Source organism: Streptomyces sp. NPDC086519, from assembly GCF_040686075.1.
GTDB classification, from domain to species: Bacteria; Actinomycetota; Actinomycetes; order Streptomycetales; family Streptomycetaceae; genus Streptomyces; species Streptomyces shenzhenensis.
In genome coordinates this window covers 113,772-170,143 of record NZ_JBFBJL010000019.1, presented here as the reverse complement: position 1 = coordinate 170,143, position 56,372 = coordinate 113,772, and the positions used below count along the sequence as shown (strand labels likewise).

Below are 56,372 nucleotides of genomic sequence, written 5' to 3'. Positions count from 1 at the left end.
CTGCTGGTGGCGGGTCTGGGCGCCCTCGGCACCTGGAGCGGGGTGGCCGGCCGGGACGCGCCCCGTACCACCAGCGCGGCCGACCTCGACCTGGCCCTGAACGACATGGACGCCCAGGCCGCCAACATCCTGTTGTCCGGCGGTGACGCGGGGAAGGGGCGCCTGGAGACGCCGTACACGAAGGCCGTCGGCTTCTACGGCGACGCCCGCAAGGAGATCGGGCATGATCTGCGCACCCTCGCCGTCGCCGCCCAGGGCAGCGCGGTCGACGAGAGGACCGTGGAGTCGCTGACCGACGGCTTCGCGGAGTACCAGGAGCTGATCGGCCGCGCCCTGGAGAACGACGGCCGTCGCGGCGGCAGAGCGGCCGCCCTCGCCGACTACCGCCGCGCGACCGACCTGCTGCGCACCCAACTCCTGCCCGCGGCAGGCACCTTGGTGTCCTCGAACGACGCGGCCTTCGAAGTCGAGTACACCTCGGCCCGCTCCAACCTCTCCGCGCAGCTCGCTGCCGTGCTGGCCCTCGGCGTACTGCTGCTGACCGTGCTGGGTGTGCTTCAGTGGTATCTGGCCCGCAGCTTTCGGCGCGTCCTCAACCCCGGGGTGCTGGCCGCGACGGTCTGCGCGCTGCTCGCCGTGATCCTCGGCGGTCAGCTGCTCTCCGCCTCCGCCGGCCACCTGCGCGTGGCCCGGCACGACGCCTTCGACTCCGTCGTCGCCCTTTCCCGCGCCCGTGCGATCGCCTACGACGCCAACGCCGACGAGAGTCGCTACCTGCTGGACCCGCAACGCCGTGAGCAGTACGCGGCGGCGTTCCTCGCCAAGTCCCAGCAGTTGTACGGCCTGAAGGGCGTGACCCTGTCGACGTACGACTCCGAGCTCGCCACCACCTGGCAGGCGTACGAGTCCGACCACCGCGACCTGCGTTTCACCGGCGAGTTCCGGCGCGAGCTGGCCAACATCACCTTCCCCGGTGAGCGGGCCGCGGCGGAGCAGACGGTGCGGGCGTACGCCGTCTACCAGCGTGATGACCGCAGGGTCCGTGCGCTGCTGGTGGCGGGGAGGGAGCAGGAAGCGGTCGAGTTCTGCATGGGCTGGGAGCCGGGCACGTCCAACGCGCACTTCGGGGCGTGGATGACCGCCCTGGACAGGGTGACGGCCATCAACCGCGCCCATTTCACGTCGTCCGTCGGCGCGGGACGGTCGGCGGTGGGCGGCCTGCTGCCGTGGGCGGGTGGGCTGCTGTGCGCGGCGATGGTCTTTGCCGGGCTGGGGCTGCGGCCACGGCTGGCGGAGTTCCGCTGACAAACGCAGGACACCGCACCCCCTGGGCGCGGCAAACTGCGCGAGTAAGCCCAGCGGACCCGCCGACGGCGGACGACCCGCAGGGACCGGGCTTGCCCCAGCGGAGCGCTACGCGTCCGACAGCCGCGCCTCCTCCAGGTCCAGCCACCGCTGCAGCCTGCGGCGGGTGGTGTCGCTGATGGTGTGGGCGTCGTAGAGGCGCTTGAGTTCGGTGGTCTCGACGGTGATGAGGTCGCGGCGGAGCTGACGGTAGACCAGGTCGGCGGACTCGGTTGTGGCCGGCGTGCCGTTCTGGTCCGTGAGCCGGTCGCGGGCGTCGTCGAGGCGGGCGGCCAGGCCGCGGCGGAGCCGGTCGAGGACGACGTCCGGGACGACCTCCAGCTCCGCGAGCTCCTCCAGGCGGGCCAGTCCGGCGTGGGCGAGGTGGGAGCGGGCCTCGGCCTCCTCGCGGGCGGTGTGGGCGGGTTCCAGGGCGATGCCGGAGGCGCGGACGGCCGGGGCGAGGGTGAAGCCCTGGACGACGAGGGTGACGACCACGACCGAGGTGGTCAGGACCAGGACCAGGGGCCGGTCGGCGAGCGGGGTGCCGTCCTTCATGACCTCGGGGACGGACAGGGCGGCGGCCAGCGGCATCACCCCGCGGGTGCCCGCCCAGGTCAGCACCATGGGCACCCGCCAGTTGACCCGGCCGATACCGCCCTTGCGCTGGACGACCGCGGACAGGGGCGCGAGCCAGAGCAGGCGGACGGCGATGAGGGTGGCGGCGACCGCGAGCGCGTACAGCGGCCAGGCCCGGTCGCCGTCGGCCAGCGCTCGCACCTGGGTGGGGAGGGCGAGCCCGATCAGGCTGAAGACGACGCTTTCCAGGAGGAAGACGACCGTGCCGTACACGGCGTGCAGCTGGAGTCGTATGCGGGCGTTGGTGAGCCGGTCGCCCCGGCCGCCGAGGACCACACCGGCGACGACGCACGAGGTCACGCCAGAGGTGTGTGCGGCCTCCGCCAGCAGGTAGGCGGCGTACGGGGTGACCAGGGCTGTCACCGTCTCCAGCACCGGGTCCTCGGTGCGGCGGCGGATCAGGGCGATCACGCCGGCCACCGCGGCGCCGATCAGCGTGCCGCCGCCCGCGAGCACCAGGAACTCCCCGCCCGCCGCCCCCCAGTTCGCGGCGGCGGAGGCCACGGCGATGCCGGCCGCCACCCGGACGAGTACCAGCGAGGTCGCGTCGTTGAAGAGGCTCTCGGCCTGGACGAGGACCTGGACCCTGGGCGGCAGCGCGAGCCGGCGGCCGAGCGCGGTGACCGCGACCGGGTCGGTGCTGGCCAGCACCGCGCCCAGCACGAACGCCATCTGCCAGGACAGGGGCGTCACCAGCGCCGCCACCGCGCCGACGGCGGCAGCGGAGGCGAGCACCAGCCCTATGGCGAGGATGCCGACCGGCTTCCATACCGCGTGGAGCTCACGCCAGGGCATCTCCTCGGCGGAGGCGTACAGCAGCGGCGGGAGGACGACGAGGCCGATGACATCCGGGCTGATCTCGATCTGCGGGGTGCCCGGCAGCAGCGCCACCGCGAGACCGGCGACCACGAGCAGGGAGGGGGCGGGGATGCGCCAGCGGCGTGCGAAGGTGGCGACCACCGTGGCGAGGACCACGAGGGCGAGAACCGTACCGACGCTGCGCATGCCGTCCCCTTGGAACCTGAACGGGAACCACCGTGACTCCCGGCCGACCAGACTTCCCGGCACACCAGGCATCACCCTATCGGGCCAGGTCACGTCAAGACAGTGTCAAGGTCCCCGGGGCCGGCGCCAAGGAAGCGCTAACAACCGCGCCGACCGGCCCGCGAAGCGGCTTCCTTGGGAGGAGGGACCCCTGTGCGCGGGGGAGTTGAACCAGTGAGCGGAGCGCGTCGGCGGCGATGAGTGACGTACGGCCCGGACGACTGAAGGTGTACCTCGGGGCGGCTCCGGGGGTCGGCAAGACCTACCGGATGCTCGACGAGGGGCGGCGCCGCGCCTCGCGCGGGGCGGATGTGGTGGTGGGGTTCGCGGAGTGCCACGGGCGCCCGAGCACCGAGGCGATGCTCGACGGCCTGGAGGCCGTCCCCCGAACCTCCTGCTCCTACCGCGGTGGCCACTTCCAGGAGATGGACCTGGCCGCGCTGCTCACGCGTCGGCCGCAGGTCGCGATCGTGGACGAGTTCGCCCACACCAACGTCCCAGGTGAGAGCCGCAACCCCAAGCGATGGCAGGACATCGAGGCGCTGCTGGGCGCCGGTATCGACGTGATCACCGCGGTGAACATCCAGCACCTGGAGTCCCTCAACGACGTGGTCGAGAAGATCACCGGGGTGCCCCAGCACGAGACCGTCCCGGATGAGGTCGTACGGCGTGCCTGGCAGATCGAGCTGGTGGACATTCCACCCGAGGGACTGCGCCGCCGGATGGCACACGGCAACATCTACGCGCCCGAGAAGGTCGACGCGGCCCTCGCCAACTACTTCCGGGCCGGCAATCTGACCGCGCTACGGCAGCTGGCGCTGCTGTGGACGGCGGACCGGGTCGACGAGGCGCTGCACGAGTACCGCGCGCAGCACGGCATCGGCCGGGTGTGGGAGACGCGCGAACGGGTGGTCGTCGCCCTGACCGGAGGCCAGGAGGGGGACACGCTGATCCGGCGGGCCGCCCGTATCGCGGACCGGTCGGCGGGCGGCGACCTGCTCGCCGTCCACGTGGCCCGCAGCGACGGCCTCGCGGCCGGGGTCTCGCACGCTTCGCTGGCCCGGCAGCGCCGGCTGGCCGAAGATCTCGGCGGTAGCTACCACTCGGTGGTCGGCGACGACGTGGCCGCCGCCCTCGTCGAGTTCGCGCGGGCCGAGAACGCCACCCAGCTCGTCCTGGGCACCAGCCGCCGCGGCCGGCTCGCCCGGTTCCTGACCGGGCCCGGCACCGGGGAGACGGTCACCGAGCTGTCCGGCGACATCGACGTGCACCGGGTCACCCATGAACGGGCCGGGCGCGGCACACTCCTGCCGTCGAGGCGCCGCACGCTGTCGACGGCCCGGCTGATCGCCGGTCCGGTGGCCGGGCTGGTGCTTCCGGTGCTGCTGACGGTCGTGCTCGCCCAGCTACGGGGCACGCTGAACCTGACCAGTGAGGCCCTGCTGTTCCTGCTCGCCGTGGTGGGCGTGGCCTGCATAGGCGGGGTCGTCTCGGCGGTGATCGCCTCGGTGACCGCGTCCCTGCTGCTCAACTACTGGTTCATCCCGCCCATCGGCGCCTTCACCCTCGACGACCCGAACGCTCTGCTGGCCCTTGCCGTGTTCGCGGTCGTGGCCGCGACCGTGGCCGCCGTGGTGGACCGGTCGCTGCGCCTGTCACGCCGCTCGGCACGGGCGACGGCCGAGGCGGAGACCATGTCGTCGCTGGCCGGCAGCATCGTGCGCGGCGAAGCGACCATCCCCGCCCTGCTGGAGCGGACCCGGGAGACCTTCGGGATGGAGTCGGCCGACCTGCTGGACGAGCCGCCGACCGCGCCCGGGGTGACAGCTGTCCCCGCGGGCCCCGGCGCCTGCCTCGCGCTGCGGGGCCGCACCCTGTCGTCGTCCGAACGCCGGGTCCTGGCCGCGTTCGCCGCACACGTGGGCTCCGCCGTCGAACGGGCCCGGCTCGCCGAGGCTGCCGCCGAGGTGGAGCCGGTGAAGGCCGCCGACCGGCTGCGCACGGCCCTGCTGCGGGCCGTCGGCCACGACCTGCGCACCCCGCTCGCTGCGGGCTGGGCCGCGGTCACCTCCCTGCGCAGCCGGGACGTGGACTTCTCCGCCGAGGACCGCGACGAACTCCTCGCCACCGCCGACGAATCCATGGCCAAGCTCAACCGGCTGGTGGAGAACCTCCTCGACCTCAGCCGTCTGGAAGCGGGCGCGCTTTCCCTGAACCTGAGGGCCACCTCGCTGGAGGAGGTGCTGCCCATGGCACTGGCGGACGTCCCCGGAGTGGACGTGGCGGACGTGGCGGAGATTCCGGCGGTGCTGGCTGATCCGCCCCTGCTGGAACGGGTGATCGCCAACCTGGTCGGCAACGCCGCCCGCCACACGCCACCAGGAAAGAAGGTACTGGTCACCGCGAGTGCCCTGGCGGGCCGGGTGGAGCTGCGGGTCGTGGACCGCGGGCCAGGTCTGCCCGTCGACGGCCGGGAGAGGCTCTTCGAGCCCTTCCAGCGGCTCGGCGACACCGACAACACCACCGGCCTCGGCCTCGGACTGGCCCTGGCCCGAGGACTGACGGAAGCCATGAACGGCACCCTCACCCCCGAGGACACCCCCGGCGGCGGCCTCACGATGGTCGTGTCAATGCCGTTCGCCGCGCAGGCCCTGAGTGCCGTACCGACCGAGCGCAGTGCAGGAGGCATGTGATGAGCACAGTGTCCGGCAGTTGGAAACTGCACCGTGGGGGAGGGACCCGTGTCACGCCCCGGTCCTGGCCGCTGCGGGACCGCCTTGCCCTGACGGCGGGCCTGGCCGCCCCCTTCCTGGTGGCCCTCGCGCTCGTCCCGTTCCGTACGGGCCTGTCGCACACGAACGCCGCACTCGTCCTCGTCGTCGTGGTCGTCGCGGTGGCCGCCCTCGGCAGCCGTACCGCAGGAGTGGTCGCGGCCCTGTCTGCGGCGGCCTGGTTCGACTTCTTCCTCACCCGGCCTTACGAGACGTTCGACATCACCGCATCCGCCGACATCGAGACGGCGGTACTGCTCCTGGCGGTCGGTCTGACCGTGTCTCAACTGGCCGCCCGCGCGCGGCGTCTGGAGGTCATCACGGTGACCGACGCGGGGTACCTCGCGCGGATCCACACCACGGCCGACCTCGCGCGGTCCGCCCGCTCCACGGACACCGTCGTCGACCACGTACGGCACGAACTCACCGACATCCTCGGCCTGCGCGCCTGCCGCTTCGAGTACGGCACGCTCCTGGGGCAGCCGCCACGCCTGCGGAGCAACGGCAGCCTGACGGTGGGCAAACGCCCCTGGGACGTGGACGCCGCCGGCTGGCCCGAGGGCGAGATCGAACTGCGCACCTACGGCAACGGGCACTACCTCGGCCGCTTCATGCTCACCCCCGGCCCGGGACAGGTACCCCCGCTCCAGGCCCGGCTCGTGGCGGTGACGCTCGCCGACCAGACCGGGTCGGCGCTGGACACCGCCGGGCCGGTCAGGAACGGCTGAGGCTCATTCCAGGCCGGAGGCTCTGAACACGGCGTGGGCGGTCTCCTCGTCCACGCGCAGGGCGACGCGATGCAGGGCGGTCGTGCCGCACAGCAGCGAGCCCTCGGCGGCGGCCTTCCGCGCGCCCGCGTCAAGGCGCGCCCACAGTTGCGGATTGCGCACCAGGACCTCGGGGTCGATCTCGACGCGGCCACCCAGGGCGTCCCGCAGCAGAAGCCGTTGGGAGATGCCGTCCAGGCAGCGGACCGACACCAGCCGGTCCGTGCGCACCCGGCGCTCGCGCACCAGTCCGCGTGCCACCAGCCAGTTCCCGCCTGCGGACACCCGGGCGGGACACAGGAGGACGAAGAGCAGCCCGGCGAGAAAGAGCCACAGCGCGGAGCGCCACGCGGTGATCCGGCCGGAGCCCCAGTCGAGCAGCAGCAGGAGCGCCAGCAGTACGCCGGCACAGCGGGCGGCGGCCCACAACTCCCGTCTCCACTCGACGTCGTTCGCCGCCTCGTCGGGTCCGTCCGCAGGTGCGTCGAGCGGTCCTCCGTACTCGTCCTCATGGGTTCCCACGGTGTCGACGATAGTGACCGGAAGAATCCGACCGGCACCCCTTTGATGCGTTACTGACGCCTCTCCGGCGGTTCCTTGCGCTTGGCCGCGGGGCGCGTCACCTGTGCCGCGGCATACGGCAGTCGCGCAGATCACATGACCGTCAAGGTCCCGTCAAGGTCGACGGTTCCGGCGCGAAGATGCCGCAAGGAACAGTCGGACGCGGCGGGAGCCGGACAGAACCTGGGTGCAGCCGTGCGTACTTCAAGCCTTGTGCGCGGCCGGAGAAAGAAGGAGCACGCGCCCATGTCCGTCCTGACCGTCGAGCCGGATGCCGTACCCGCCGGCAACGAGCCGCCTGATACCGGCGAGCGCCATCGCCTGACCGCCGTCACGGGGCTCGCGGCCCTGTCGCTGGACGCGATGGCGTCGGTGGCCTACGGGCCCGAGGCGATCGTCCTCGTGCTGGCCGTCGCCGGCGCGCACGGTCTCGGCTTCACGCTGCCGGTCACGCTGGCCATCGCCGCGTTGCTGGCGGTGCTGGTGGCGTCGTACCGGCAGGTGATCGCGGCCTTCCCGGACGGCGGTGGCTCCTACGCCGTGGCGAAGACCCACCTGGGCGCACGCACCAGCCTGGTGGCGGCGGCCTCCCTGGTGCTGGACTACGTGCTCAACGTCGCCGTCGCCGTCACGGCCGGCGTGGCCGCCCTGACTTCCGCCTTCCCGGCTCTCTACGGCGACCGGTTGTGGCTGTGCCTGGCAGTGCTCGCCCTGATCACGGGCGTCAACCTGCGGGGCATCGTGGAGTCCGCCAAGGCGTTCATCGTGCCGACGGTCGTGTTCGTCGGCTCGATCTTCGTGCTCATCGCCGTCGGACTGTTCCGCTCCCACCCTGTCAGCACCGCCACCGCGGCCGGTCACGCCTCCGTGCTGGCCGACAACGCCTCCAGCGTGGGCGCACTGCTTCTGCTGAAAGCTTTCGCCTCAGGTTGTGCCGCGCTGACGGGTGTGGAGGCCATCGCCAACGCCGTCCCTTCCTTCCGCGTCCCGCGCGTCAGGCGGGCCCAGCGAGCGGAGGTCGGCCTCGGGGCCGTCCTCGGTGTGATGCTGATCGGTCTGTCGGTGCTGATCGGCCGCTTCCACCTCCAACCGGTCGAGGGCGTCACTGTCCTCGCCCAGTTGGCGGACGCCTCGCTCGGCCACAACTGGGCTTTCTACGTCATCCAGTTCGCGACGATGATCCTGCTGGCGCTGTCCGCGAACACGTCCTTCGGCGGGCTGCCGGTGCTGCTGAAGCTGCTGGCCCGGGACAACTACGCCCCGCACGTCTTCGCCCTGAAGGCCGACCGTCAGGTGCACCGGCACGGCGTGCTGGCCCTGGCGGTCGTCTCGGCGGCGCTGCTCGTGTTCTCCGGCGGCGACACCAACACGCTCGTGCCGATGTTCGCGATCGGCGTCTTCGTCGGCTTCACCATCGCCCAGATCGGCATGGTCCGGCACTGGCGGCGGGAACGCAGGGCGGACGGGCGGGAGGTGCACAGTCCCGGATGGCGCGGCAAGGCCCTGCTCAACGGCTTCGGCGCGCTGCTCACCGGTGTCGCGACCGTCGTCGTCACAGCGAGCAAGTTCGAGGAGGGCGCCTGGCTGATCGTGATCGCCCTGCCGCTGCTCGTGGTCGCCTTCGAGACCGTGCACCGCGCCTACGGCCGCATCGGTGAACGGCTGGGCCTCGGCCGCATACCGGAGCCACCGCACCGCGAGCGCTCCCTGGTGATCGTCCCCGTCTCGTCCCTGTCCCGGCTGACGTCGGAGGCTCTCACGGCGGCCACCTCCCTCGGCGACGAGGTCCGCGCGGTGACCGTGTGCTACACGGACCCCGAGGACCGCGCCGCCCTGCACGCCCTGGAGCGTGCCTGGGCGGAATGGGACCCTGGGGTGCCGCTGGTCCGGCTGGCCTGCGAGCGGCGCGGCCTGGGCCGTCCCATCGCCGCATACGTCCGGGAGACGGCCGCCGCCGAGGCGGGCGCGCGGGTCACCGTGCTGATCCCGGAGTCCGAGCCGGAGCGCTTGTGGCAGCGGCTGCTCCAGAACCAGCGGGGGACCGTGGTCGCGCATGCCGTACGGCGTGAGTCGGACGCGGTGATCTGCCGGCTGCGCTTCAGGCTGTGAACCGGGTCACCGCCGGTCACAGCGGCCTTACTGGTCGGTACGAGTCAGGGCCGTAAGAGTCCCGTCAAGGCCGTGCGCACTGCCGTAAGAGAGCCGTCAACGGGTGGCCGAAACCGGCCGGAGAGGCGCTTTCCTCTAAGCGTCCGTTCCAACCGAACCTCACTTCAGGAGTTCGCGATGGCCGATCTGGCCTTCGTCGTCGCCACGGTCGCGGCCTTTGCGCTGGTGGCTCTCGTCGCCAAGGGGGTGACGAAGCTGTGACCGCCGAGAACATCGTCGGCCTGGTCGTGGCCGTCGCCCTGCTGGGTTATCTCGTCCTCGCCCTGATCTTCCCGGAGAGGTTCTGAGCCACGACATGAGTCCCGTACTCGCAGGCTTCCTCCAGCTGCTCGCACTCATAGGCGCGCTGGCCCTCGCCTACATCCCGCTCGGCACCTACATGGCCAAGGTGTACTCCTCCGACAAGCACTGGCGGGTGGAGAAGTGGATCTACAAGGCCATCGGTGCCAACCCCGACACCGAGATGCGCTGGCCCGCCTATCTGCGCGGGGTCCTCGCCTTCTCGGCCGTCAGCGTTCTCTTCCTGTACCTGCTGCAGCGGCTCCAGGGCATCCTGCCCGGTTCGCTCGGCTTCTCCTCGGTCAACCCGGCGCAGTCGTTCAACACGGCCGTCTCCTTCGTGACCAACACGAACTGGCAGTCGTACTACGGCGAGCAGACCATGGGGCACGTCGTGCAGACCGCCGGTCTGGCCGTGCAGAACTTCGTGTCGGCGGCTGTCGGTATCGCCGTCGCGGTCGCGTTGGTGCGCGGGTTCGCGCGCTCACGCACCGGTGAACTCGGCAATTTCTGGGCGGATCTGGTGCGCGGCACACTGCGGATCCTGGTGCCGGGCGCGGCGATCGCCGCGATCGTGCTGGTCGCCTGCGGTGCGATCCAGAACTTCTCCGGTATCCACGAGGTCGGTCAGTTCCTGGGCGGCTCGCAGCAGTGGAACGGCGGCGCGGTCGCCTCCCAGGAGGCCATCAAGGAGTTCGGCACGAACGGCGGCGGTTACTTCAACGCCAACAGCGCCCACCCCTTCGAGAACCCGACCCCGTTCACCAACCTGTTCGAGATCTTCCTGCTGCTGGTGATCCCGTTCTCCCTGACTCGCACTTTCGGTGTGATGGTCGGCTCGGTGAAGCAGGGCTACGCGATCCTCGCCACGATGTTCACCATCTGGGTCGGCTTCGTCGCCCTGATGATGTGGACCGAGTTCGCCCACCACGGTGCGGCGCTCCAGGCCGCGGGTGGGGCGTACGAGGGCAAGGAGGTCCGCTTCGGGGTCGGCTCCTCGTCGATCTTCGCGGTGTCGACCACGCTCACCTCGACCGGGGCGGTGGACTCCTTCCACTCCTCCTTCACCGGCCTCGGCGGCGGCATCACCATCCTGGGCATGCAGCTGGGCGAGATCGCCCCCGGTGGCACCGGTTCCGGTCTCTACGGCATGCTGATCATGGCGGTCATCGCGGTGTTCATCGCCGGTCTGATGGTCGGCCGTACGCCCGAGTACCTGGGCAAGAAGATCGGCTCCCGTGAGATCAAGCTGTCGGCCTGCTACATCCTGATCACCCCGGCCCTGGTGCTGATCTTCACGGCTGCTTCCATGGCGCTGCCGACCCCGCCGCACTCCATGCTGAACTCCGGCGCGCACGGCTTCTCCGAGGTGCTGTACGCCTTCAGCTCCGCGGCGAACAACAACGGCTCGGCCTTCGCCGGGCTGAACGCGAACACCGACTGGTTCAACACCATGACCGGACTGGCGATGCTGCTCGGCCGTTTCCTGCCGATGGTGTTCGTCCTGGCCCTGGCCGGCTCGCTCGCCGAGCAGAAGCCCGTCCCGGCCACGGCCGGCACCCTGCGCACCGAGAAGCCGCTCTTCACCGGCCTGCTCGTCGGCGCGATCCTGATCATCACCGGTCTGACCTACTTCCCGGCCCTGGCGCTGGGGCCGCTCGCCGAGGGGCTGGCGTCATGACCACCCGTATAGAGAAGTCAGAGGACTCCATGTCCACAGTCACCCCGACCCGGGCGCCGCACAGCGACGTCCCCACCGGGCACAAGCCCGCCGAGGGCCGTGTCGGCGCGGGCCTGTTCGATCCCAAGCAGCTTTTGAAGTCGCTGCCGGACGCCTGCCGCAAGCTCGATCCGCGGGTGATGGTCAAGTCGCCCGTGATGTTCGTGGTGTGGGTCGGCTCCGTCCTGACCACGGTCTTCTCCCTCAAGGACCCCGGCGACTGGTTCGGCTGGACCATCAGCGCCTGGCTCTGGCTGACCGTGATCTTCGCGAACCTCGCGGAGGCGGTCGCCGAGGGCCGCGGCAAGGCCCAGGCGGACACCCTGCGCAAGGCCAAGACCGACACGATCGCGCGTCGGCTCGTCGGGGACACCGAGGAGCAGGTGCCCGGCACCGAGCTGAGGATCGGTGACCTGGTCGTCTGCGAGGCCGGCGACATCATCCCCGGTGACGGAGACGTCATCGAGGGCGTCGCCTCCGTCGACGAGTCGGCGATCACCGGTGAGTCGGCTCCGGTCATCCGCGAGTCCGGCGGTGACCGCAGTGCGGTGACCGGCGGTACGAAGGTGCTGTCCGACCGGATCGTCATCAAGATCACGACGAGGCCGGGCGAGACCTTCATCGACCGGATGATCAGCCTCGTCGAGGGCGCGGCCCGGCAGAAGACGCCGAACGAGATCGCGCTGAACATCCTGCTCGCCTCGCTGACCATCGTCTTCCTGCTGGCCGTCGCCACCCTGCCGCCCTTCGCCGACTACGCGGGCACCCACCTGACGATGGTCGTGCTGGTCGCCCTTCTCGTCTGCCTGATCCCGACCACCATCGGCGGGCTGCTCTCCGCGATCGGCATCGCCGGCATGGACCGGCTGGTCCAGCGCAACGTCCTCGCCATGTCCGGGCGCGCGGTCGAGGCCGCCGGGGACGTCTCCACGCTGCTGCTCGACAAGACCGGCACCATCACCCTCGGCAACCGGCAGGCGTCCGGGTTCGTGCCGGTCAGCGGTACGACGGAGGCCGAGGTGGCCGACGCGGCCCAGCTGTCGTCGCTGGCCGACGAGACGCCCGAGGGCCGCTCCGTCGTCGTCCTGGCGAAGGAGAGGTACGGGCTGCGCGAGCGGCACCAGGGCGAGCTGGCGCACGCCGAGTGGATCGCCTTCACCGCCCAGACCCGGATGTCGGGTGTGGACGTCGACGGCCGGAAGATCCGCAAGGGCGCGGCCGGCTCGGTCATCGCCTGGGTCCAGGAGCAGGGCGGCACCGTCGCCGAGGACGCCGGCACCCTCGCGGCTGCCATCTCCCAGGCGGGCGGCACTCCGCTGCTCGTCGCGGTCGAGGACGCCGAGGGCGCCCGGATCCTGGGCGTCATCCACCTCAAGGACGTCGTCAAGGACGGCATGCGCGAGCGGTTCGGGGAACTGCGCCGCATGGGCATCAAGACCGTCATGATCACGGGCGACAACCCGCTGACCGCGAAGGCGATCGCCGAGGAGGCGGGCGTCGACGACTTCCTCGCCGAGGCCACTCCCGAGGACAAGATGGCCCTCATCAAGCGGGAGCAGGCGGGCGGCAAGCTGGTCGCGATGACCGGTGACGGCACCAACGACGCGCCCGCGCTGGCCCAGGCGGACGTCGGCGTCGCGATGAACACGGGTACGTCGGCCGCCAAGGAGGCCGGCAACATGGTCGACCTCGACTCCAACCCGACCAAGCTCATCGAGATCGTCGAGATCGGCAAGCAACTGCTGATCACCCGGGGCGCGTTGACCACGTTCTCGATCGCCAACGACGTCGCGAAGTACTTCGCGATCATCCCGGCGCTGTTCGCGGCCGTCTACCCGGGCCTGGACAAACTCAACATCATGCACCTGTCCTCGCCCGACTCCGCGATCCTGTCCGCGGTCGTCTTCAACGCGCTGATCATCATCGCGCTGGTGCCGCTCTCCCTGAAGGGCGTGCAGTACCGGCCGGTCAGCGCCGACAAGATGCTCCGGCGCAACCTCACGATCTACGGCATCGGCGGTCTGATCGCGCCGTTCATCGGCATCAAGATCATCGACCTGCTCATCTCCCTCATCCCCGGAATCGGCTGATCGCCATGAACAACTCCGTATCCAGCACGGTCCGATTGCTCGGGGCGGGCCTGCGCGCCCTCCTCGTGCTGACCCTGGTCACCGGCGTCATCTACCCGCTGGTCGTCACCGGCGTCGCCCAGGCGCTGTTCCCCGGCAAGGCGAACGGCTCCGAGATCAAGTCGGACGGCAAGGTCGTCGGCTCGTCCCTGATCGGGCAGTCGTACAACCTGCCGCTGAAGAAGGGCCGGCAGACCCCGGACGCGGACCTGCGGTGGTTCCAGGGCCGCCCCGCCAACGGGCTCGGGAGCAACAGCGTCAACACCCGGTACAGGCTGATCCTTTCGGGCGCGACCAACCTGTCCGCCGACAACAAGGTGCTCATCCAGCAGGTGGAGGACGCCAAGGCCGCCGTCATCAAGGACAACTCGGTCCCCGGGTACACGGTCAAGGCGAGCGAGGTACCGGCCGACGCGGTGACGTCCTCCGGCTCCGGCCTGGACCCGGACATCTCCCCGGCCTACGCCGAGCTCCAGGTCCACCGGGTCGCCGAGAAGAACGGCCTGTCCGTCTCCACGGTGGAGAAGCTGGTCAAGGACCGCACCGACGGCCGCACCCTCGGCTTCATCGGTGAGCCCCGGGTGAACGTCCTCGAACTCAACATCGCGCTCAAGGACCTTGTGACGAAGCACTGATGGGCTTATGCGACACGAACGGGGGTTGGCGGCCGGGAGGCGTCCCGATGCCGCCAACTCCCGTAGCCGTGAAATCGGCTGTCCCATGTCCGGCGCAGCCCGGCCCGACGTACGACAGGAAGGGCAAACACCCATGACCAGGGTGCTCGTGGTGGAGGACGACCCGCAGCTCGTACGAGCCCTCGTCATCAACCTGCAGGCACGTCAATACGGCGTGGACGCGGCGCCCGACGGCGCCACAGCCCTCCGGCTGGCGGCCGCGCGTCAGCCGGACGTGGTGATGCTCGATCTCGGGCTGCCCGACATGGACGGCGTCGACGTCATCAAGGCGCTGCGCGGCTGGACCCGGGTACCGATCCTGGTGCTGTCCGCCCGGCAGGCCTCCGACGAGAAGGTTGCCGCGCTGGACGCGGGCGCCGACGACTACATCACCAAACCGTTCAGCATGGATGAACTGCTGGCCAGGCTGCGAGCCGCGGTCCGCCGTACCGAGGACGTGCCGCTGGTGCCGGAGGCAACCCAGGTCGAGACGGACGGCTTCAGCATCGACCTGCTCGCGAAGAAGGTCGTCCGGGACGGGCGGGACGTGCGGCTGACGCCGACCGAGTGGCACCTGCTGGAGATCCTGGTGACCAACCCGGGCAGGCTGATCACGCAGAAGTACCTCCTCCAGGAGGTCTGGGGCGTCTCACAGAGCAACAAGACCAACTACCTGCGCGTTTACATGGCCCAGCTGCGTCGCAAGCTGGAGACGGACCCGTCACACCCCCGCTATCTGATCACCGAGCCCGGCATGGGCTACCGCTTCGAAGGATGACATGGCACGCGGCAAGCTCCGGATCTACCTCGGCGCGGCACCCGGCGTCGGAAAGACGTACGCGATGCTGTCGGAGGCGCACCGCCGTATCGAGCGGGGCACCGACTGTGTGGTCGCCTTCGTGGAACACCACCACCGGCCGCGCACCGAGGTGATGCTGCACGGCCTGGAACAGGTGGCGCGCAAGGAACTGGAGTACCGGGGCGCGACCTTCACCGAAATGGATGTGGACGCGGTACTGCGCCGCGCCCCCGCCGTCGCCCTGGTGGACGAACTCGCCCACACCAACGTCCCCGGCTCGCGGAACACCAAGCGCTGGCAGGACGTGGAGGAACTGCTCGCGGCGGGCATCGACGTCGTCTCCACCGTCAACATCCAGCACCTGGAGTCGCTGGGTGACGTGGTCGAGTCGATCACCGGGGTGCGGCAGCGGGAGACCGTGCCGGACGAGGTCGTACGACGTGCCGATCAGATCGAGCTGGTCGACATGTCCCCGGAGGCGCTGCGCCGCCGGATGGCGCACGGCAACATCTACAAGTCGGACAAGGTCGACGCGGCTCTCTCCAACTACTTCCGGCCCGGAAACCTCACCGCCCTGCGTGAACTGGCGCTGCTGTGGGTGGCCGACCGGGTCGACGAGTATCTCACCGAGTACCGCAGTGAACACCGGGTCTCGACGATCTGGGGTTCGCGTGAGCGGATCGTGGTCGGGCTGACCGGCGGCCCGGAGGGGCGGACGCTGATCCGGCGGGCCGCGCGGCTGGCGGAGAAGGGGGCCGGCGGCGAGGTGCTCGCCGTCTACATCTCCCGCAGCGACGGGCTGACCTCGGCCTCCCCGAAGGAACTGGCCGTCCAGCGCACCCTGGTGGAGGACCTCGGCGGCACCTTCCACCAGGTCGTCGGCGACGACATCCCGGCCGCCCTGCTCGACTTCTCCCGAGGGGTGAACGCCACCCAGATCGTGCTCGGTGTCTCCCGGCGCCGAGGCTGGCAGTACGTCTTCGGACCGGGCGTCGGCGCCACCGTCGCGCGCGAGTCGGGCCCCGACCTCGACGTCCACCTCATCACCCACGACGAGGTCGGCAAGGGCCGCGGACTGCCGGTGGCGCGCGGAGCACGTCTGGGACGAGCCCGGGTCGTGTGGGGCTGGTTCGTCGGGGTGCTCGGCCCCGTCCTGCTCGCCTGGCTGCTCACCAGCGCCGTTCCGGATGTCGGTCTCGCCAACGACATGCTGCTGTTCCTCAGCCTGACGGTGGCGGCGGCCCTCGTGGGCGGCCTCTTCCCCGCGCTGGCCTCCGCCGTGGTCGGCTCGCTGCTGCTCAACTGGTTCTTCACCCCACCAGTCCACACCCTCACCATCGCCGACCCGAAGAACATCGTCGCCATCGCGATCTTCGTCGGGGTAGCCCTGTCCGTGGCCTCGGTGGTGGACCTCGCGGCCCGGCGCACCCACCAGGCGGCCCGGCTGCGCGCCGAGTCGGAGATCCTCTCCTTCCTCGCCGGGAACATCCTGCGCGGCGAGACCACGCTGGAAGCGCTGCTGGAACGGGTCCGCGAGACCTTCGGCATGGAGTCGGCGGCCCTGCTGGAGCGGATCGACGAGACGACCCCCTGGACCTGCGCCGGCAGCGTGGGACCCCGGCCGGCCGAGGCCCCGGAGGACGCGGACGTGGACGTAGCGGTCGGCGACCACATGGCCCTGTCCCTGCGCGGGCGGGTGCTGCCGGCCGCCGACCGCAGGGTGCTGGCCGCGTTCGCCGCGCAGGCCGCGGTCGTCCTGGACCGCCAGCGCCTGCAGCGCGAAGCCGACCGGGCCAAGGAACTGGCCGAGGGCAACCGCATCCGCACCGCCCTGCTCGCGGCCGTCAGCCACGACCTGCGCACCCCGCTCGCCGGAATCAAGGCCGCGGTGTCCTCGCTGCGCTCCGACGACGTCGAGTGGTCCGAACAGGACCAGGCCGAGTTGCTGGAGGCCATAGAGGAGGGCGCCGACCGCCTCGACCACCTCGTCGGCAACCTTCTCGACATGTCCCGCCTGCAGACCGGTACCGTCACCCCCATCATTCGGGAGACCGACCTGGACGAGGTCGTCCCCATGGCGCTCGGCGGGGTCCCCGAGGACAGCGTGGAGCTGGACATCCCGGAGACGCTTCCCATGGTGTACGTCGACCGGGGGCTGCTGGAGCGGGCCGTCGCCAACGTCGTCGAGAACGCCGTCAAGTACAGCGCGCCGGGGGAGCGGGTCCTGGTGTCGGCGAGCGCCCTCGCCGACCGGGTCGAGGTACGGGTCGTCGACCGCGGACCTGGCGTCCCCGACGAGGCCAAGGAACAGATCTTCGAACCCTTCCAGCGGTACGGGGACTCACCCCGCGGTGTCGGCGTCGGTCTCGGTCTCGCGGTCGCCCGCGGCTTCGCCGAGGCCATCGGCGGCTCCCTCGACGCCGAGGACACTCCCGGCGGCGGCCTCACCATGGTCCTCGCGGTACCGACGGCACCGGAGCGCGAGCGGCCGAAGCAACCGGACCTGCCGACGGCGGCCGGCTCCTGAGGGGCATCGCCGACGGGGCTCGGTGGGCGGTGGAGAAACACCGACGTACGCCTGCTCATGCACGGTTCCCGCAGGGGCGCCTCTGAGCAGGCGAAACCTCCATGCCGACGCTCCGGGGTCGGTGCGGTCCGGCGTCGGTTTCGGGACGGCCCGCCCCAACCTTCCGCGACATCGGCGAACCCCGCCGACGACAGCAGTACGCACAGGGGCGAGTCAGTCGCTCAAGCCCGCCCGGTTGCCCTTTCGGGGCGCATCTCGGCTGACCCCCGTCGGGATGCGCAGGGCGATGCCGTCGAGGACGGCCCGGTCGTTGCGGGCCGGGCGCGGGAGAACGTCGATGTTGCCCCAGTTGGTCCGTGCGCGGATCTTGACGGTGTCCGCGGTCTGCTCCGGCGCCTGAGAAGCGGCGAGCGTGTTGCGTACCTTCCCGTGGTTGTAGCTGATGTCGAGCCAGGCGACGGTGCTCTCGCGGATGCCGACCTCGACGGAGCCGTTGGTGGTCTGCAACTGGACTTCGCAGCGGGCGACTTCGGCGATGCGCAGGTAGCCGTTGGTCGTGGTGCCGACGGTCGTGACGCCGTTCGATTTCTTCAGGACGGCGGGGCCGTCGAAGAGGCCGACGCGCACGGTGCCGGTGCTGCTGATGATCTCGGCCGCGCCTTCGGCCCGGTCGACGGTGCTCAGGCCGTGCGACGGCTTCAGGTGCAGCGGGCCCATGGTGTCGAGGCGGTGCCGCCACGTCCGAGCAGATTTGGCCCTGGGCGTGGTGACGGTCAGGACGCCGCCCGCGTGCGCGATCTCGGTCTGGTCGGCCGCCCGTACGTCGAGGTCCTTCTCGGGGTCGCGGGGCCGCACCTCGACGATGGTGTCGAGGCGGTCGCCCGCGACGACGCGGATGGAGCCGGCGTACACGTAGGCGGTGACCGAAAACGCTTCGGGAGTGTCGAAAGAAGGCATGGCTGTACCGTCCTCATGGGCCCTTGGAGCGTCCCCGCTGGTGGGACGTGGTGTGGATGAAGTGCTGTGCTCCGGGGCGGGCGCTGCTACCGCACCCAGCCCGTGAAGCTCCGTCCGAGGGTGTGGGTCCGTTCCGTCGCGCACGGCCGCGTGCCTTTGTCGACCGCGGCCGACACCGCCCGCACCAGCCATGCGTTGACCGACAGGCCCTCGCGGCTCGCGGCCTCCTCGGTGCGTGCCTTGAGACGGGCTGGCGGCCGGAGATTGACGCGGGTGGTGCCCCCCTCGTCACCGTCGGCGGGGGCCGGAGCCGTGAGCGGTCCCATGGGCGCGGTGGGCTCCACAGGGGCACTGCCGGCGGGCGGCAGCGTCACCACGAAGCCGGGGTCCAGCCCGCGCAGCCGTACGTCGACGAGCCAGGGCGTTCGCGGGTGATCTCGGCCATCGCGGCGGAGAGCACGTTGAGCATGGTCAGGCGAGTCGCCGACTCCACCTGGCCGCTGTTCAGCCGCAGCCGCCAGGCGCTCCGGCGGTGCACGGCCGAGAGGTGGCCTCAAACCTGGACGGCGCACCGCCTCTGACGTTGCCGTTGCATGCCCTCCCCCCAGGTCGTCAGCATCCCGTCAAGGTCCTCCCGGCCACCGTCAGTGTCTCGTCAGGGCACATTGGGAAGCCGGGGGCGCCGGGCATAACGTCGAAGGCGAGCCCCGGCCCGCCTCCCCGCGCCCGGGGCATCCCACATCGATCGCCTTTCGGGAGGCACCCCGTGGCACAACCCCTCTACGACGACGACCCCGAGCCCTCCGATCGACACCCGGCCGGCCCCCTGTACGTCCCGGTCCGGTCGGGCCCTTCCGGGTGTGCGGCCCGGCTCTTCCGCACACCGCTCGGCAACCGTACGGCCGTCGGCTTCACCTCCGAGCGCAGGCTGACCGCCACCCTCGGCCCCCACCAGGCGTGGACCCGACTCGCCGAACCCGCCCTGCGCGCGCTGACCGCCCCGCTCGGCATCACCACGGTCACGGTGGACCCGCAGTTCACCGCCCCGGCTCCGGGGCCAGTCACGTCGGTCACCCACGAGATCCCCGCCCTGCGGGCAGCCTGAGAGGGGAAGCCCCGATGACCACGGTCCACGAACCCACCACCTCTCCACCACGACGGCCGATCTGTCGCTGTGGCCCACCTCGACCACCGAGCGCCGGCCCGGCGACCTCGCCGTGGGCGGCGTCCCGCTCGCCGAGGTCGCCGACCGCTTCGGCGCCCCCGTCTACGTCCTCGACGAAGCCGAGGTCCGCGACCGCTGTCGTACCTACCGGGACGCCTTCCCGGACACCGAAGTCAGTAGCCAGCAGAAATGGAACCTGAGAGGTGGGGCACGTCAACCCCCAAACCTGCAGCAGACCCATCTTCGCCGCCTGTCTGCTGGTAGGGCCGGCAATCGAGCGCTGGGCAGCTTGAGGGAACGCCGGACGCCCTGTCAATGCAGTGCTTCCGAGAGACGGACGAAGGTGTGGCCGGTGGCTTGGAGAAGGGGGATGGCGTCGGCGATGCCGCGGGCGGTGCCCCCGTCGGGGTGGTTCATGTGGCAGATGACGATGGAGCCGGCGGGCGCGGACGCGACGGTCGTACGGACCTGTTCGTGGGTGAAGGTGGCGCCGGCGTCGCCGTTGACGGAGAAGCTGACGAACCGCTCGCCCAGGTCGGTGACGATCCGGGCCGCCACGTCGTCGCAGTACGCGGTGCCGGAGCGGAAGAAGCGCGGCGGAGTCCCCAGCAGGCGGGTGAGCTCGGCGCGGTTGCCGACGATCTCATCGTAGACCTCGGCGGCGCTGCGGGTGCCGGGGATGCCGTAGGCGGAACGCCCGGTGACCGACAGGGGACGGTGCCGGGTGCCGTGGTTGGCGATCTCGAACAGCGGCTCAGCGGCCAGGCGCCGGAAGACAGCCGGATTGGCGCCGATCCAGCGGGAGTTGATGAACAGGGTCGCCGGTACCTCCCGTCTGCGCAGGAAGTCGATGAGGGCCCGGTCGTAGCCGCTGCCTCCCGGACCCCCGCAGGCGTCGAATGTCAGCGCGATCTGATGCTCTTTCGCAGTGGGTAGCGCACGCACCACGCCGGGAGCGTCGAAGCCCCAGGTGTGCGGCACGGTGTGGCCGTAGCGGGCCACGATGTCGGCACGGGTGGCTGCGGGGACGGCCCGGTGTGCCGTGGACGAGGGGTGCGCCGGGATACTCGTGGCGGTCGCCTGCGGCGCTTTGGGTGAGGCGGCGGAGGTGGTCGTGCCGCTCGTCCCGGCCTGCGGGCCCGCGCAACCGGCGAGCACGCCTCCCGCCATGGCCGCCAGTACCGCCCGGCGACTGGATTTCATCCGCGGCCCCATCTGGTCGAAGTCACCGAGAGGCAGCCGCCCCCCGCACGGCAACCGTACGCGGGGAACGATCACCTCCGGGAAAAGAGAGGTAAGGGATCGCCAGCAATCCTTCGTGGATCATTTGCTCCCGGCACGCCGGGTAGCGATCACACGCGGCTTCGGCGTGCGGGCGGGCAGACCGGCGCGAGAATCACAGAGCGGAGTGTTCCAGGGGTCTGCTGCACGATCGGGTGACATCTGAACTGGCTTGCCCTGTAGGGGGGTGGGAAGGGTGTCGCTGTGCCCGAGCCTTATCCGGAAGATTTCCGCGAGGACGTCGTGCGGGTCGCGAGGAACCGCGGCCCGGGTGTCACGGTGGAGCAGGTGGCCATCGACTTCGGGGTCCACCCGATGACGCTGTGGAAGTGGCTGCGCGGGGCGGATATCGATGACGGGACCAAGCCCGGGGTGACGAGCCAGGAGAGCGCGGAACTGCGGGAAGCACGACGGCGGATCAAGCTGCTGGAGCAGGAGAACGAGGTCCTGGTTCACTGAGTTGGTTGTCGACTGCCACGATCCGGAGCAGCTCGCGGCCTTCGGGTGCGCGGTCCTGGGCTTCATGGTGATCGACCGGAGCGAGGGCAAGGTCGAGATCGGCTTCTGGGTGCCGACCGTCGAGGAGGTCCGGGCCCGCCAGTTGGCGCCCACTATGGTGTTCATCGGGGTGCTTGAGGGCAAGACCGTGAAGAACCGGCTCCACCTCGACGTCAGCCCGATCGGCGGCACCACCGACGACGAGGTGGACAGGCTGGTCGGTCTCGGCGCCGCCAAGGTGGACGTGGGCCAGGGCCCCGGCCGGAGCTGGGTGGTCATGGCCGGTCCCGAGGGCAACGAGTCCGACGTCCCGCGCACTGGATGAATGAGTCCGATTCTGTGCTGGCCGCGACCATGGCGAAGGACGCCCGTTGGCTCGCGAGAAGGCCCCCGGCCCCCCAGCACTCACGCCCCGTAGGCGGAGAAGGCGCGCGCGTGGGCGTGCCGGAGGAGGACTTCGCGATGACTCGCATCCGCCGCCGCATGCTGGACAACCGCGCCGCCGCAGCCGACGCAGGCCCGCCGCAAGGCCCTCGCGGCACCGTGCGCCAGCGTCGGGCAGCCGACGAAATGCGCTCGCGGAGTGACGTATGCGCGGAGCGTGCTCAGCGGGCCAGGCCGTGACGGTCGGCCGGTTCGGACGGGGCTGATCCGTCGGCACGGGATACGAGGTGTGGCCGGTGCAGATGGCGTGAGGGGGTGCGTTCGATGATCAGGAAGGCGACGTCGTCGGTGAGCTGCTCGCCGGTGTGCGTGAGCAGGTCACGGTGGATCTCGTGCAGCAGGACATCCGGGCTTGACGCGCGAAAGGAAGCGACCCGTTCGGCGAGTGGATAGAAGGCTCCGGTCGGTGAGCGCGCTTCGATTGCCCCATCGGTGTAGAGCAGCAGCATGTCACCTGGTTCCAAGGTGAAACGGTCGGTGCGATCGCTCCCTACGCACAGGGCACGCAGGCCCAGCGGGGGCGCGGGACGGCGGGAGTTCAGGACGGTGATCCGGCCACCGCGGATCAGCAGGGGCGGCGGGTGGCCGCAGTTGAGCATCTCAGCCTGTGGGCCCTGATCGGGTATGTCGATCAGGACAGCGGTGATGAAGCGCTCGTCGGCGTCGTGCGCGGTGCCGGCGACCTCCTCCAGGTTCCGGCAGACGCTCTCCTCGACGGCGGTGACGAGCTCGGGCAGAGACCCGTACCGGTGAGCGCACTCACGGAACGCACCCATCGCCGCCGACGCCTCGTCGACGGAGGCCAGCCCATGGCCCCGGACATCGCCGATGAGTATCCGGGTGCAGGGTTGATCGGCGCGGGTGACCGCCAACAGGTCGCCCCCGATCTGGGCGTCGTCCTCGGCGGCCAGATACAGCCAGGCCACCCGCAAGGGCCCGATCCGGCGGGGTGGGGGCCGCAGCAGAACCCGCTGCGCCGTCTCGGCCACCGACCGCAACCGGCTCAGCTCCCGGGCATGCCGCTCCCGCGCGTAACAGACGAAGACCACCAGAGCCGACAGCACGGCCAGGGCGATCAGCTGCGCCACATGGTTGGTCGTGGTCAGCCCACCGTGGAAAATCGCGATGATCACCAGGGCGACCTCCGCCAGAACCCCGACCAGAGCAGTCAGCCGCGGACCGGCGAAGGAGGCGGTCAACGTCGGCGCGATGACCAGCAACGGCCCCAGATGAACACTGGTACCGATACCGATGTCCGCCACGGCGATGGCCACGATCAGCACCAGGGCCATCGCCAGCAGCCCGCGCCGGTGCTCCGGGAGCCGGCCCCGCCGGATATCCCGTAGACGCATATGACCTTTTTACGCCTTTTTGGTCGCGCAGGCTCTCCCCCCGGACTCCTCACTCGCACGCTACGGCCTGACAGCGCGGGAAGTGATTGCTTCCGGCCCCACGAAAGGCATGACCAGCATATTTCGCCGGTTCCCCGCATCCGAACCTGCAAGGGGGGCATCGGCATCTGGCGCGATTGTTCATGCCTGGAAGTTGCTCAGGGGCGTCCCAGAGCAAGAACGGATGACCAGCTTGCGGTCAACTGCGACACCCGGGCTTACCGACAGAGGCACTTCGTCACACCTCCAGAGTTGGTTGGCCATCGGTAATCGCAGTTGGCCAGCCGAGTACATCGAGTCGGTATCGGCCTTTCCGGCGCTGCGGATCGGTTACGGATCCCTCACCTTCTGGTGGCCGGAGGGTGAGCTGGTCATGATGGCCGAATGACGTTGGCAGCGAGTGCCCTCGCGCAACTGGCGGCCTGGCCCGATCTCACCGAGGCGGAGCCGAGCTGCGGTATTGGTCGAGCCCTCCGTACGGCTCACGGTGAGATCGTCCATTTCCACTCCGACGACCACGTTGACCTGTACCTCACGGCCCGGGCCATCAGGCGGTTCGAAGAACACCTCACGGCAGCGAGCGCCGTCCAGATGGTGCCCGGCTCGCAGTGGGTGACGCTGCGCCTCGATGTCAACGCGGACGTTCATCTCCTCATGACCCTGGTCAGCCTCGCCCTCCAGGCGCATCAGGCGTGGCCGGTTCCGGACGATGTTCCGCGAGCCGAATGCAATGATCATCGCAGCGCGGCAGGTCCGCGTGAGAATCTCGGCGGAGGCTGAGAAACACCTTTCCAGACAGGGTGGAGCTGTGGCTGACAAGGCACGCGAGGACGAGGCCATCCGCGGGGTCGTGGAGCGCCTGACGGACGCTTTCAGCGCGACGCGCAGCCCGGCCGAGGTCGAGGCCGCAGTAACCAAGGTTCACGCGTCCTTCACGGACCGGCCCGTGCGCGAATTCGTACCCGTACTGGTCGAACGCAAGGCGCGGGCACTGTTGAGTAATTCATCCGGCTGATGGTGCCCTAAGGGGTCCTTAGCGGCTGCTTCCGCCCCCTGGTAGGCCGAACATCTGGTAAAGCGAGGATGGCTTCGGGCGCCATGGCGAGCATGAGTGCGGGGCGTGCCATGGAGCTGCTGCGGGCCTGGCCTGGTCTGACCTGGACGGAGGCCAGCTGCGGCACGGGCGCGCCATGTGCTCCCAAGGCTGTGAGATCGTGCATTTTCAATCCACCAGCGACGCCGACCTGCATCTGACCGGGCGGATGATCCGCAGGCTCGGAGATCAGTTGAGACGATCCACTGCGATACGGCTGTTGGCCGAGTCGCAGTGGGCGACGGTGCACCTGGACGACGACGCGGACACCGACACCCTGCTGTCGCTGGTCAGCGCCGCCCTGCAAGGCGCACACGGCGTGCGCCGGAGTGGCACCGGGACGCAACTGGAACCGGGTGACCTTCCCCGACCGAAGAGATGGCCTGGTTTCCTGAGGCCGACAACGGCCAGGCCCCGTTCAGCGGCGGCCATGCTGACCGGCTCCTCGGGCAACGACAGGTTCTTCCTCTGCCTCCCTGCGTCCGAGCAGGCCGCAAGTGTCACTCGGCGACCGGATTCCCGGGCGAACCTGTCACTGTCGTCGTCCGCCGGTGCTCGGGCGGCTGGGAGAGGAGGGTGATTCTCGCGTGGACGGACTGCCCGTCGGGGTGGTGGAGAGTGTGACTGATCAGTTCGGCGCTGGTCAGACAGCGCAGCGCGCGGTGCAAGGTCTCGGGCGAGGTGCCCAGGGCTCCAGCTGCGCTGTGCAGAGGCAGGTCCACGGTTCGGGCCAGGTGAGCCCTGACCGGGGCCTGGGTGGCCAGCTCCAGCAGGAGCCCGGCCAGCAGCCGGCCGTGGGGGGCCAGACGGGCCCGTGCTGCCCAGTCCACAACCCAGTCCTCGGACTCCAGCAATCGCATGGGTTGTCTCCTGTCTCTGCCTGAGTGGGGCCCGCCGGACTGCACCTGCTGTTCATGGTGTCCGGGTGCGGTGGCGGTGCGCGCGGTGCGCGGTCCGTCCGGGCGACCAGGAGACGAGGCCAGGGCGGACGGGGATGTGACGGTCAGCTGTCCAGGCGGCGCGACCCGAGGCGAGACAGCCGACGCGTGGGCGCTCCGCGGGCCGCAGGTGCAGTTCATGGACGCCGCGTATGGCGGCAGGTGGCCCGGCCGGCGAGGGGCCGAGACCGCCCGACCACCGCTCACTCGGGGCGGTTGCGGGACAGCCCGTACGAGCTCGTGCACGGTAGGCAGTGAGGCGTCGGGCTCTTGATCGTTGATCATGGTCGTGTGGTGGGGATTGCGACTCGTGCAGTGATCATCGGCAACCGACGGATCACGGGTCTGACGGCCGATGTGATTGCTGAACTCGTTGCTGAGATCGGCCCGTTGTGGCACGAGCGCCGCCAGGCCGGGCTCGCCTCCAGGCAGCGGAAGCGGGAAGCGGGCGCCGGTGCAAGCACCGGCTGGTCTTCGTCGACCGGCTGCTCGCCAGCCTGGCTCGCCAGGCAGGGCTGGTCAAGCTCCTGGCCGACGGACCCGCGGTCGAGATCCTCGCCGATGCCAGCTACCGGCGCCGCCGGGACGCCGAGCTGACGCGGCGGTGTCGTGGCGCGTCCCTGGTACGTGACGCGCCACGTTCTTCGCCTCCGAAGCGGCCCGCGAACTTGCCCACCGCCAACTCCCCGCCCCAGCCTGTAGGGCCGGGGGCGGCACCGCACGCACAGACCGGCAATCCGCCTGTCCGCGGCATGTCCGTCCGTGGCCCCATCGCAGGCCGGAAGCCATGGCGGCTGCCACGGTGAACTGCTGCGCTGTCCGCGGCCTGCCCTGCCAACACGGAGAAGTGAGGAAGTGCCTTCGGACGCCGCCTTGCAGACAGCAGCTGCTGGACTCGCTTTGAGGGGCGTTAGCCGTCACCGTCGACTTCCGGCGCTGGTTCCGTCGTGGTGCCGACGAGGCTTCCGGCGACGATGCGGGGAAGGTTGTGCGGGGCTGGTGGAGCGCTTGTGGGCGACGACATCGGCACCACTTCCTGGCGTTCGACGGGGACGTCTGCGTGTCGCCACACCGTAGGAAGGCGCAGGTCAGAGGCGTATGCGGTGGGACACCATACTTATGGGCACAGGAATGCGTGCGGCAACCATGAAGGGTCCCAGTCGCCGGGGCCGCACGGGGGCCGTTCGCAGGGCCCGGGAGCCTCGCGTCCTGCTCACGCCATGACCGGAGAGCCCCGCGTCTTGCTCACGCCGCGTGTCGGGCGCACGCTGGTGGCATGGGCGTCCAGGAGAGCCCCACGCTCATCATGTCCGTGCAGCGTGCCTTCCGACTGCTGGAGGCGGTGAGCGCGCACGAGAACGGCGCGCCCGCGAAGCAGCTGGCACGTGAGACGGGGCTGCCCCTGGCCACCGCCTACCACCTGCTGCGGACGATGACCCACGACGGATACCTGCGGAAGCTGGCCGACGGCGGCTTCGTCCTCGGTGACAAGGTGCACACGCTGCACACCACGGGCCGTACCCAGGCGCTGCTCAGCCGCGTCCGGCCGGCGCTCGCCGCGCTGCGTGACGAGCTGACCGCCGCCGCCTACCTCACGTTCTACGAGGGCGGCGAGATCAGCGTCGCCGAGATCGTCGACGGACCTCGCGCGCCCCGCGTCGACCTCTGGGTGGGATTCGAGGAGGCGGGACACGCCACCGCGCTGGGCAAGACCGTCCTGCGCGAACTGGACGAGGAGTCCCGCCGTGACTACCTCTCCCGGCATGATCTGGCCGATCTGACGCCGCGGACCGTCACCAGCCTGCCCGAGCTGCTCCGGAACCTCGACGCCTCTCCCATGGCACCGGCCGTCACGGACCTTGAGGAGTACGCGCTGGGCACGGTGTGCATCGCCGTGCCCGTCCACCGCGGCGACGTCCTCGGCTCGCTGGGCGTCTCGCTCCCGGTGGAACGGCTCTCCCGCCTCCCGCAGGCCCGGGGCCGGCTGCTCCTGACCGCGGACCGCGTGACCAGAGGTCTCTCGCTCACTATCTGAAAACCCTCTCCTTGTGGCATGCCGACCGAACCCCGTTTCCTGAATGAAACGGACAAGTCGGGCTTAGGGGCCGTACAGGTGAGGATTGCGGACAGGGACATGAGGCAGGCGGGTGACCATGGTGGCAAGCGCCGGCCGTTGCGGCCGCTCAGGAAACCAGGGGCCGGTCCGGGGACACCGGTCCCCAGGCGCGCCGCCTCGCAACTGGCCGCCGGAATGCCGGTGGCGCCGGTTCTGATCGTCTCCGGCGTCGCGCTCGTCGACGTCTTCGCCGACCCCGGCATGTTCTGGCTGCCGCTGCTGGCGGCCGGGCCGGCCCTGGCCGCCAGTACCAACGGTCCCCGAGGTGTCCTGTGCGTGGGACTCCTCGCCGCGGTGCTGGGCGCCGCCCTCGGCGTCAGGGAGGCGGGTCCGGGGCACGAACTGGCGGCCATGCTCGCGGCGCTGCTGGCCGTCACCCTGGCGAGCGCCCTGTCCAGCGCGCTGCGCGGTCGCCGGGAACGGGTGCTCGCCGCCGTCCGCTCGGTCGCGGAGGCCGCCCAGCACGCCGTGCTCAAGCCCATACCGCGGACCGTCGGCCCGTTCCGGGTCGCGGTCCGCTACAGCGCGGCCGCGGCCGAGGCCCGTATCGGCGGCGATCTCTACGCCCTGGTGTCCACCCCGCACGGGGTGAGGCTGATCGTCGGCGACGTACGCGGCAAGGGGCTGCCGGCGGTGGAGATCGCGGCACTCGTCCTCGGGGTCTTTCGCGAGGCCGCCTATGACGAGCCCGACCTCCTCGCCGTCGTCGGCAGGATCGAGCGGAGCCTGGCACGCAACCTCGGCCCCGACGACTTCGTCACCGCGGTGGTCGTCGGGCACCCGCTCGCCGGCCAGCTCGAGGTGGTCAACTGCGGCCACGCCTCCCCGCTGCTGATATCCCGGTCCGGGGACGTCGTCGCGGTCGAGGCCGCCCGTCCGGCTCCGCCCCTCGGCCTGCGCGCCCTCGTCGGTGAGCCCCCCTGTCTGGAGATCCTGCCCTTCTCCGAGGGCGATCAGCTGCTGCTCTACACCGACGGCGTCGTCGAGGCCCGCGACCGCGCCCGTGAGTTCTACCCGCTGGCCGAAAGGGTGGCCCGCCATGTGTCCGACGAACCGGAGCACATCCTCTCGGCGGTCCACGACGAGCTGCTGGCACATGTGGGCGGCCGGCTGCACGACGACGCGGCGCTGCTCCTGCTCCGTATGCAGACCGTGGGCGAACCGGTCCCGACCGCATCGAAGGCACGGGAAAAGGCCGTCCCGGGACCGGCAGGCCAGAGCCAGGACGGCCGGGACGGCCAGGACGGCCGCGGAGCCGTTCCCGTGGTCTCGCGCAGCTGATCCGCCGCCGTCAGCCAGGACGGCGGGAGCCGGCCGGCCGCGCGGACGGACCCCGCGTTCTCAGCGGCGAACAGGCCGCTGACGGGAAGGCTGAAGGGAAGAAAGCCGGCGTCGGTTCACACCGCGACGAGATCGGCCCACCGGGTGATCGCGCCCGGCCGCGCCTCCACGCCGTACCGAGTCGCCAGCGCGTGGACGATCTCCTCGCCCCGGCCGTGCTCGTCCGGGTCGATCCCCGCGGGCTGCTCTCCCGCCGTACGCGCGGGACCCGCGTCGGTGACTTCGATGCGCAGAGTGCCGAGTCCGCCGTCCAGCAGCCACGAAAGCCGCAGCACCGCCGGGGGCAGGGCATGGACGATCGCGTTGGTGAGCAGTTCCGATATCACCAGCAGCGCGTCCTCGACGACGTCCGGGGACACCTTCCAGGCGGCCAGGACCGCACCCGCGCGTCGGCGTACGTCCGGTACGGCACCGGCGACGGGCGGCATCGGGAAGACCTGTTCGCTTGCCCCCCGCACCCGCGTGTTGAGCTGTACCGCCATCTCGTGTCTCCAGGGGTCAGTGTCACAGGCCCGGCATCTCGTGCCTCGGCACGCTGCCAGGCCTTCAAGCACGTTAAGGAGGCGCGCCGGGTCGGTCAATGAACGTGGGTCGGCATTACCGAACGCCGCCCTCTCCGCCGCGCCGCCGGGGCCCCGTGCCCGTACGGCGGACCGCCCGAGACGGTAATAAGCTCGCTTCATGGCCGGTCCGGTCCAGTCGATCGAACGGGCGGCCGCGATTCTGCGCCTGCTCGCCGCTGGGCCTCGCCGACTCGGACTCGGGGAGGTGGCGGCCTCCCTCGGGCTGGCCAAGGGAACCGCCCACGGCATTCTGCGCACGCTCCAGCACGTGGACTTCGTGGAGCAGGACGCGACGACCGGGAAATACCAGCTCGGAGCCGCCCTGCTGCACCTCGGCACGAGCTACCTCGACGTCAACGAGCTGCGGTCCCGATCCATCAACTGGGCCGACGCCCTGGCCGCCCGCAGCGGGGAAGCGGTGCGCCTGGGCACCCCCCTGGAAGGCATGGTCCTGGTCGTCCACCACGTGTTCCGGCCGGACGACACCCTCCAGACCCTGGACGTGGGCGCGCTGCTGCCCCTGCACGCCTCCTCGCTGGGCAAGGTGCTGCTGGCCTACGGGACCGCGCCCTTCGACTCCGCCCTGGAGTCGGGGCTGGACGCGTACACGCGGCACACCCTGGTCACCCGGGAACAGCTCACCCGGGCACTCGCCGAGGTCCGGGAACAGGGCTGGGCCGTCGAGAACCAGGAGATGAGCATGGGCGAGGCGGGGCTCGCCGTGCCGATCCGGGGGCATGGCGGCCTGGTCGTCGGCGCCATCGGTCTGTCCGGTCCGGTCGAGCGGATCTGTGACAGCCAGGGGCGCCCCAAGCCCAGCCTGATCACACTGATCCGGGAGGCCGCACGGGCGATCTCCAGAGACCTGGGCGCCGCCCGCTGGTAGACCCCAGCTTCCTCCGCGACCCATCGGAAGGCGGACCCGATCATGGTGGAGCGTTATGTGATGTCCATCGATCAGGGCACCAACTCCACGCGATGCATCCTGTTCGACCGGGGCGGCCGGCTGGTGTCCGTCGCGCAGCGCGAGCACCAGCAGCACTTCCCGAGGCCCGGCTGGGTCGAGCACGACGCCGTCGAGATATGGCACAACCTGCGGCGTGTGGTCTCCGAGGTGCTGACCGGCTCCGGTGCGACCGTCGACGGGGAACAGGTCGCCGCCATCGGCCTGGCCAACCAGCGGGAGACGACGGTGCTCTGGGACCGGCGAACGGGTACCCCGCTGGGCCGGGCACTCGTCTGGCAGGACATGCGCACGGCGCCGCTGGTCGAGGAGCTCAGGCAGCGGCCCGGCGAGGAGTTCTTCCTGGACCGGTGCGGCCTGCCGCCCTCCACCTACTTCTCGGCGCTGCGGATCCGCTGGCTGTTCGACCACGTCAAAGGCCTCGAACAGCGCGCGAAGGACGGCGAGGTGCTGTTCGGCACCATGGAGAGCTGGCTGGTCTGGAACCTCACCGGCGGCGTCGACGGCGGTCTGCACATCACCGACGCCACCAACGCCAGCCGCACCATGCTGATGAACATCCACACGCTCACCTGGGACGAGGAACTCCTGGCGTTCTTCGGCGTGCCCCGTGCGATGCTGCCCGAGATCAGATCCTCCGCGGAGACCTACGGCGAGGCCAGCGCGCTGCTGCCCGGCGTTCCCATCACGGCCGCGCTCGGCGACCAGCAGGCGGCGCTCTTCGGCCAGACCTGCTTCTCCCCGGGCGAAGCCAAGTGCACGTACGGAACGGGCAGCTTTCTGCTGCTCAACACCGGCACCGATGTCGTACGCTCCCGGCACGGACTGCTCACGACGGTCGCCTACAAGATCGGGGACCGGCCGCCGGTCTACGCCCTGGAGGGATCGATAGCCGTCACCGGCGCGCTGGTCCAGTGGTTCCGTGACCGACTGGGGCTGATCAGCAGCGCGCCGGAGATCGAGACCCTCGCGCGGACCGTCGAGGACAACGGCGGCTGCTACATCGTCCCCGCCTTCTCCGGCCTGTTCGCACCCCGCTGGCGCAGTGACGCACGCGGCGTCATCGTCGGCCTCACCTCCTACATCACCAGCGGCCACCTGGCCCGGGCCGTTCTGGAGGCCACGGGCTGGCAGACACGTGAGGTCGTCGACGCCATGAACGCCGACTCCTCGGTGGCCCTGAAGGAGCTGAAGGTGGACGGTGGCATGACGGCGGACAACCTGCTGATGCAGTTCCTCGCCGATGTGCTCGACGTGCCCGTCGTCCGGCCCATGGTCTCCGAGACGGTCTCCCTGGGGGCCGGCTACGCCGCCGGACTCGCCGCCGGCTACTGGACGGATCTCGAGGTACTGCGCCGCAACTGGCACCCGGCCGCCCGGTGGCTGCCGGGAATGGACCCCGGCCACCGGCAGTCGGAGTACGACAACTGGCAGCGGGCCGTCGAACGGTCGCTGGGCTGGATCAGATCACCCGGGGCATCCTGAGTGGCTGTAAACGCAGAGGGTTGCGGTTGATTCGCGTGAAAACACGCGAAGGCATTTGTGGTTGTTCTCCTTTCCGGTATCTGTTTTCCGCCGTGCGGTTCCCGTGCCTCCTTTCCACGTCCTGTCCGCTTCCCTTCGGTCTTATGTCGGCCCGGTGGAAGCCGGTCCTGACGACCCTTAGCGTTCTTATGCGGACGCTTTCGCCGGTGATTCAGCACCGGCGGGGCGCGCGAAGAGCGAAGGGGGAACATGTCCGTTTTTCCGTCCAGTGAAATGGCCGCGCAGGTCTTCAGCACTTTGTTCACCGTATTACTGGAGGACGACGACTTCGTGGCGCGGGCCCGGCAGGAGGGGCTCTCGGTCCGGCTCGTCCACACAAAGCCCGACTGCGAGATCTTCGTGTCACCGCAGGGCGGTGTCCGCGTCGGCGAGGAGCAGGCGGGGCCGGCGGCGATCACCCTCCGGATGTCCTGCGACACGGCCCACGCGCTGTGGATGGGGCGACTCCTGGTGCCCGTCGCCATCGCCACGGGCCGGCTCCGGATCCGCGGGAAGGTCGCCAAGGTGCTGGAACTGGTGCCCATGCTGCGGCCCGCGTTCGACCGGTACCCCGATATCGCGGCGGCCGCCGGCATCGGCGCGTGAACCGCCGTAGAGCGGCCCGCCCCGAACACCGAACCAACGCACAAGGAGTGACACCGCACGTGAACACCGCTCTCTCCGAATCCGTGGCCGAGACCGCGCTGAATTTCGACGTACTGCCGAGCGGCGTCGAGCAGTTCCGGGAAGCCGCGCAGGAATTCGCCCGTAACATCGTCAAACCCCGCGTCCAGGACCTGGACCAGAAACCGGCGGCGCATTTCGACTGGGACCTCGTCGGACACGGCCACCGGATCGGTCTCACCCGCGCGGCGATTCCGAAGGAATACGGCGGCCTGGGGGTGGGGATGCTGGGCGTCGCCACCGCGCTGGAGGAGGTGGCCGTGGTCTGCCCGGGCACGGCACTGATCTTCGGCGCCACCCTGCTCGGCCAGGCACCGATCCTGCTGTCCGGCGATCCGCGGCTGCAGGCCCGCTTCCTGCCCCTGTTCTCGGGCGACGAACCGGTCCTCGCCTGCAACGCGGTCACCGAGGAGGACGCGGGCTGCGATCTCATCATCCCCTCCCAGGCCGAGCACGCGCGCAACGTCACGACCGCGGTGAGGGACGGCGACCACTACGTTCTGACCGGCCGCAAGCGGTTCATCACCAACGCCAGGGTCGCCGCGTTCGCCTCCGTGTTCGCCACCATGGAGGGCAGCCGGGGCGCGACCGGACTCACCTCCTTCATCGTTCCCCTCGACCTGCCCGGCGTGGTCCGCGGGCCCGTGGCGGACAAGATGGGATACCGCGTATGCCTGGGCAGCGAACTCGAGTTCCACGGCGTCCGGGTGCCCGCCGAGTACCTGATCGGCGCGGAGGGCGAGGGCATGGCCATCAACATGGCGCAGAGCAACATGGCGCGCGCCGCGGTGGCCGGCATCTCCACCGGGGTGGCACGCAGCGCCCTGGAACAGGCGATCGCCTGGTGCGGCGAACGGGTCCAGGGCGGCCGTCACCTGAAGGACCAGCAGTTCACGGCGGCCAAGCTGGCCGACATGGCCGCCAAGGTCGACGCCGCCCGCCTGCTGTACCTGCGCGCCGCCGACAAGGTCGACAACGAACTGCCGCCGCCGGTCTACGAACCGGCCGCGGCCAAGCTGTTCGCGGACCGGACCGCGATCGACGTCGCGGAGACGGCCCTGTCCCTGCTCGGCGCCCGCGGCTATCTGCGCTCGTACGGCGTGGAGAAGACGATGCGCGACGCGCTGGGCACCCGGATCTACGAGGGCACCCCCGAAGTCCTGGCGCTCGCCATCACCGACAGCCTCTACGCCGGGCGGGACGAGTGGTGAGCGCCGCCGCCCGAGCCGTCGGCGCCGTCTTGCGCGATACCCCGGCCCCCGAGCCCGACGACACCCGGGATCCCCGCGCCCGGCGCTACGCCCAGGACATCATCGAACTCCACGACCGGCTCAGCTACCGGCGGCTGCCCATGGAGTTCAGGGGCGACCCGCTCTCCCTCGTCGAGGACCCGCACGGCGCCCTGGTCACGGTCACGGGCCGCGACAGCCAGTTCCCCTCCCGCTACCTCAAGGGGATGCTGGGGTTCCGCCTGGCCCAGTACCTCCGGCTCGACTGGATCTCCGCCGACGCGGTCCACCGCACCGCCGCCTTCCACGAACCACTGCCGCACTCGCCCGTGGAGAACATCCACACCGTCACGCTGTGCGCGCGCTCCGGGAAGATCCGCGGCTATGTGGGACTGGCCTGCTCGGCGGACACCGAGAGCCTGCCCCTGGACTCCGCGTGCCGCATCCCGTTCCCGACGGAGGCGGCCCACCGCATCGACCTGCTCGCCAGGTACGCACGGCCCGGCCTGGGCACCCACCAGGCCTTCGAGTTCAAGCGCTTCCTGCGGGACCAGACGATGCCACGGGACGAGCAGTACACCCGCGTCCCCTGGCACCTGATGCTCGGCATCGGCGAGGCACTGCTCACACTGGGCGACGACGTGCGCGTCGTACTCGGCGACGCCAAGGAACACGTCGCCCTGCGCCACCTTCGGCTGGTCGGCTTCGACCTGCACGTCGTCGAGGGCACGTCGCCCCACCTCTGCGCGTCGGATCCCATGGCGCCGATCTACCGGCAGACGGTCGTGGCCAAGCCGTTCGCCGCCCCGGTGCCCGCGGACATCGCCTGGTACCGCGACGTGGTCCGCTCCTACCTCGACGGGACGAGCGACCTGGCCTCGTGGCAGGCCGTGATCACCACCCTGGCCGCACACAGGAGGCGTACGGGACACCGTCCCGATCCCGCACGAGGAGGGACCCGCAGGTGACGAGAGGCGACAGGGAGCCGAAGTCCGAGACGTCCGCGGGGGCCATGGCGAAAGCCGGGTTCTACGCCGAACTGACCGCCCGTAACGCAGGCGTGGTGCCCGGGACCGATCAGTGGGCGCTGCGCACGGCCACCGTCCTGGTAGCCGGCTGCGGGTCGATCGGCGGTGCGGCGGTCGAACCGCTGACCCGGCTCGGCCTGCAGAAGTTCGTCCTCGCCGACCCGGGGACGTACGAACTGAACAATCTCAACCGGCAGTCGGCGACCGTCGCCGACCTCGACCGGAACAAGGCCCTGCTGGCGGGGGCCCGGGTGCGGGCGATCAACCCCCACGCCTCGGTCGACGTCTTCACCGAGGGAGTCACCCCGCAGACCGTCGAGAAGCTGACGGCCTCCTGCCAGGTGATCATCGACGGGGTGGACGTCACGACCCCCGAGGGGTGGCGGGCCAAACTCCTGCTGCATCACCACGCCGTGCGGCGCCGGCTGCCGCTGATCACCGGCTGGGACATGGCAGGCACCCAGTACGTCCGCTGCTACGACTACCGGCACGTCCGCGAACCGTTCGCGGGGGCCATCAAACCGCACGACACGGACCGTTACGACATGTGGGAACTGCTGCGCCGGGCCGTGCCGTTGCGGCACGTGCCGACCGACATGCTGGCCGAGATCCGGGCCAACCACGCCCAGACCGACTACAGCTTCCCCCAGGTCGCCTACACGGCCATGGCCTTCGGCGTGATCAGTTCCCACATGGTGGTGCGGCTGCTGACCGGTCAGCGGGTGCGGCCCGAGGTCCGCCTCGATGTGCACCAGAAGGCCAGGCCGTTCGGGGAGCGGTGGCGCACCCGGGCGCGGTGGCCGGTGGAACTGGGGGCGCTGCTGCCGGAACTCCTGCGGCTGGCCCGTCGCCGCGGCGCGGCCTCGTGACGCGGGCCGGGCGAGGCCGTACCGGCGATGCCCGCACGGCCATTTCGACCATGGAGGTGGACATGAGTGTTCGGCGACGCAGCGTGCTGTGGACGTTCTTCTGCTGTGGCCTGGGCGTGGCCATGGTGTCGCTCGACAACCTCGTCGTCATCACGGCCCTGCCGTCGATCCGCGAGGACCTCGGCGGGAGCATCCAGCAGCTTGAGTGGACCGTCAACGCCTACACCCTCACCTACTCGGTGCTCATGCTGACCGGCGCGGCCCTCGGGGACAGGTTCGGCCGGCGGCGGATGTTCGGCATCGGGCTGGGCGTCTTCGTCGTCGCGTCGGCCGGGGCGGCGCTGGCCCCCGGCATCGGCGCCCTGATCGCCGCGCGCGCCGTGCAGGGGCTGGGCGCCGCGCTGTTGATGCCGCTGAACCTGACGATCCTCACGGACGCGGCGCCCGAGCGGCGCCGCGGTGCCCTGCTGGGGGCGATGAGCGCCGTGGAGGGCGTGGCGATCGCCATGGGGCCGCTCCTCGGCGGAGCGGTGGTGGAGCACCTGAGCTGGCAGTGGATCTTCTGGATCAACGTGCCGATCGGGGCGGTGGTGCTGCCGGTCGCCCGCTGGAAGCTCACCGAGAGCCACGGCCCGAGCCCCCGGCTGGACCTGGTGGGCACCGCCTTGGCCAGTGCCGGACTCTTCGGGATCGTCTTCGGCATCATCAACGGTCACGCCGACCACTGGAGCAGCGCGCGCGTCCTGCTGTCGCTGGCCGGTGGCGCGGCCGTCCTGGTCGCTTTCGTCCGCTGGGAGCTGCGGGTCGAACACCCCATGTTCCCGATGAAGTTGTTCCGCCACCGGACCTTCAGCGCGATGAACGGCGCCGGCCTGCTGATGTTCGCCGGCATGTTCGGGTCGGTCTTCCTGCTCACCCAGTTCCTCCAGGGGCCACGCGGCTACACGCCCCTGGAGGCGGGACTGCGGATCCTTCCGTGGACCGCGGTGCCGATTTTCGTGGCGCCCCTGGTGGGCCTCGTCTCCGACCGCGTCGGCGGCCGGACCATCGTCGCGCTCGGCCTGGCCCTGCAGGCCCTCGGACTGGGGTGGATCGCCGCCCGGGTCTCGCCCGAGGTGCCCTATCCGTCGCTGATCCCCGCCCTGGTCCTGTGCGGCCTGGGCATGACCTTCTACTTCACGCCCACCGCGAACATGGTGATGAGCGCGGTCGACGCCGGGGAGCGCGGCATGGCCTCCGGGGCGATCAGCGCACTGCGCGAACTCGGCGGCGTGCTCGGCATCGCGGTGCTCGCCTCGGTGTTCTCCGCGCACGGCGACCTCACCACCCCGGACCGGTTCACGGACGGCATGACTCCGGCGGTGTGGACCGGCGTCGCCCTGATCGCCTGCGGAGCGCTGGCGGTGCTGCTGGTACCGCGGCGCCCTGGCGACGGCAGCACCGCCGGCCCCGAAGCGGCCGTGCCCGGGTGCGTGAGCGACGTGGTCTGACGGTGTGCACGCCACCGGCGTACGAAGCGGCACATGTCCCCATGACACATGCCCGCATGACACATGCCCGCATGACACACATCCGGCCGGAGAGGAGGGAACAGTGACGAGACCACCGATCAGGGTCCTGCTGGTGGACGACCGGTCCATCGCCCGCACCGGAATCCGGTCCGTCCTCGACGAGGACGACGCAATCGAGGTGGTCGGCGAGGTGTCCGACCGGGCGAGCGCGGTGGCAAAGGCCGGTGAACTGCGGCCGCATCTGCTGCTTGCCGGTGCGCTGCCGGACCTCGCCGACGCCGTGGAGCTGGTCGACGAACTGTCCGCGTGCTGCGGCGAAGGGGGGCCCGGCGTCCTGCTCATGGTCCAGGAGGGGGGCGTGGGTGCGCGGCGCGCCCTGCGGGCCGGAGTGCACGGAGTCGTGCTCCACCGGGTCACCCCGGAACAGCTGCTGTCCGCCGTTCGCGTCGTCGCGGCCGGCTACCGGATCTTCTTCGACGAGGAGGGCCCTCGGGCGTGCGGCGGCGGGCGGTTTCCCGAGGCCGCGGAATTCCCTGGTGTCCCCGCGGCGGAGACGGCGGGATTCGAGTCGCTGACCCCGCGGGAGAGAGAGGTGTTCCGGCTGCTGGCGCAGGGGCTGAGCAATACGGAGATCTCCGCGGTGCTGGTGCTGAGCGAAAACACCGTGAAATCCCATGTGCAACGTCTGCTGGAAAAACTGAACCTGCGCAATCGGGTGCACGCGGTCATCCATGCCTATCGAACGGGCCTGATGGCGCTGCCCTGCCCGGAGCCCGTCCGGCGACGGACCTGCTCCAGCGCTCCGGTGGCGCTCCAGTGAGCCTGCCGTGCTCCACGCGAGCCCTGTTGAGCGCACGGCGCTCAACAGGGCTCGTTTCTTTGGCTGTTGGGAAGATCAGTCGCTCGATTCGAGGAGATATCCCCGTCCGCTGGCGGTCCTGACGCGCAGTCCGAGGCAGACCACCTTGCGCCGGATTCTCATGATGTGCAGGTCCAGGGCGTTCTGGCTGGCCGTTCCGCGCCGCGCGCGGAGCAGGGCGATCAGCTCGTCCCGGGCCACGAGCGTGCCGTACCGCTCGACCAGCGGTTGCAGCAGGTCCATCTGGGTCGGTGACACGGGCACCATCCGCCCCTGGTACCGGAGGAGTCCGTCCTGGTCGAGGACGGGGATGCGGTGCGTGTCGGCTCTGGCCCGGAGTGCCGCGACCCGGGCGGCGAAGTCGGCCCTGCTGACCGGCGCCCGGATCCAGTCCTCCCGCGAGTCGCTCGGCACCGGCGGGGTCGCGCCGTTCTCCACCACGAGGAGCCGGAGGATTCCCCGGCGCCGCAACCGCTCCAGTTCCTGCCCCTCGACCGGCCAGCGCAGGACCCGTACGTCCTGGGTGTCTGAGAATAACTGCCCCTCACTGTATTGAGGCACGAATTTTCTTCCCCTTTCGGATGGTTGGAATAATGCGCGGGTCTGTTCGTTTCGATCCCCCTGCGGCATTACTGCTCACTATGCAGTGCCGCCAGGCGTCGCGGCAACAACCGCATTAGCGAGGGCAGTGCCGGGATATCTGCATAAAATAGGACGGATGGCGGGCTGTTAATAGTTCTAATGGTCCTTTGTGTGGTCTCCCGGGGCTTCCCTGGATTTCGTGAGAAAGAATGAGGCGCCGTACGGTTCCGGGCGAGTAGATTTCTCTGGGCGGACCTGCCGAAGAGAACGGTCGGTATTCGAAGACGCCGGGAAATGCATGGAAAAAGCCGAAGACATTCTCACTACCGGGGAATTGCTGATCGCCATCATGGCGCTGGTGGCTGCCGGGCTCCCGCGAGCGTCCGGGGAGACGCACGGGAGCCTCCCGCCGGCGGCGCAAGGCAAGAGACAGGAACACCGCGCGGAAGGAACCCGTCATGCTGCCCGCGACCACTGACTCGACCACTGAAGCGAACCGGTCCCACGCCGGCCGGCGTCCACCTCCGAGCGCCGATGTGCTGGTGACGGGCCTGGGAGCGACCACCCCGCTCGGCGGTGACGTGCCCTCCAGTTGGACGGCGCTGCTGTCCGGCCGGTCCGGTGTGTCCCGGCTGGACGCCCCCTGGGCCCAGCAACTGCCCGTCCGCATCGCAGGAGGTATGCGCGAGGACCCCGCCGACCGGCTGGACCGGATCCAGCGCCGGCGGCTGGACCGCAGTCAGGCGGCCGCGGTGGTGGCGGCCCGGGAGGCGTGGACGGACGCCGGCGTGCCGCGGGTCGAGCCCGAACGGCTCGCCGTGGTCGTGGGCACCGGCATGGGCGGCGGGCTCACCCTCCTCGAACAGGACGACCGGCTGGAGGAACGGGGCCCGCGCGCCATCTCGCCGCACACGGTGCCCATGCTGATGCCCAACGGCAGTGCCGCGGCGGTCGGCCTGCTGCTGGGCGCCCGGGCCGGCACACACGCCCCGACCAGTGCCTGTGCGTCCGGTGCGGAGGCACTGGCGGTGGGCACGCTGCTGATCCGCTCCGGCCGCGCCGACGTGGTCGTCGCGGGCGGCACGGACGCCTGCCTGCACCCGCTGGCACTCGGCGCGTTCGCCCGGATGCGCGCCCTGTCCTTGCGCAACGACGCCCCCGACCTGGCGTCCCGGCCGTTCGACCAGGAGCGGGACGGGTTCGTCATGGCCGAGGGCGCCGGCATGGTCGTCCTGGAGCGCGCCGACTTCGCGCGGGCGCGCGGCGCGCGCGTGCACGCCGCCCTGTCGGGTGCGGGTGTCACCTCCGACGCGTACGACGTGACGCTCCCCGCCGCCGAGGGCCAGGCGCGGGCCATCAGGGCGGCGTTACGGGACGCCGGCCTCACCGGGGCCGACATCGACCACGTGAACGCGCATGCCACCGGGACGCCCGTGGGCGATGTCACCGAGGCCAGGGCCGTGCGGGAGGCCGTGGGCCGGCATCCGGCGGTCACCGCCTGCAAGTCGGCCACCGGCCACCTTCTGGGTGCCTCCGGCGCGGTCGAGGCCGTCTTCACCGTCCTCACGCTGGTGCACGGCCTGATCCCGCCGGTCCGCAACCTGGACAAGGCGTCGGACGGGATCGACCTGGACCTGGTGTCCGGCGAACCACGGCGGGCACCCGCCCGGGCGGCCCTGTCCACGTCCTTCGGATTCGGGGGACACAACGTGGTCCTCGCCTTCACGCGGTAGTGCGCGGGGCGGCGGCCCGGTCCCGGCAGGACGTCAGCAGGTGTGCGACGGACGCCGGATGGGTGACCTGGGGACAGTGCCCCGCCCCCTCGATCACCGTCACCGGCGTGTCCACGGGTTCCGTCAGCGGATCCGCCGACCCCACGACGATCTCCACCGGCAGCCGCGATTCCCGCAGTGCACGGCGCAGTTCCGCGCGTTGCCGGTGGGCGTCGCGCATCGCGGCGACCGCCCGGCGGGACGTCCCTGCCCGCCGTAGGTCCACGGTGAGGGCGTCGGACCCGGGGCCCGCGGGCAGACCGAGTGAACGCGCCAGGCGGGAGGCGGGAGCCGTGCGCAGCAGTGGTACGGCCAGGGGCGAGCGCAGCGGCGCGGCGGACGGCCGCTGGAGGAAGGCCGGGGCGACCAGCACGAGTGCGGCGAGCCGGTCGGGGTGGGCCGCCGCGTAGCGCAGTGCGGGGCCGCACGCGAGCGAGTGCGCCACGAGGACCGGCCGGGTCTCCACCGGGCGCAGCAGGTCGGCGAGCCAGTCGTCGAGTGATCCCGCGCTCGCTCCCGACCTGCCGAAGCCGGGCAGGTCGGGAGCGAGCGCGGGCGCGTCCAAGTGGTCCGCCGCCCCCGCCCAGCCGTCGGCGCTCAGCAGGAGTCCGTGCAACAGGACGTATCCGGGACGCCGCCGCTCCCCGGTCACCCAGGTACGGGTGCCCGCCACACCGTGGAAGCCGTAGGGGCTGCGGCAGGGGCCGGAGCGGCCGAAGCGGGTGGCGACCAGGTCGTCGGCCCACTGGCGCAGGGCCGCCTGGACGGGCGGCATCGACAGCCCGTGCGCCTCGGCCAGGGCACGGGCGGCGGCCGTGTCGTAGCGGTCGGCCGACAGGAACGACAGGGTCTCGGGATCCGCCCGGGTGATCGCGCGGGGCAGCCTGCGCAGCAGACCCACCGGGACGGAGCGTCGGGGGGCGCGCACCCCCATGTGCTCCGCGAGCAGGCCGGCCAGCGCCGGGAGTTCGGGGGTCGAGTCGTCCAGCACCCAGTAGGTGCCGCCCGCGCTCTCGGGGTCCTCCGGAAGAGTGGCCAGGAACCGGACGAAGTGGTCGAGGGGCACGACCGGAAGGAAGATGCCGGGGCCGCCGGGCAGGGCCGGCAGCCGGCCCTGCCACAGAGCGGCGACCACCTCGGCCAGGCCGAGGTACTGTCCCGGCCCGATGACCGTACTGGGATTGGCGATGCTCAGCGGGACGCCCAGCTCGCGGGCGCCGGCCCGCACCGCGGCGTCGCCCTCCTGCTTCGACGCCTCGTACGCGCCCTGCCTGCGGTAGTCCGGCGGCCGTCCGTCGGCGGCGGCCATCCGGTAACCGCTGATGTGGACCACCCTGCGCAGCTTCGGCAGGCCCGCCGCCCAGGCGACCACGTGTACGGCGCCCGTCACATTGACCGCCCGGGCCTCGGCCGCCGGGAGCCCGAACGCGAAGCGCGCGGCGGTGTTGTAGACATCGCGGATCCCGGCCAGCCCGTCCTCGGGCAGCCCCAGACCTGGGGTGGTGATGTCGGCCCGGACCACCGTCAGAGCGGCACGGTCGACCCCCTGCCCGTCGAGCCATGCCGTCAGCCCGTCACCGGAGCCGCGCACGGCGGCCGCCACCCGGTGACCCCGGCGCAGGAGTTCCGCCACCAGGGAGCGGCCGATGAAGCCCCCGGCGCCGAAGACGATCGAGTCCGAGAGCATGCAGTCTCCTTGCCCGGGGCGGAATGCCGTGTCAGCGCTCGGGGGGACCCGGGGGCCCCGTCCGCGGAGCGGTTCACACCGTACCGAAACACCGGGGGCGAAGCGGACGAACCATGCCCGCATCCCACGATCGGGACGATGTGCGCCGGAGCCCGGCGGAACCACCTGACCGCTTCGCCCGAAGCGAGTCCGGGGGCGGCGGCGGATGCCGGCGCTGAGGGGTGCGGCTCGGCGGCGGCCGCCCCGTCAGGGTGCCGCCAGGCCGGATTCGATGCTGCGGTGCCGGGCGGCGCCGTGCGCGAAGTCGGGCACGACCGGTGTGCCGCCGGTGCGCAGGTCGTCCAGGAACTGCCGGTAGGCGTGGGCGACCGCGTAGGCCGGCGCGTCGGCCCGGGCGTCCAGGGCGGGGACGCGGACGAGGGAACCGGGCACCGGCAGCGGAGCGAGGCCGGTGGACGTGGAGCGGCCGCCTTCGAGGGTGATTGGGCTGAGCTGGAGATGGCCGACGGGAGCGGTGAGGACGAGGTCGCCCTCGGTGCCGTTGATCTCCCAGCGGAAGTTGGTGCCCCGGGACATGCCGCCGCGGTAGTGGAAGGTGGCCACCGCGCCGCCCGGCAGCCGTCCCGAGGCCACCACCTGGTCCGCGGCCGTCATGGGCACGCGCTGTCCGCTCTCGCGGTCCACGGCCGACGTGCGCCGCGAGGCCGGCCGGATCCGCAGCTCCTCGGGCTCTCCCAGGACCGACGCGAGGCCGTCGAGCAGGTGGCCGAAGGGAATGGTCAGCATGGTCGCGCCGTTCGCCGCGTCGAGAACGTGGTGATCGCGGGGACCCACGGTCGCGCCCCACGCGCCGCCGGAGCCCACGACCGTCGTCGACAGCACCTCGCCGACGTAGCCGTCGGCCACGAGGCGGCGCGCGTGGACGAGGGCCGGGTGCGAGCGCGCCTGGAGCCCGACCACGGTCGGCACGGCGCGGCTCCGTGCCCGCTGTGCCATGTCCTCGGCTTCCGCGAGCCCGTTGCCCAGCGGCCACTCGCACAGCACGCTCCTGCCGGCGTCGAGTGCCGTTCGCACCAGTTCCCGGTGGTGCGGCACCTTGACCGCCACGACCACGAGGTCCACGTCGTCGCAGGCGGCCAGGTCGGCCGCCGACCCGAAGGTGCGGGGGACCCCGTGCACCTGTCCGGAACGCTCGGCCGATTCCTTCGAACTCGTGCTCAGGGCCCTCAGCTCATAGCCCGGTACGGCGCGCAGGGCCGGCAGGTGCGCGCGTTCGGCCCAGCTGCCGTGCGCCCCGAGTCCGATGATCCCGACTCCGATCGGCTTTCCGGACCTGGCCCGCTCGGCGAGCTGCGAATCGGATGCGTTCATGATGCGGAGGCCTCCATGTGCGGCTGCGTGCCGCGCTCGCTGTCCAGCAGGGCCATGAGGGGTGCCGCGTAGCGGGTTCCGGCCACCGCGTCGGCGGGGACGGCCTTGTCGATCGCCTGGAGTTCCGCGTCGGTCAGACGGAGTCCGGCCGCGGCCACGGCCTCCTGGACGCGGTGCGGCCGGCGGGCGCCCACGACCGCCACGGCGGTGCCGTGCCCGTGGTCCTGGGCGAGGACCCAGGCGACGGCGAGCTGCGCGACGGTGATGCCGCGCGCGTCGGCGAGCGGCCGCAGCCGGTCGACCAGGGCGAGGTTCACGGCGAGATGGTCGGGGCGCAGGCGCGGCAGCCAGTGGGCGCGCGGGTCGCCGCCCGCGGGCTGCCGGTAGGCGCCGGTGAGCAGGCCGTGCGCGAGGACACCGTAGGCGGTGACGCCGATGCCCAGCTCGCGGCAGGTGTCCAGGATGCCGTTGGTCTCGGGCCCGCGGCTGAACAGGGAGTACTCGACCTGCACATCGTGGACGGGGTGAACGGCGTGGGCACGCCGGATGGTCTGCGGCCCCACCTCGGAGAGGCCGATGTGGCGCACGTACCCGGCCTGGACCAGCTCGGCGACGGCGCCGACCGTGTCCTCGACCGGGGTGCCGGGGTCCAGGCGGGCGGGACGGTAGATGTCGACGTGGTCGGTGCCGAGGCGGCGCAGCGAGTAGGCGAGCGCGTTCTTGACGTGGGCGGGGCGGCCCTCGACGCCGACGAAGGCTCCGTCGGGGCCGCGCAGCCCGCCGAACTTGACGCTCAGGACCGCCTTCGCGCGGTCGCCGGGGCGCAGGGCGCGGCGGATGAGGTCCTCGTTGTGACCCATGCCGTAGAAGTCGGCGGTGTCGAGGAGGGTGACGCCGGCGTCGAGAGCCGTACGGATCGTGGCGACGGCGTCCGGCTCGCCGGCGGGGGTGGTGTCTTCGGACATGCCCGCGCAGCCCAGCGCGAGCGGAGCGACCTGCGGGCCGCCGGTTCCAAGGGGTCGGGTTCGCATAGGTCCTTCTGAGGGTGGGGTGGGCGCGGCCGGCTGCTAGCGTTGACATTTCAACACTAGGAGAGGGGCTGTTGATATGTCAACGTCGATCGACGGTGCCGTGCCGGAGCCCGTCGAGCTGTGGACCGCCTTCAAGCGCGCCCATGAACTCGTCCGGGCCCGCGTGGTCGCGGACACCGCCGAGGCGGCGGGCCTGTCCGAACCGGACCTGACGATCCTCGTCAACCTCGACAAGGCGGGCGGCGCCCTGCGCCAGAGCGAGCTCGCCGCGTCGCTCGGCTGGGACCGCACCCGCATCTCCCACCAGCTCACCCGCATGGGCAAGCGCGGACTCGTCGCCCGTGAGCGCGGCGACGGCGTCACGGTCACCCTCACCGACGCCGGGCGCCGGACCGTCGCCGCCGTGCACCCCGGCCTGGAAGCCGCGGTGCGCCGCCACTTCACGGACCGGCTCTCCGCGGCGGAGATCGAGACGCTGAGTTCCCTGTTCCGTCGGCTGTAGCCGGGACCCCGTCGCCCGAAAGGAGCAGCAGAAGTTGCGTCACTCGTCCGGCGGGCCTGGCGTGCGGTCGGTCCGCGCAGCGGGGAGCCTAGGATCCACACCGGACAAACGGGGCATCTGCCGCCTTGTCGGCATGGGTGGGTCCAGCTCACGACCGAAGGAGACGGGATGTCGCACCGCGCCGGGAGAACCCGTTGGCGACGCTTCGCGGTGGTCCTGGTGCCCAGCGTCGGCGCCTGCGCGACGCTCGGCATCGCCATGGCGCAGGGAGTGCTCGCCGCCTCGTTCTTCATCTCCGGCCGGCACTTCCAGCTCGCCGCCGACTCCCTGACCGCCCGCGGGTTCAGTCTCTACGGCATGGTCGACGTGACCAGGGAACACCAGCTCGTCCCCGTCGTGGTCTCCGGCTTCCGGCATGCCACGATCAGCGGGCTGTGCCAGTCCGTCGTCGTCGACGTCCCGGTGCTGGGCCCGCAGACTCTGCGGCTCACCGGCGGTGACGGCCGGTCGGTCGAGACCTCGAACTTCTTCATCGACGCGACGGCCGAGTCGGTCGGTGAAGCGAATTTCAGCGGCCTCGACATCGGCGTCGCCCAGGGAGCCCTCACCAAGGGCCCGGTCAGGTCCGGAGACCGGGACTCGCGGTTCTTCGACCCCGACGGCGTCGCCCAGCAGGCACTGTCGACCACCCTGAACGACGTGCAGGTGAGCGCGGTGGCGGTCTCCGCCGGCACGTTCAGCGTTCCGGGCCTGCGCGTGCGGCTCGAACAGGGCGACCACGCATGCTTCTGAACCCCCTGGCCAGGACCGGACGCGTGATCACCGACCTCTTCGGCAAAGGACGGCAACTGCTCACCAGGACACCGGAGTTCCGGCGCGGGTTCCGCGTCTGGCGCGGCGGACGTCCCTTCTGGGCCGCGCTGTTCACCTTCGCCGCGGGCCTGCCCATCCTGTACTGGCCCTACGCCAACCTGAACCTGGGCGGGATTCCGCTCGCCCTGTCGACCACCTCCGGTGCCGGTTCGCTGCTGATCGGAACCCTGCTCCTGGCCCTGGGGGTCGCGCTCTGCTGCCGCCCCCACCTCCGTGTGTTCGCCGGGATCGCCACCCTGCTGCTCGCCCTCATCTCCTTCCCCGTCGCGAACTTCGGCGGTCTCTTTCTCGGTGTGGCCTCGGGCCTGATCGGCGGCTCGCTCGCCTGTGCCTGGCTGCCACCCCGGGCCGACGAGCCGACGACGACCGCGGAAGAGGGACGCAGTGGCACCTGACTCGCGCACCGGTACGGCCGGTCGCGCGCTCGGTCGTGGCGCCCGGCCGTCCGGGGCCGCGCTGGCCATCACCTGCGTCGCCGTGCTCCTGAACCTCGCCCTGCCGCAGGTGGCCGGCGGCATCGCCGGTGCTTCCGCCGCGCGGCTCCGTCCGGCGCCTTCGGTTCGATCCGCGAAGGGCCCCTGCGTGCTCCGGGCCGACCGCCTCGTACTCCACGGCGCGCGGTTTCGTGGGGTGGTCTCGGTGAGCACGGGGGCCGGGACCGTCCGGGCCCTGAAGTTCACCGTACGGTCGCTGGACGCCGTCAACCTCGAACTGACCGCGGGCCGGGGCCGGGCGGCGATGCGCCTTCGGGCGAGGCCGGCGAGCACCTCCACGCTCAGGGGGCAGGGCGCCGGCGGGGTGGCGACCTTCTACGTCCGCAGACTGACCGGCAGGGTCACGAGCATCAGCGGCGGCCGGCTCCCCGCGCACCGCACCGTCACCGTCACCCCGGACGCCGTACCCCACTGGCTCTCGCACCTCGCCGCCCACTCTTCCGCGCACACCATCACCTTCAGCAGGGCGACCGCCTCCCAGATCACCCAGTTCGGCGGCCGGCTGTCCATCAGAGGGCCACAACTGCGGTCTGCGGCACGGGGGCGGCACAGCGCGTGACGCGGGGCGGCCGGGCATCGACGCGGACGGCTGACCGGACGCACCAGGCCGTCCCGGACCGGGTCACCGCACCGACCGCGACGCTTTTTTGACGGACCGTCACGACGGCTCAGGTGCCGGGGCACCTCGTGGTGGCCGCCTCGACGCGCAGGCCGTTCGCAAGCGTGACCGTCACCGGCTCGGGCTCGGCACCGTAGGCGGCCGTACGCTGCGCCGCCTCGGCCGTGCAGGCGAGCTGCGCGGCCGCGAGGCGGGGATCGGTCAACTCGGCGGCCGGGACCGACAGTTCGACGGAGATCCGGTGGTCGCGCGCTGTCACCTTCACGAGATCCGCCCAGCGGGGCGCCTTCGGTACGGCGGGGGCGCCGCCGACCGCGGGGACGGCCGTCGGCGCGGCCCTGGGCAGCGGCAGCCGCGTCGTCAGTCCCTTGAGCCGCTCCGCGTCGGTCGGGCCCAGGAGCAGTGCCCGCAGTGCCGTCTCGGCGTCGCCCGGCGCGTCGGTCGTACGCCGGACGGCGATCAGGGTGCCGTCCCGCACCAAGTACACCGACGTCGTCGGCACGACCCCGCTCGCGGGACCCCCCGCCTGCACCACGCCGGTCGTGGGGATGCCGCAGGAGGCCAGGGCGATCGAGCCCGCGACGAGCAGGAGTGCACGGCGGGCCCGGCTCAGGAGGGTCACCACGGGTCCTCCTGGGGCCCTTCGCCGGCCGGCAGCGGGAGCCGCACGGTGAAGACCGCGCCGCCCCCGGGCCGGTTCGCGGCGCGTACCGTGCCGCCGTGCACCCGGACGTTCTCCGCGGTGATCGCGAGGCCCAGGCCGCTGCCCTCGGTGCGGGTGCGGGCGGCGTCCGACTTGTAGAACCGCTCGAAGACATGCGGCAGTACGTCGTCCGGGATGCCGGTTCCGCTGTCCAGCACCTCGATCACCGCGAGCCGTGCCCCGCCGGGCTCCGTGCCGTCGTACAGGCGCAGGGCGACGGGCCGGGCGCCGTGCCGCAGCGCGTTGCCGACCAGGTTGGCCACCACGACGTCGAGGCGGCGCGGGTCGACGCGGCCGCGCAGGGCGCCGGGCGGCGGCAGGTCGCACTCCACCAGGCCGGTCCAGGCGCGGGCGTCGAGAGTGCGCCGCAGGGACTCGGCGAGGTCGATCTCGTCCAGGTGCGGCACCGCGGCGCCCGCGTCGAAACGGGAGATTTCCATCAGGTCGTCCACCAGCCGGGCCAGCTTCACGGTCTCCTCGCTGATCAGGCGGACGGCGGTGGCGGTGTCCGGGTCCAGGCGGGCGGCCTCCTCGTCGAGGACGTCGGTGACGGCGGACATGGCGGCGAGCGGGGTACGCAGTTCGTGGGAGACGTCCGCGGCGAACCGGCGGGCCCGGGCCTCCATGCCGCGCAGCTCGGCCACCGACTTCTCCAGCGCGGCGGCCGTCTCGTTGAACGTGTGGGAGAGATCGGCGAGTTCGTCGGATCCGTCGACGGCGAGCCGGGTGTCCAGGCGCCCCTCGGCGATGCTGCGGGTGGCGTGGCGCAGCGCCCGTACCGGGCGCAGCACGCCGCGGGCGGCGAGCAGCGCCAGCAGCACGGCGAGCGTCAGCGCGGGCACGGCGGCGCGTTCGGCGGCGGTGACCAGGGCGTCGACGTAGGCGCGTTCGGTGGTCTGCGGCACCGTCAGGAAGACATGGACGCCAGAGGCGTACACGCCCTTCACGGGTGCCTGGGCGAAGGTGACCGACATGCCGACGACCAGTGCGGTGCGGTCGCCGACGGCCACCCGCTGGAAGACGGTGGCCATGCTGGAGCCTACGGCCTCGCGGACGGCCGGGGTCAGTTCCGTGAAGCGGTCGCCGGGGGCGGAGGTGGCGCTCAGCCGGCCGTAGGCGGCCAGTACCCGCCAGGTGCCGGAGGGCTCGGAGCGGGCCACGTCCACCGCGAACCGGGCCAGCGCGTCCTCGTCCGGCGGGAAGGCGAGGTCCGGGGCGAGGCGGCCGACCTGGGTGCGCAACTGCTGGATCACGGCGTCCTGGCTCTGCTGGAGCACGCCGGTACGGGCCTCGCGGAAGGTCAGGGCGCCGGTGGTGCCCGCCGTGACGGCGGCGACCAGCGTGAAGGCGAGCACCAGCCGGATCCGCAGACCGCGCAGTTGCGGGAGGCGGGGGCGCCTCACCGGGCCGCGAACCGGTAGCCGAAGCCGCGCACGGTCTGGATGTGGCGCGGCTCGCGCGTCGGCTCGCCCAGCTTGGCGCGCAGCCGCCGTACGCAGGCGTCCACCAGCCGCGCGTCCCCGTGATAGCTGTGCTCCCACACCGCCTCGAGCAACTGCTGACGGCTGAACACCTGACCGGGCGCCGCGGACAGGGTGAGCAGCAGCCGGAGTTCGGACGGGGCGAGCGGGACCGGCACACCGCCGCGGGCGACCGCGAGCCCGGCCCGGTCGACCGACAGGTCCCCGTAGGTGTCGATCTTCGGTATGCCGCCCGCGGCGGGTGCGCCGCCCGCCCGGCGCAGCACCGCGCGGATGCGGGCCTCCAGCACCCGCGCCTGCACGGGCTTGACCACGTAGTCGTCGGCGCCCGCCTCCAGGCCCACGACGATGTCCTCGTCGTCGCCGCGCGCGGTCGCCATGACGATCGGCAGGGTCTGGTCGAGGTCGCGGATCCGGGAGCAGACGTCGAGTCCCGACATCCCGGGCAGCATGAGGTCCAGCACCACGACGTCCGGCCGGAAGGACCGCACCCGTTCCAGCCCGTCCTCCCCGGTCGTGACGGGGGCGACCTCGTGACCCTGGCGGCGCAGGGCGAGGGCCACCCCCTCCCGCACGGCACGGTCGTCTTCGATCAGCAGAACGCGTGGCATGCGCTCAGTATCCGCATCGGATCCGCACAGCCGCGCACTTGTTACGGGATGATCACATAAACCTGCAACCGCTTGCCTGTTATCTCTTCGTTATAGCGCGCGCCAGATCCGATCACATTCCGATCACAGTCTGACGGTCATGACCACGCGCACAGCACGTTCCTCCCGTGGCCGTCGACGGAACGGCCCCTCCCACGCCGTCCTCAGCGGGCGGAGGCGGAGCGGGCCGGTCTGGGCGGCCGTGGCCGCGCTGGCCGTCCTGGGGGCCGCCGGTTTCGCGGCCGTCGACGGGAGTTCGGCCGGTACGGCGGCGGCCCACGGCGGGGCACCGGCCGGGCCCACCGAGCGGGCCGGAGCCGGCCGCCCCGGCGCCCCCGGTGCGGCGCCCGGCTCCCGGTCCCCGTCACCCGGGCCGGCCGCCACCTCGGCCACGCCCGGGATCCCGGCCACGGGACCGGGCACGTTCGTCACCGCGGCCGGCGCGAGCACCAGGGTCGGGTCCGGCACGGTCCTGCGCTACCGGGTCGACGTCGAGAACGGCATCGACCTGTCCCCGGCGGACGTCGCCCGGCAGGTGGAGCGGATCCTGGCCGACCCGCGCGGCTGGACCGCCGACGGCCACTCGGCGTTCGAACGGGTGTCGAGCGGTCCGACCGACTTCGTCGTCCGGGTCGCGACGCCCGGGACGGTGGACAGGATCTGCGGGGAGTACGGGCTGGACACCGGGGGCGAGGTCAACTGCAGCGTGGCGAAGAACGTCATGGTGAACCTCAGACGCTGGCTGCTCGCCACTCCCGTCTACGCCCATCGCGTCAAGGACTACCGGGCGCTGATCATCAACCACGAGGTCGGCCACTTCCTGGGCCACGGCCATGTCGGCTGCCCGGGAGCGGGGCAGCCCGCCCCCGTGATGATGCAGCAGATCAAGGGCATGCACGGCTGCCTGCCCAACGTCTGGCCGTACGACGACAGGGGCCGGTACCTGACCGGGCCGGCCATGTCCTGACCCCGGCAGGACGACGAGTACGCCGACCTGGGTCCCACGCCCGCCCACCTGCTTGTGGATGCCGGTGGTCCGCCCACCGCCGAGTGCACCCCACCCCGGTCGACGAAGCCCGGGACGAGGCTCGAGACGACGCCTGCGACGATCCACGGGGCGCGGCCGCGCATGCAGGCCCCGGCGCCCGTCGAGTGCTCCTTGCCGGACGAACGGGCCGGCCGTGCACGGGGGTTGCTCTGCGGGCCGTTCGCGAACCGGCAGGGCCGGACAGGTCGCGGTCGCGGTCCTCGCCGTCGTGACGGTCGGCAACGAGTACGGCACCGGCATGATGCGCACGACCCTCACGGCGGTCCCGCGACGGCTGACGGTCCTGTTCGGCAAGGCCGCCGTCCTCACGGCCGTGACACTGGCGGCCGCGACGGTCGCGGTGCTCGGCTCGCTGCTGACCGGCCGACTGGTCGAGCCGGGCCGCGGCTTCACCCCGGACCACGGCTACGCGGCCCTGTCGTTGACCGACGGACCCACCCTGCGGGCAGCGGCCGGCTCCGTGCTCCACCTGGCCCTGATCGGCCTGCTGAGCCTCGGCCTGGCGCTCGTCGTGCGGAACTCGGCCACCGCGACCGGCATCGTCCTGGCCCTGCTGTTCGTCTTCCCGGCCCTCGCCCAGATGGCGGCCGACCCGGACTGGCAGCGCCACCTCCAGCAGGTCTCGCCGATGACGGCCGGCCTGGCCGTCCAGGCGACCGTCGGCGTCGACAGGCTGCCCGTCGGCCCCTGGCAGGGACCGGGCGTGCCGGCCCTCTGGGCGGTCGCCGCCCTCACGGCGGGCGGCCGGCTGCTTCGCGCGCGCGACGCGTGAACCGGCCGCCCGCCGCGGCGGTCAGCCCTCGATCCAGCCGTGGTTCTTCGCGAACTGGGCCAGCGCGCCCCGGACCCGCACGATCTCCTCGGCGGTGAGCGTGGGCGCCGACGCCAGCAGCGTCTCGGTGACCTCGCGGGTGAACTCCTCCGCGCTGAGCAGATCGCACAACGAGTCGTCGTCCGGACCGAGCGTGCGGACAACATCGGCTCCGCGGGCGAGCCGCACTCCGGACGCCTTCGGACCGCGCTCGCCGCTCTCGATGTCGAACTCCACCGCCACACCGGGGCGGACGTACGACTCCGGCATCTGCATGTCGTTCACATGCAGGAAGACGTCCTCGCCACCACCGTCCGGAGCGATGAACCCGTACCCGCGCGAGCTGTCGAACCGCACCACACGACCAGTAACCATGTAAAACCCCCAACCAAACCGGGCCACCTGCCCGGACACCTGGCCCCGATGGTAGTCAAGTCCGGCCCGGACGGTCGACCGGAAGGGAGCAGAAGGGGAGCGGAGCGGGGAACTGCGTACGCCGACACCGAAGTTGATATGGAAAGCTGTCGCCAGCCGTCGGTGAGCCAAAGGGAGCCGGGACGGTCGTTGAGAGGAGCGCACGTGACGCAGGACGGCACCGGGTCCGTGGAGATCGACACCAGCAAGCCGCATCCCGCGCGGATCTACGACTACCTGCTGGGCGGCAAGGACAACTACGAGGTGGACCGCAAGGCCGGTGACCAACTCGCCTCCGTCGCCCCCGAGGCCTTTATCGGCGTACGGGCCAACCGCGGTTTTCTGCAGCGCGCGGTCCGGCATGTCATCGACAGCGGCGTCCGCCAGATCCTCGACATCGGCACCGGGCTGCCCACCTCGCCGAACGTGCACGAGATAGCCCAGGAACTGGCATCGGACGTCCGCGTCGCCTACGTCGACAACGACCCGATCGTCAAGGCCCACGGCGACGCGCTGCTCAGCCGGGCCGGCACCACCAGTATCGTCCTCGCCGACCTGCGCGACCCGCTGTCCGTCATCGAGCACCCCGAGGTGCGCCGGATCATCGACTTCGGCGAGCCCGTCGCCCTCCTCCTCGTCGCCATCCTCCACTTCGTCCGCGACGAGGAGGAGCCCGAGCGGATCGTGGCCACCCTGCGCGACGCGCTCCCGGCCGGCAGCTTCCTGGTGCTCTCGCACGCCACCGGCGACTTCGCCGACCGCAGCGAGGCCCGGGCCGTCTACAACAACGCGACCGCCTCAATGAACCTGCGCCCCAGGGCCCGCGTCGAGCGGTTCTTCGACGGGTTCGAGCTGGTCGAACCCGGCGTGGCCCAGGTCCCGTTCTGGCGTCCGGACACCACCCCGCCGGCCGGCTCCGAGGAGATCGGCTTCTACGGCGGGGTGGCCGTGAAGAAGGCCTGAGCCGCCGTCAGGGCACTCCGAGCTCGAACAGGGCGTAGCCCGCGTACGAGCCGGAGGCCAGGGCCGCGATGCCCAGCACAACGCAGAGGCAGGGCAGGCTGACGCGGCGCAGCGCGACCGCCGGGGGGACGAACAGCGTGAAAGCGGGAAGCAGATAGCGCGGGACGTTCGCGAAGTACTGCCGGCTGCCCAGCACCAGGGCGAGGGTGAGCACGGGTGTGGACGACCAGCACCGCCGGCGGCCGCAGCCGGAACAGCAGCGGCAGCAGCGCCAGGTCCGGCAGGACCACCCCGACCCCGATGACGTCGGCGAAGGGGAGCGCGAAGAGATAGCCGAAGCGGCCCACGGGGACGGACGTCAGGACGTCCAGGGTCTGCTTGCCGTAGCCGAACTCGTGCCCCCACGCGCCCGACTGGAGGGCGAAGCAGCCGCCGTAGTCGCCCATACGGTGGCCCACCCAGCCCAGATAGCCGAGCAGACCCAGCGGTGCCACCAGCAGCGCGGTGAGCGGACGGGCCGCGGCACGCGCCATGACCTTCCGGACGTACGCCTCCGGCGCCTCGTCGGCGATCTTCGGCCAGACGAACCACAACCGGACCAAGGAGCCCTGCAACAGATCCTCGGCCCGATGCCGATCGCCGCCGGTGAGCAGACGGGCCAGATGGAACAGCCCCGACCAGCGGGCCGCCGCGAACTCGTCGTACTCACCGGCCCGAGCCTGCTCCATTCCCACGGTCCCCGCTCTCCCCGGCTGCCTGCACCTGGGGAAAGGCCCTGGAAGCGGCAGAACGCTGCACCCGGTCGGGGGGATCCGCGTCACGTGCGGTCCGGTGCGTAATCGGCTGGCGGGCCGGGGCGAGGCCGCCGTATGCTCCCCGCGATGACCACTCACTCTGCTGTCAGATTGGGGGTCCCGTCCGCTCAAGGTGAGTGCTGATGGCCACTCACCTCACGGACGGGGACGCCCGCCTCTCCCTGTGGCGGCGCGTGCGCGAGTTCGCCGTGCCGCCCGCCATGATCGAGACCGCGACCGCCCGCCGCACCGCCGGGGACTGGGCGGGGGCCGGTGCCGCCGCCGGTTTCGACATCGACCTCGACCTGCGCGCTCTGGCCCGTGCCTGGGGCCGGGACGTGAAGGAACGGGTCCGCGCCGACCTGCGCCGGCTGGCGCCCGACCTGCTGCGCTGGCATCTGCCGAGGGTCGCGCCCGGCGGGCTGCTGCGGCCGGGGCTGACCATGCCGCTCGCCCACTACGACACCGGGGACGGCTCTGTGTGTCTCGTGGTCCGGACACCGCCCGCCTGGGCCGACGCCGGGCAGCGGATCAGCCTCGCGCTGTGGGACGGCACGCTGACCGAGCCGGCCGCCCGGGGGCATCCGCATCCGCACCCCAGCCGGCGGTTCCGCTTCGACCTGCACCGCCATCTGTGGGACGCGGGCGCCGCCGGTGAGCTGCGGACCCGTGCGGGCGCCGACCGGCTCGCGTACGGCGAACGGCCGGCCCGCGGCGAGCTGTTCCCCATCGCCGACGGACTCCCGGCTCGCGAAGGGGCGTCGTGCGCCACGGAGCGGTGGGCGGACGAGGCGCTGATCGTGCTGGGTGCCGAGGGACGGGACAGCGGAACCGTCGCCGTACGCCTGAGCGGCCGGCGGCGGCTCGCGCTGCGACTCGCGGCCGACGGGACCCTGTCCGTCGGCCGGGACGCCGGCACCGGCGCGCTGCCCGTGCTGCCCGACGCGGCGACCTGGACGCTCCCCGACCTGGAGCTGCTGCGTGCCGGGCTGGTCGAGGCCGACCGGTTGCATCCGCTGGTCGCCGCAGCGCTCGTCCCCGGACACCAGGCGCCCGCCCGGGCACCGCTCGCGGACCCGGCCCGGCAGCAGCCGGGCCTCGTGGAGTGCCGGGGCGCCCGGCACCGGATCGGCATGGTCGACGGGGTGCTGTCCCCGCTGGACCACTCCCCGGACGAACTGCGGCGCGAGGAACTGCTGGTGGCCCTCGGCGGCCCGCCGCTGCCCTGCCTGCGGGTCATCGACGAGGCACACCGCCGCCCCGACTGCCTCACCGGCGTCCGCGAACGCCTCGACCACGGGGACATCGCCGGTGCGCTCGCCGTCGTCGAAGGCCTGCTGGGGCCCGAAGCCGTGCTGCGCGACGGCCCGTTGAAGGACGAGCTGGAGGCGGCCGCGCAACGCCGGATCACGTACGGCCTCTACCGCGCGGGACTCGTCGGATCCCGCACCGGGCCCGTCCGCACCCGGCGACGCCGGTCCGTCCGCGACCCACGCCTGGGCCCACGCCCCGCCAACTGGCGCTGACACTCACCCACTTGCTTTCCCACACCCCAAGGTGATCTTTCATGACCACTCATGCCCCTGACCAACTCGCCGTCGCGGACACCCTGCTGGGACTCCTCGGCGACTCCGTCACCGAACCCCGGCCCGACACCCAGCTGGAGGCGCTCACCCTCGCCGTCGCCGCCGACCTGCCCGTCCTCCTGTGGGGCGAGCCCGGCATCGGCAAGACCGCCGCCCTGAACCGGCTGGCCGAGACGCTCGACCTGCCGCTCACCACGGTGATCGCCAGCGTGCACGAACCGTCCGACTTCTCCGGCCTGCCCGTCGTCGGAGACGACCCGGCCGTCCAGGGCGTCCCGATGGCCCCGCCGGACTGGGCGGTACGGCTGGTGCGGGCCGGCCGCGGCCTGCTGTTCCTCGACGAACTGTCCACCGCGCCGCCGGCGGTACAAGCCGCACTGCTCCGGCTGGTCCTTGAGCGCCGGGTGGGCGCGCTCCGGCTGCCGCCCGGGGTACGGATCGTCGCCGCCGCCAACCCGCGTTCCTCGGCCGCCGACGGCTGGGAGCTGAGCCCGCCGCTGGCCAACCGGTTCGTGCATCTGCAGTGGGCCCACGACCACGAGGTCGTCGTCCGCGGTCTCGGCGGCACCTGGCCGCGGGCGATCCTGCCCCGGCTCGACCCGGAGCGGCTGCCCGCCGCGGTGGACTTCGCGCGCCGCGCGGTGTGCGGCCTGCTCGCCACCCGGCCCACGCTCGTCCACCGGCTGCCGAGCGGCGAGATGCGGCGGGGCGGCGCCTGGCCGTCGCCCCGCAGCTGGGACATGACGCTGCGGCTGGTCGCCTTCGCGCACGCCGCCGGCTCCTCCCGGGACGTGCTCTCCCTGCTGGTCAGGGGGACGGTCGGGGACGGCCCGGGGCTCGAACTGCTGGCCAGTGTCGACCGGATGGAGCTCCCGGACCCCGAGACGCTGCTCGCCGACCCGGCCGCGGCCGACCTGCCGGAGCGCGGTGATCTGCGCCAGGCCGTGCTGGACGGCGTGGTCGCGGCGGTCCGCGAACGACCGGAGCGGTCCCGGTGGGACGCCGCCTGGGCCCTGCTGGTGCGGGCGCTGGACACCGGAGCCCCCGACCTCGTGGTCGTCCCCGCCACCACCCTGGCCTCGCTGCGCCGGGACGAGTGGGACGTCCCGGCGG

51 protein-coding genes and 4 pseudogenes (2 of these 55 cut by a window edge) are annotated in these 56,372 nt (G+C 71.5%); 37 read left to right on the top strand and 18 right to left on the bottom strand.

What is annotated here, in order from left to right; all coding sequences use genetic code 11:
* Positions 1-1,305: the 3' portion of a hypothetical protein gene (locus AB0P24_RS20260; protein WP_365795816.1), read on the top strand. The gene continues 66 nt to the left of window position 1, outside the view; only the last 1,305 of its 1,371 coding nucleotides appear in the window; its start codon lies off the left edge, out of view; the stop codon is at positions 1,303-1,305.
* Between the two features lie 108 nt (positions 1,306-1,413).
* Here the strand turns inward: AB0P24_RS20260 and AB0P24_RS20255 are convergent, their stop codons facing one another.
* Positions 1,414-2,988 (bottom strand): Na+/H+ antiporter, encoded by a 1,575-nt coding sequence (locus tag AB0P24_RS20255; RefSeq protein ID WP_365795814.1) that lies wholly within the window; start codon positions 2,986-2,988, stop codon positions 1,414-1,416.
* A 236-nt stretch (positions 2,989-3,224) separates the two neighbouring features.
* Between AB0P24_RS20255 and AB0P24_RS20250 the strand changes: the two genes are divergently transcribed.
* The gene (locus AB0P24_RS20250) at positions 3,225-5,720 is read left to right on the top strand and encodes an ATP-binding protein (RefSeq protein WP_365795812.1); all 2,496 of its coding nucleotides are present in this window, start codon (positions 3,225-3,227) and stop codon (positions 5,718-5,720) included.
* On the top strand, positions 5,720-6,526 hold the full coding sequence (locus AB0P24_RS20245; protein ID WP_365795810.1) for a DUF4118 domain-containing protein: 807 nt from the start codon (positions 5,720-5,722) through the stop codon (positions 6,524-6,526). Before AB0P24_RS20250 ends, AB0P24_RS20245 begins: the two co-directional genes overlap by 1 nt.
* A 3-nt stretch (positions 6,527-6,529) precedes the next feature.
* Here AB0P24_RS20245 and AB0P24_RS20240 read toward each other — a convergent pair whose 3' ends face one another.
* Positions 6,530-7,087: a hypothetical protein gene (locus tag AB0P24_RS20240; RefSeq protein WP_365795808.1), complete on the bottom strand. Its 558-nt coding sequence runs from the start codon at positions 7,085-7,087 to the stop codon at positions 6,530-6,532.
* Positions 7,088-7,372: 285 nt separating this feature from the next.
* On the opposite strand from AB0P24_RS20240, the gene AB0P24_RS20235 reads away from it, so the two are divergent.
* From AB0P24_RS20235 to AB0P24_RS20205, 7 genes are all read left to right on the top strand, one after another.
* A complete protein-coding gene (locus tag AB0P24_RS20235) occupies positions 7,373-9,235 on the top strand; it encodes an APC family permease (protein WP_365795806.1) in 1,863 nt (620 codons plus the stop codon).
* A 257-nt stretch (positions 9,236-9,492) separates the two neighbouring features.
* Positions 9,493-9,582 (top strand): K(+)-transporting ATPase subunit F, encoded by a 90-nt coding sequence (gene kdpF, locus AB0P24_RS20230; RefSeq protein WP_016434100.1) that lies wholly within the window; start codon positions 9,493-9,495, stop codon positions 9,580-9,582.
* Between the two features lie 8 nt (positions 9,583-9,590).
* On the top strand, positions 9,591-11,255 hold the full coding sequence (gene kdpA, locus AB0P24_RS20225) for a potassium-transporting ATPase subunit KdpA (RefSeq protein ID WP_365795804.1): 1,665 nt from the start codon (positions 9,591-9,593) through the stop codon (positions 11,253-11,255).
* A complete protein-coding gene (kdpB, locus tag AB0P24_RS20220) occupies positions 11,252-13,384 on the top strand; it encodes a potassium-transporting ATPase subunit KdpB (protein WP_365795802.1) in 2,133 nt (710 codons plus the stop codon). The genes kdpA and kdpB overlap by 4 nt, the downstream gene beginning before the upstream one ends.
* Positions 13,385-13,389: 5 nt before the next feature.
* Positions 13,390-14,058: a potassium-transporting ATPase subunit C gene (locus tag AB0P24_RS20215; protein WP_365795800.1), complete on the top strand. Its 669-nt coding sequence runs from the start codon at positions 13,390-13,392 to the stop codon at positions 14,056-14,058.
* A gap of 133 nt (positions 14,059-14,191) precedes the next feature.
* Positions 14,192-14,875 (top strand): response regulator transcription factor, encoded by a 684-nt coding sequence (locus tag AB0P24_RS20210; RefSeq protein WP_365795798.1) that lies wholly within the window; start codon positions 14,192-14,194, stop codon positions 14,873-14,875.
* A gap of 1 nt (position 14,876) precedes the next feature.
* Positions 14,877-17,423 carry a sensor histidine kinase KdpD gene (locus AB0P24_RS20205; protein ID WP_365795796.1) on the top strand — a complete coding sequence of 849 codons (2,547 nt, stop codon included), beginning with the start codon at positions 14,877-14,879 and terminating at the stop codon, positions 17,421-17,423.
* A gap of 213 nt (positions 17,424-17,636) precedes the next feature.
* On the opposite strand, the gene AB0P24_RS20200 is transcribed toward AB0P24_RS20205, so the two are convergent.
* Positions 17,637-18,380 carry a hypothetical protein gene (locus AB0P24_RS20200; protein ID WP_365795794.1) on the bottom strand — a complete coding sequence of 248 codons (744 nt, stop codon included), beginning with the start codon at positions 18,378-18,380 and terminating at the stop codon, positions 17,637-17,639.
* A gap of 86 nt (positions 18,381-18,466) precedes the next feature.
* A pseudogene (locus AB0P24_RS20195) lies at positions 18,467-18,873 on the bottom strand (hypothetical protein); the annotation flags it as partial.
* Positions 18,874-19,146: 273 nt separating this feature from the next.
* Here AB0P24_RS20195 and AB0P24_RS20190 point away from each other — a divergent pair.
* A complete protein-coding gene (locus tag AB0P24_RS20190; protein ID WP_365795792.1) occupies positions 19,147-19,485 on the top strand; it encodes an SAV_915 family protein in 339 nt (112 codons plus the stop codon).
* A gap of 14 nt (positions 19,486-19,499) precedes the next feature.
* A pseudogene (locus AB0P24_RS20185) lies at positions 19,500-19,720 on the top strand (diaminopimelate decarboxylase); the annotation flags it as partial.
* A gap of 137 nt (positions 19,721-19,857) precedes the next feature.
* Here the strand turns inward: AB0P24_RS20185 and AB0P24_RS20180 are convergent.
* The gene (locus AB0P24_RS20180) at positions 19,858-20,748 is read right to left on the bottom strand and encodes a polysaccharide deacetylase family protein (protein WP_365795790.1); all 891 of its coding nucleotides are present in this window, start codon (positions 20,746-20,748) and stop codon (positions 19,858-19,860) included.
* 282 nt (positions 20,749-21,030) lie between these two features.
* Here AB0P24_RS20180 and AB0P24_RS20175 point away from each other — a divergent pair, with 282 nt between their 5' ends.
* The gene (locus AB0P24_RS20175; protein WP_365795788.1) at positions 21,031-21,285 is read left to right on the top strand and encodes a transposase; all 255 of its coding nucleotides are present in this window, start codon (positions 21,031-21,033) and stop codon (positions 21,283-21,285) included.
* 1 nt (position 21,286) lies between these two features.
* Entirely contained in the window at positions 21,287-21,649 is a 363-nt protein-coding gene (locus tag AB0P24_RS20170) for a VOC family protein (RefSeq protein WP_365795786.1), read from the top strand.
* Between the two features lie 280 nt (positions 21,650-21,929).
* On the opposite strand, the gene AB0P24_RS20165 is transcribed toward AB0P24_RS20170, so the two are convergent.
* A complete protein-coding gene (locus tag AB0P24_RS20165) occupies positions 21,930-23,120 on the bottom strand; it encodes a PP2C family protein-serine/threonine phosphatase (RefSeq protein ID WP_365795784.1) in 1,191 nt (396 codons plus the stop codon).
* A gap of 423 nt (positions 23,121-23,543) precedes the next feature.
* Between AB0P24_RS20165 and AB0P24_RS20160 the strand changes: the two genes are divergently transcribed.
* The 3 genes from AB0P24_RS20160 to AB0P24_RS20150 all read left to right on the top strand — a co-directional run bounded on the left by AB0P24_RS20160 (position 23,544) and on the right by AB0P24_RS20150 (position 24,832).
* Complete coding sequence (locus AB0P24_RS20160; RefSeq protein WP_365795782.1) at positions 23,544-23,939, top strand: luciferase family protein; 396 nt, start codon at positions 23,544-23,546, stop codon at positions 23,937-23,939.
* Between the two features lie 28 nt (positions 23,940-23,967).
* Positions 23,968-24,174 carry a three-helix bundle dimerization domain-containing protein gene (locus AB0P24_RS20155; RefSeq protein WP_365795780.1) on the top strand — a complete coding sequence of 69 codons (207 nt, stop codon included), beginning with the start codon at positions 23,968-23,970 and terminating at the stop codon, positions 24,172-24,174.
* Positions 24,175-24,349: 175 nt separating this feature from the next.
* A complete protein-coding gene (locus AB0P24_RS20150) occupies positions 24,350-24,832 on the top strand; it encodes a luciferase family protein (protein ID WP_365795778.1) in 483 nt (160 codons plus the stop codon).
* Here the strand turns inward: AB0P24_RS20150 and AB0P24_RS20145 are convergent.
* A complete protein-coding gene (locus AB0P24_RS20145) occupies positions 24,753-25,112 on the bottom strand; it encodes a hypothetical protein (RefSeq protein ID WP_365795776.1) in 360 nt (119 codons plus the stop codon). The two genes, AB0P24_RS20150 and AB0P24_RS20145, sit on opposite strands and share 80 nt — an antisense overlap.
* A gap of 1,354 nt (positions 25,113-26,466) precedes the next feature.
* Here AB0P24_RS20145 and AB0P24_RS20140 point away from each other — a divergent pair.
* Together AB0P24_RS20140 and AB0P24_RS20135 are read left to right on the top strand one after the other, a co-directional pair.
* On the top strand, positions 26,467-27,225 hold the full coding sequence (locus AB0P24_RS20140) for an IclR family transcriptional regulator C-terminal domain-containing protein (RefSeq protein ID WP_365795774.1): 759 nt from the start codon (positions 26,467-26,469) through the stop codon (positions 27,223-27,225).
* Positions 27,226-27,441: 216 nt separating this feature from the next.
* Positions 27,442-28,587 (top strand): PP2C family protein-serine/threonine phosphatase, encoded by a 1,146-nt coding sequence (locus AB0P24_RS20135; protein WP_365795826.1) that lies wholly within the window; start codon positions 27,442-27,444, stop codon positions 28,585-28,587.
* Positions 28,588-28,703: 116 nt separating this feature from the next.
* Here AB0P24_RS20135 and AB0P24_RS20130 read toward each other — a convergent pair whose 3' ends face one another.
* Positions 28,704-29,129 carry an ATP-binding protein gene (locus tag AB0P24_RS20130; protein WP_365795772.1) on the bottom strand — a complete coding sequence of 142 codons (426 nt, stop codon included), beginning with the start codon at positions 29,127-29,129 and terminating at the stop codon, positions 28,704-28,706.
* A 199-nt stretch (positions 29,130-29,328) separates the two neighbouring features.
* Between AB0P24_RS20130 and AB0P24_RS20125 the strand changes: the two genes are divergently transcribed.
* The 8 genes from AB0P24_RS20125 to AB0P24_RS20090 all read left to right on the top strand — a co-directional run bounded on the left by AB0P24_RS20125 (position 29,329) and on the right by AB0P24_RS20090 (position 37,839).
* Positions 29,329-30,096, top strand: coding sequence for an IclR family transcriptional regulator (locus tag AB0P24_RS20125; RefSeq protein WP_365795770.1), 768 nt, complete (start codon positions 29,329-29,331; stop codon positions 30,094-30,096).
* Positions 30,097-30,138: 42 nt separating this feature from the next.
* Positions 30,139-31,659: a glycerol kinase GlpK gene (gene glpK, locus AB0P24_RS20120; RefSeq protein ID WP_365795768.1), complete on the top strand. Its 1,521-nt coding sequence runs from the start codon at positions 30,139-30,141 to the stop codon at positions 31,657-31,659.
* A 249-nt stretch (positions 31,660-31,908) separates the two neighbouring features.
* Positions 31,909-32,304: an SCP2 sterol-binding domain-containing protein gene (locus AB0P24_RS20115; RefSeq protein WP_365795766.1), complete on the top strand. Its 396-nt coding sequence runs from the start codon at positions 31,909-31,911 to the stop codon at positions 32,302-32,304.
* Positions 32,305-32,363: 59 nt separating this feature from the next.
* Positions 32,364-33,593, top strand: coding sequence for an acyl-CoA dehydrogenase family protein (locus AB0P24_RS20110; RefSeq protein WP_365795764.1), 1,230 nt, complete (start codon positions 32,364-32,366; stop codon positions 33,591-33,593).
* Positions 33,594-33,622: 29 nt separating this feature from the next.
* A complete protein-coding gene (locus tag AB0P24_RS20105) occupies positions 33,623-34,579 on the top strand; it encodes a hypothetical protein (protein ID WP_365795762.1) in 957 nt (318 codons plus the stop codon).
* Entirely contained in the window at positions 34,576-35,508 is a 933-nt protein-coding gene (locus AB0P24_RS20100; RefSeq protein ID WP_365795760.1) for a ThiF family adenylyltransferase, read from the top strand. Before AB0P24_RS20105 ends, AB0P24_RS20100 begins: the two co-directional genes overlap by 4 nt.
* Before the next feature lie 62 nt (positions 35,509-35,570).
* Positions 35,571-36,998 carry an MFS transporter gene (locus tag AB0P24_RS20095; RefSeq protein WP_365795758.1) on the top strand — a complete coding sequence of 476 codons (1,428 nt, stop codon included), beginning with the start codon at positions 35,571-35,573 and terminating at the stop codon, positions 36,996-36,998.
* 103 nt (positions 36,999-37,101) lie between these two features.
* Positions 37,102-37,839 (top strand): response regulator transcription factor, encoded by a 738-nt coding sequence (locus AB0P24_RS20090; protein WP_365795756.1) that lies wholly within the window; start codon positions 37,102-37,104, stop codon positions 37,837-37,839.
* 75 nt (positions 37,840-37,914) lie between these two features.
* Here the strand turns inward: AB0P24_RS20090 and AB0P24_RS20085 are convergent, their stop codons facing one another.
* Positions 37,915-38,439 carry a helix-turn-helix domain-containing protein gene (locus AB0P24_RS20085; RefSeq protein WP_365795754.1) on the bottom strand — a complete coding sequence of 175 codons (525 nt, stop codon included), beginning with the start codon at positions 38,437-38,439 and terminating at the stop codon, positions 37,915-37,917.
* A gap of 563 nt (positions 38,440-39,002) precedes the next feature.
* On the opposite strand from AB0P24_RS20085, the gene AB0P24_RS20080 reads away from it, so the two are divergent.
* On the top strand, positions 39,003-40,193 hold the full coding sequence (locus tag AB0P24_RS20080) for a beta-ketoacyl-[acyl-carrier-protein] synthase family protein (protein ID WP_365795752.1): 1,191 nt from the start codon (positions 39,003-39,005) through the stop codon (positions 40,191-40,193).
* Here AB0P24_RS20080 and AB0P24_RS20075 read toward each other — a convergent pair.
* The 3 genes from AB0P24_RS20075 to AB0P24_RS20065 all read right to left on the bottom strand — a co-directional run bounded on the left by AB0P24_RS20075 (position 40,183) and on the right by AB0P24_RS20065 (position 44,321).
* A complete protein-coding gene (locus AB0P24_RS20075) occupies positions 40,183-41,919 on the bottom strand; it encodes an alpha/beta fold hydrolase (protein WP_365795750.1) in 1,737 nt (578 codons plus the stop codon). The genes AB0P24_RS20080 and AB0P24_RS20075 overlap by 11 nt on opposite strands.
* Before the next feature lie 246 nt (positions 41,920-42,165).
* On the bottom strand, positions 42,166-43,290 hold the full coding sequence (locus tag AB0P24_RS20070) for a Gfo/Idh/MocA family oxidoreductase (protein WP_365795748.1): 1,125 nt from the start codon (positions 43,288-43,290) through the stop codon (positions 42,166-42,168).
* On the bottom strand, positions 43,287-44,321 hold the full coding sequence (locus AB0P24_RS20065; RefSeq protein ID WP_365795746.1) for an aldo/keto reductase: 1,035 nt from the start codon (positions 44,319-44,321) through the stop codon (positions 43,287-43,289). The genes AB0P24_RS20070 and AB0P24_RS20065 overlap by 4 nt, the downstream gene beginning before the upstream one ends.
* Before the next feature lie 76 nt (positions 44,322-44,397).
* On the opposite strand from AB0P24_RS20065, the gene AB0P24_RS20060 reads away from it, so the two are divergent.
* From AB0P24_RS20060 to AB0P24_RS20045, 4 genes are all read left to right on the top strand, one after another.
* Positions 44,398-44,823, top strand: coding sequence for a MarR family winged helix-turn-helix transcriptional regulator (locus AB0P24_RS20060; protein WP_365795744.1), 426 nt, complete (start codon positions 44,398-44,400; stop codon positions 44,821-44,823).
* Positions 44,824-44,991: 168 nt separating this feature from the next.
* Entirely contained in the window at positions 44,992-45,615 is a 624-nt protein-coding gene (locus AB0P24_RS20055) for a DUF6230 family protein (protein ID WP_365795742.1), read from the top strand.
* Positions 45,606-46,091 (top strand): DUF6114 domain-containing protein, encoded by a 486-nt coding sequence (locus AB0P24_RS20050; protein ID WP_365795740.1) that lies wholly within the window; start codon positions 45,606-45,608, stop codon positions 46,089-46,091. Before AB0P24_RS20055 ends, AB0P24_RS20050 begins: the two co-directional genes overlap by 10 nt.
* Complete coding sequence (locus AB0P24_RS20045; RefSeq protein WP_365795738.1) at positions 46,081-46,749, top strand: hypothetical protein; 669 nt, start codon at positions 46,081-46,083, stop codon at positions 46,747-46,749. Before AB0P24_RS20050 ends, AB0P24_RS20045 begins: the two co-directional genes overlap by 11 nt.
* A 109-nt stretch (positions 46,750-46,858) precedes the next feature.
* Here the strand turns inward: AB0P24_RS20045 and AB0P24_RS20040 are convergent, their stop codons facing one another.
* From AB0P24_RS20040 to AB0P24_RS20030, 3 genes are read right to left on the bottom strand one after another with little or no spacing between them, the layout of a single operon-like run.
* Positions 46,859-47,434, bottom strand: coding sequence for a hypothetical protein (locus AB0P24_RS20040; RefSeq protein ID WP_365795736.1), 576 nt, complete (start codon positions 47,432-47,434; stop codon positions 46,859-46,861).
* A complete protein-coding gene (locus AB0P24_RS20035; protein ID WP_365795734.1) occupies positions 47,428-48,915 on the bottom strand; it encodes a HAMP domain-containing sensor histidine kinase in 1,488 nt (495 codons plus the stop codon). Before AB0P24_RS20035 ends, AB0P24_RS20040 begins: the two co-directional genes overlap by 7 nt.
* Positions 48,912-49,604, bottom strand: a complete 693-nt coding sequence (locus tag AB0P24_RS20030) for a response regulator transcription factor (RefSeq protein WP_365795732.1) — start codon at positions 49,602-49,604, stop codon at positions 48,912-48,914. Before AB0P24_RS20030 ends, AB0P24_RS20035 begins: the two co-directional genes overlap by 4 nt.
* Positions 49,605-49,743: 139 nt before the next feature.
* On the opposite strand from AB0P24_RS20030, the gene AB0P24_RS20025 reads away from it, so the two are divergent.
* Together AB0P24_RS20025 and AB0P24_RS20020 are read left to right on the top strand one after the other, a co-directional pair.
* Entirely contained in the window at positions 49,744-50,610 is an 867-nt protein-coding gene (locus AB0P24_RS20025) for a DUF3152 domain-containing protein (RefSeq protein ID WP_365795730.1), read from the top strand.
* Positions 50,611-50,899: 289 nt separating this feature from the next.
* On the top strand, positions 50,900-51,463 hold the full coding sequence (locus tag AB0P24_RS20020; protein WP_365795728.1) for an ABC transporter permease: 564 nt from the start codon (positions 50,900-50,902) through the stop codon (positions 51,461-51,463).
* Between the two features lie 21 nt (positions 51,464-51,484).
* Here the strand turns inward: AB0P24_RS20020 and AB0P24_RS20015 are convergent, their stop codons facing one another.
* On the bottom strand, positions 51,485-51,877 hold the full coding sequence (locus tag AB0P24_RS20015) for a cold-shock protein (RefSeq protein WP_181809373.1): 393 nt from the start codon (positions 51,875-51,877) through the stop codon (positions 51,485-51,487).
* Between the two features lie 204 nt (positions 51,878-52,081).
* Here AB0P24_RS20015 and AB0P24_RS20010 point away from each other — a divergent pair, with 204 nt between their 5' ends.
* The gene (locus AB0P24_RS20010) at positions 52,082-52,879 is read left to right on the top strand and encodes an SAM-dependent methyltransferase (RefSeq protein ID WP_365795725.1); all 798 of its coding nucleotides are present in this window, start codon (positions 52,082-52,084) and stop codon (positions 52,877-52,879) included.
* Positions 52,880-52,886: 7 nt separating this feature from the next.
* On the opposite strand, the pseudogene AB0P24_RS20005 reads toward AB0P24_RS20010, so the two are convergent.
* Together AB0P24_RS20005 and AB0P24_RS20000 are read right to left on the bottom strand one after the other, a co-directional pair.
* A pseudogene (locus tag AB0P24_RS20005) lies at positions 52,887-53,394 on the bottom strand (hypothetical protein); the annotation flags it as partial.
* Positions 53,392-53,607: pseudogene (locus AB0P24_RS20000) on the bottom strand (SigE family RNA polymerase sigma factor); the annotation flags it as partial. The pseudogenes AB0P24_RS20005 and AB0P24_RS20000, both read right to left, overlap by 3 nt.
* Positions 53,608-53,816: 209 nt before the next feature.
* Here AB0P24_RS20000 and AB0P24_RS19995 point away from each other — a divergent pair.
* Both AB0P24_RS19995 and AB0P24_RS19990 read left to right on the top strand, forming a co-directional pair.
* The gene (locus AB0P24_RS19995) at positions 53,817-55,199 is read left to right on the top strand and encodes a hypothetical protein (RefSeq protein WP_365795723.1); all 1,383 of its coding nucleotides are present in this window, start codon (positions 53,817-53,819) and stop codon (positions 55,197-55,199) included.
* Between the two features lie 41 nt (positions 55,200-55,240).
* A protein-coding gene (locus AB0P24_RS19990; protein WP_365795721.1) for an AAA family ATPase crosses the window boundary here: on the top strand, positions 55,241-56,372 show its 5' portion. Its footprint extends 86 nt past the window's final position; only the first 1,132 of its 1,218 coding nucleotides appear in the window; the start codon lies at positions 55,241-55,243; the stop codon falls past the right edge of the window.

What these genes read in the sequence shown, in the direction of transcription:
- AB0P24_RS20255 (WP_365795814.1), bottom strand. Translation starts at nt 2,988, where the DNA reads ATGCGCAGCGTCGGTACGGTTCTCGCCCTCGTGGTCCTCGCCACGGTG.
- AB0P24_RS20250 (WP_365795812.1), top strand. Translation starts at nt 3,225, where the DNA reads ATGAGTGACGTACGGCCCGGACGACTGAAGGTGTACCTCGGGGCGGCT.
- AB0P24_RS20245 (WP_365795810.1), top strand. Translation starts at nt 5,720, where the DNA reads ATGAGCACAGTGTCCGGCAGTTGGAAACTGCACCGTGGGGGAGGGACC.
- AB0P24_RS20235 (WP_365795806.1), top strand. Translation starts at nt 7,373, where the DNA reads ATGTCCGTCCTGACCGTCGAGCCGGATGCCGTACCCGCCGGCAACGAG.
- kdpA (WP_365795804.1), top strand. Translation starts at nt 9,591, where the DNA reads ATGAGTCCCGTACTCGCAGGCTTCCTCCAGCTGCTCGCACTCATAGGC.
- kdpB (WP_365795802.1), top strand. Translation starts at nt 11,252, where the DNA reads ATGACCACCCGTATAGAGAAGTCAGAGGACTCCATGTCCACAGTCACC.
- AB0P24_RS20215 (WP_365795800.1), top strand. Translation starts at nt 13,390, where the DNA reads ATGAACAACTCCGTATCCAGCACGGTCCGATTGCTCGGGGCGGGCCTG.
- AB0P24_RS20210 (WP_365795798.1), top strand. Translation starts at nt 14,192, where the DNA reads ATGACCAGGGTGCTCGTGGTGGAGGACGACCCGCAGCTCGTACGAGCC.
- AB0P24_RS20205 (WP_365795796.1), top strand. Translation starts at nt 14,877, where the DNA reads ATGGCACGCGGCAAGCTCCGGATCTACCTCGGCGCGGCACCCGGCGTC.
- AB0P24_RS20200 (WP_365795794.1), bottom strand. Translation starts at nt 18,380, where the DNA reads ATGCCTTCTTTCGACACTCCCGAAGCGTTTTCGGTCACCGCCTACGTG.
- AB0P24_RS20180 (WP_365795790.1), bottom strand. Translation starts at nt 20,748, where the DNA reads ATGAAATCCAGTCGCCGGGCGGTACTGGCGGCCATGGCGGGAGGCGTG.
- AB0P24_RS20165 (WP_365795784.1), bottom strand. Translation starts at nt 23,120, where the DNA reads ATGCGTCTACGGGATATCCGGCGGGGCCGGCTCCCGGAGCACCGGCGC.
- AB0P24_RS20160 (WP_365795782.1), top strand. Translation starts at nt 23,544, where the DNA reads ATGACGTTGGCAGCGAGTGCCCTCGCGCAACTGGCGGCCTGGCCCGAT.
- AB0P24_RS20150 (WP_365795778.1), top strand. Translation starts at nt 24,350, where the DNA reads ATGTGCTCCCAAGGCTGTGAGATCGTGCATTTTCAATCCACCAGCGAC.
- AB0P24_RS20145 (WP_365795776.1), bottom strand. Translation starts at nt 25,112, where the DNA reads ATGCGATTGCTGGAGTCCGAGGACTGGGTTGTGGACTGGGCAGCACGG.
- AB0P24_RS20140 (WP_365795774.1), top strand. Translation starts at nt 26,467, where the DNA reads ATGGGCGTCCAGGAGAGCCCCACGCTCATCATGTCCGTGCAGCGTGCC.
- AB0P24_RS20135 (WP_365795826.1), top strand. Translation starts at nt 27,442, where the DNA reads ATGCCGGTGGCGCCGGTTCTGATCGTCTCCGGCGTCGCGCTCGTCGAC.
- AB0P24_RS20130 (WP_365795772.1), bottom strand. Translation starts at nt 29,129, where the DNA reads ATGGCGGTACAGCTCAACACGCGGGTGCGGGGGGCAAGCGAACAGGTC.
- AB0P24_RS20125 (WP_365795770.1), top strand. Translation starts at nt 29,329, where the DNA reads ATGGCCGGTCCGGTCCAGTCGATCGAACGGGCGGCCGCGATTCTGCGC.
- glpK (WP_365795768.1), top strand. Translation starts at nt 30,139, where the DNA reads ATGGTGGAGCGTTATGTGATGTCCATCGATCAGGGCACCAACTCCACG.
- AB0P24_RS20115 (WP_365795766.1), top strand. Translation starts at nt 31,909, where the DNA reads ATGTCCGTTTTTCCGTCCAGTGAAATGGCCGCGCAGGTCTTCAGCACT.
- AB0P24_RS20095 (WP_365795758.1), top strand. Translation starts at nt 35,571, where the DNA reads ATGAGTGTTCGGCGACGCAGCGTGCTGTGGACGTTCTTCTGCTGTGGC.
- AB0P24_RS20075 (WP_365795750.1), bottom strand. Translation starts at nt 41,919, where the DNA reads ATGCTCTCGGACTCGATCGTCTTCGGCGCCGGGGGCTTCATCGGCCGC.
- AB0P24_RS20070 (WP_365795748.1), bottom strand. Translation starts at nt 43,290, where the DNA reads ATGAACGCATCCGATTCGCAGCTCGCCGAGCGGGCCAGGTCCGGAAAG.
- AB0P24_RS20065 (WP_365795746.1), bottom strand. Translation starts at nt 44,321, where the DNA reads ATGCGAACCCGACCCCTTGGAACCGGCGGCCCGCAGGTCGCTCCGCTC.
- AB0P24_RS20060 (WP_365795744.1), top strand. Translation starts at nt 44,398, where the DNA reads ATGTCAACGTCGATCGACGGTGCCGTGCCGGAGCCCGTCGAGCTGTGG.
- AB0P24_RS20055 (WP_365795742.1), top strand. Translation starts at nt 44,992, where the DNA reads ATGTCGCACCGCGCCGGGAGAACCCGTTGGCGACGCTTCGCGGTGGTC.
- AB0P24_RS20050 (WP_365795740.1), top strand. Translation starts at nt 45,606, where the DNA reads ATGCTTCTGAACCCCCTGGCCAGGACCGGACGCGTGATCACCGACCTC.
- AB0P24_RS20030 (WP_365795732.1), bottom strand. Translation starts at nt 49,604, where the DNA reads ATGCCACGCGTTCTGCTGATCGAAGACGACCGTGCCGTGCGGGAGGGG.
- AB0P24_RS20025 (WP_365795730.1), top strand. Translation starts at nt 49,744, where the DNA reads ATGACCACGCGCACAGCACGTTCCTCCCGTGGCCGTCGACGGAACGGC.
- AB0P24_RS20015 (WP_181809373.1), bottom strand. Translation starts at nt 51,877, where the DNA reads ATGGTTACTGGTCGTGTGGTGCGGTTCGACAGCTCGCGCGGGTACGGG.
- AB0P24_RS19995 (WP_365795723.1), top strand. Translation starts at nt 53,817, where the DNA reads ATGGCCACTCACCTCACGGACGGGGACGCCCGCCTCTCCCTGTGGCGG.